The organism is Paraclostridium sp. (assembly GCF_051656405.1).
Lineage (GTDB): Bacteria > Bacillota > Clostridia > Peptostreptococcales > Peptostreptococcaceae > Paraclostridium.
The window spans coordinates 1-56,633 of record NZ_JBOGBV010000042.1; the positions used below are offsets into that span (position 1 = coordinate 1).

Annotated in this window: 71 protein-coding genes, 1 riboswitch and 1 other annotated feature (1 of these 73 running past the window's edge); of the genes, 9 read left to right on the forward strand and 62 right to left on the reverse strand. The window is 29.0% G+C overall.

Features of this window, described 5'->3' with window-relative positions; translation table 11 throughout:
* A partial coding sequence (locus ACRDDE_RS05445) for a M24 family metallopeptidase (RefSeq protein WP_438626067.1) occupies window positions 1-1,004 on the forward strand: 1,004 nt, incomplete at its 5' end.
* A gap of 129 nt (window positions 1,005-1,133) precedes the next feature.
* On the opposite strand, the gene yiaY is transcribed toward ACRDDE_RS05445, so the two are convergent.
* Window positions 1,134-2,303 carry an L-threonine dehydrogenase gene (gene yiaY, locus ACRDDE_RS05450; protein WP_438626068.1) on the reverse strand — a complete coding sequence of 390 codons (1,170 nt, stop codon included), beginning with the start codon at window positions 2,301-2,303 and terminating at the stop codon, window positions 1,134-1,136.
* 206 nt (window positions 2,304-2,509) lie between these two features.
* On the opposite strand from yiaY, the gene ACRDDE_RS05455 reads away from it, so the two are divergent.
* On the forward strand, window positions 2,510-2,917 hold the full coding sequence (locus tag ACRDDE_RS05455) for a GtrA family protein (RefSeq protein WP_438626069.1): 408 nt from the start codon (window positions 2,510-2,512) through the stop codon (window positions 2,915-2,917).
* Between the two features lie 33 nt (window positions 2,918-2,950).
* Here the strand turns inward: ACRDDE_RS05455 and moaA are convergent, their stop codons facing one another.
* The 4 genes from moaA to alr all read right to left on the reverse strand — a co-directional run bounded on the left by moaA (window position 2,951) and on the right by alr (window position 6,594).
* Window positions 2,951-3,907, reverse strand: coding sequence for a GTP 3',8-cyclase MoaA (gene moaA / locus ACRDDE_RS05460; protein ID WP_438626071.1), 957 nt, complete (start codon window positions 3,905-3,907; stop codon window positions 2,951-2,953).
* On the reverse strand, window positions 3,891-4,391 hold the full coding sequence (locus ACRDDE_RS05465; RefSeq protein ID WP_438626073.1) for a MogA/MoaB family molybdenum cofactor biosynthesis protein: 501 nt from the start codon (window positions 4,389-4,391) through the stop codon (window positions 3,891-3,893). The genes moaA and ACRDDE_RS05465 overlap by 17 nt, the downstream gene beginning before the upstream one ends.
* 131 nt (window positions 4,392-4,522) lie before the next feature.
* A complete protein-coding gene (locus ACRDDE_RS05470) occupies window positions 4,523-5,455 on the reverse strand; it encodes a S66 peptidase family protein (RefSeq protein ID WP_438626075.1) in 933 nt (310 codons plus the stop codon).
* Window positions 5,455-6,594 carry an alanine racemase gene (gene alr, locus ACRDDE_RS05475; protein WP_438626077.1) on the reverse strand — a complete coding sequence of 380 codons (1,140 nt, stop codon included), beginning with the start codon at window positions 6,592-6,594 and terminating at the stop codon, window positions 5,455-5,457. The genes ACRDDE_RS05470 and alr overlap by 1 nt, the downstream gene beginning before the upstream one ends.
* A gap of 137 nt (window positions 6,595-6,731) precedes the next feature.
* Between alr and ACRDDE_RS05480 the strand changes: the two genes are divergently transcribed.
* Window positions 6,732-7,529: a M55 family metallopeptidase gene (locus tag ACRDDE_RS05480; protein WP_438626079.1), complete on the forward strand. Its 798-nt coding sequence runs from the start codon at window positions 6,732-6,734 to the stop codon at window positions 7,527-7,529.
* Window positions 7,530-7,553: 24 nt separating this feature from the next.
* Here ACRDDE_RS05480 and ACRDDE_RS05485 read toward each other — a convergent pair whose 3' ends face one another.
* From ACRDDE_RS05485 to ACRDDE_RS05495, 3 genes are all read right to left on the reverse strand, one after another.
* Window positions 7,554-8,108, reverse strand: a complete 555-nt coding sequence (locus ACRDDE_RS05485; protein WP_438626080.1) for a flavodoxin domain-containing protein — start codon at window positions 8,106-8,108, stop codon at window positions 7,554-7,556.
* Window positions 8,109-8,175: 67 nt separating this feature from the next.
* Complete coding sequence (locus tag ACRDDE_RS05490; protein ID WP_438626081.1) at window positions 8,176-9,399, reverse strand: MDR family MFS transporter; 1,224 nt, start codon at window positions 9,397-9,399, stop codon at window positions 8,176-8,178.
* A 171-nt stretch (window positions 9,400-9,570) separates the two neighbouring features.
* A complete protein-coding gene (locus ACRDDE_RS05495) occupies window positions 9,571-10,494 on the reverse strand; it encodes a DMT family transporter (protein WP_438626082.1) in 924 nt (307 codons plus the stop codon).
* 245 nt (window positions 10,495-10,739) lie between these two features.
* On the opposite strand from ACRDDE_RS05495, the gene ACRDDE_RS05500 reads away from it, so the two are divergent.
* A complete protein-coding gene (locus ACRDDE_RS05500) occupies window positions 10,740-10,925 on the forward strand; it encodes a hypothetical protein (RefSeq protein ID WP_438626083.1) in 186 nt (61 codons plus the stop codon).
* A 126-nt stretch (window positions 10,926-11,051) separates the two neighbouring features.
* Complete coding sequence (locus ACRDDE_RS05505) at window positions 11,052-11,615, forward strand: manganese efflux pump MntP (RefSeq protein WP_438626085.1); 564 nt, start codon at window positions 11,052-11,054, stop codon at window positions 11,613-11,615.
* Window positions 11,616-11,664: 49 nt separating this feature from the next.
* On the opposite strand, the gene ACRDDE_RS05510 is transcribed toward ACRDDE_RS05505, so the two are convergent.
* The 5 genes from ACRDDE_RS05510 to ACRDDE_RS05530 form a co-directional block, all read right to left on the reverse strand.
* Window positions 11,665-13,455 carry an ABC transporter ATP-binding protein gene (locus ACRDDE_RS05510; protein WP_438626087.1) on the reverse strand — a complete coding sequence of 597 codons (1,791 nt, stop codon included), beginning with the start codon at window positions 13,453-13,455 and terminating at the stop codon, window positions 11,665-11,667.
* Window positions 13,456-13,471: 16 nt separating this feature from the next.
* Window positions 13,472-15,184, reverse strand: a complete 1,713-nt coding sequence (locus tag ACRDDE_RS05515; RefSeq protein ID WP_438626089.1) for an ABC transporter ATP-binding protein — start codon at window positions 15,182-15,184, stop codon at window positions 13,472-13,474.
* 123 nt (window positions 15,185-15,307) lie between these two features.
* The gene (locus ACRDDE_RS05520; RefSeq protein ID WP_161794392.1) at window positions 15,308-15,445 is read right to left on the reverse strand and encodes a hypothetical protein; all 138 of its coding nucleotides are present in this window, start codon (window positions 15,443-15,445) and stop codon (window positions 15,308-15,310) included.
* Between the two features lie 71 nt (window positions 15,446-15,516).
* Entirely contained in the window at window positions 15,517-16,641 is a 1,125-nt protein-coding gene (locus tag ACRDDE_RS05525) for a putative manganese transporter (protein ID WP_438626091.1), read from the reverse strand.
* 205 nt (window positions 16,642-16,846) lie between these two features.
* Window positions 16,847-17,479: a hypothetical protein gene (locus ACRDDE_RS05530; protein WP_438626093.1), complete on the reverse strand. Its 633-nt coding sequence runs from the start codon at window positions 17,477-17,479 to the stop codon at window positions 16,847-16,849.
* Between the two features lie 214 nt (window positions 17,480-17,693).
* Between ACRDDE_RS05530 and ACRDDE_RS05535 the strand changes: the two genes are divergently transcribed.
* Window positions 17,694-18,920 (forward strand): sodium/glutamate symporter, encoded by a 1,227-nt coding sequence (locus ACRDDE_RS05535; RefSeq protein ID WP_438626095.1) that lies wholly within the window; start codon window positions 17,694-17,696, stop codon window positions 18,918-18,920.
* A 91-nt stretch (window positions 18,921-19,011) separates the two neighbouring features.
* Window positions 19,012-19,257, forward strand: coding sequence for a hypothetical protein (locus ACRDDE_RS05540; protein ID WP_438626097.1), 246 nt, complete (start codon window positions 19,012-19,014; stop codon window positions 19,255-19,257).
* A 19-nt stretch (window positions 19,258-19,276) separates the two neighbouring features.
* On the opposite strand, the gene ACRDDE_RS05545 is transcribed toward ACRDDE_RS05540, so the two are convergent.
* Window positions 19,277-19,651: a hypothetical protein gene (locus ACRDDE_RS05545; RefSeq protein ID WP_438626098.1), complete on the reverse strand. Its 375-nt coding sequence runs from the start codon at window positions 19,649-19,651 to the stop codon at window positions 19,277-19,279.
* Between the two features lie 177 nt (window positions 19,652-19,828).
* On the opposite strand from ACRDDE_RS05545, the gene ACRDDE_RS05550 reads away from it, so the two are divergent.
* Complete coding sequence (locus ACRDDE_RS05550) at window positions 19,829-20,413, forward strand: hypothetical protein (RefSeq protein WP_438626100.1); 585 nt, start codon at window positions 19,829-19,831, stop codon at window positions 20,411-20,413.
* Between the two features lie 38 nt (window positions 20,414-20,451).
* Here the strand turns inward: ACRDDE_RS05550 and ACRDDE_RS05555 are convergent, their stop codons facing one another.
* From ACRDDE_RS05555 to ACRDDE_RS05760, 42 genes are all read right to left on the reverse strand, one after another.
* A complete protein-coding gene (locus ACRDDE_RS05555) occupies window positions 20,452-20,631 on the reverse strand; it encodes a hypothetical protein (RefSeq protein ID WP_438626102.1) in 180 nt (59 codons plus the stop codon).
* A 485-nt stretch (window positions 20,632-21,116) separates the two neighbouring features.
* Window positions 21,117-21,339 (reverse strand) — a binding site (T-box leader).
* 66 nt (window positions 21,340-21,405) lie between these two features.
* The gene (locus ACRDDE_RS05560) at window positions 21,406-22,266 is read right to left on the reverse strand and encodes an FxLYD domain-containing protein (RefSeq protein ID WP_438626104.1); all 861 of its coding nucleotides are present in this window, start codon (window positions 22,264-22,266) and stop codon (window positions 21,406-21,408) included.
* A 119-nt stretch (window positions 22,267-22,385) separates the two neighbouring features.
* Window positions 22,386-23,075, reverse strand: a complete 690-nt coding sequence (locus tag ACRDDE_RS05565) for a radical SAM protein (protein WP_438626106.1) — start codon at window positions 23,073-23,075, stop codon at window positions 22,386-22,388.
* Complete coding sequence (locus tag ACRDDE_RS05570; protein ID WP_438626108.1) at window positions 23,068-23,655, reverse strand: ECF transporter S component; 588 nt, start codon at window positions 23,653-23,655, stop codon at window positions 23,068-23,070. The genes ACRDDE_RS05565 and ACRDDE_RS05570 overlap by 8 nt, the downstream gene beginning before the upstream one ends.
* Entirely contained in the window at window positions 23,656-24,624 is a 969-nt protein-coding gene (locus ACRDDE_RS05575) for a nucleoside hydrolase (protein ID WP_438626110.1), read from the reverse strand.
* 99 nt (window positions 24,625-24,723) lie between these two features.
* Window positions 24,724-24,768, reverse strand: a riboswitch (PreQ1 riboswitch).
* 457 nt (window positions 24,769-25,225) lie between these two features.
* Window positions 25,226-27,550 carry a hypothetical protein gene (locus ACRDDE_RS05580; RefSeq protein ID WP_438626112.1) on the reverse strand — a complete coding sequence of 775 codons (2,325 nt, stop codon included), beginning with the start codon at window positions 27,548-27,550 and terminating at the stop codon, window positions 25,226-25,228.
* Between the two features lie 10 nt (window positions 27,551-27,560).
* Entirely contained in the window at window positions 27,561-27,815 is a 255-nt protein-coding gene (locus ACRDDE_RS05585; RefSeq protein ID WP_438626114.1) for a hypothetical protein, read from the reverse strand.
* 12 nt (window positions 27,816-27,827) lie between these two features.
* The gene (locus ACRDDE_RS05590) at window positions 27,828-28,256 is read right to left on the reverse strand and encodes a hypothetical protein (RefSeq protein WP_170074642.1); all 429 of its coding nucleotides are present in this window, start codon (window positions 28,254-28,256) and stop codon (window positions 27,828-27,830) included.
* 249 nt (window positions 28,257-28,505) lie between these two features.
* The gene (locus ACRDDE_RS05595) at window positions 28,506-28,679 is read right to left on the reverse strand and encodes a hypothetical protein (RefSeq protein ID WP_438626116.1); all 174 of its coding nucleotides are present in this window, start codon (window positions 28,677-28,679) and stop codon (window positions 28,506-28,508) included.
* 163 nt (window positions 28,680-28,842) lie between these two features.
* Window positions 28,843-29,337, reverse strand: a complete 495-nt coding sequence (locus ACRDDE_RS05600; RefSeq protein ID WP_438626118.1) for a hypothetical protein — start codon at window positions 29,335-29,337, stop codon at window positions 28,843-28,845.
* Window positions 29,338-29,425: 88 nt separating this feature from the next.
* Window positions 29,426-30,202 (reverse strand): hypothetical protein, encoded by a 777-nt coding sequence (locus ACRDDE_RS05605; RefSeq protein WP_438626120.1) that lies wholly within the window; start codon window positions 30,200-30,202, stop codon window positions 29,426-29,428.
* Between the two features lie 235 nt (window positions 30,203-30,437).
* The gene (locus tag ACRDDE_RS05610; protein ID WP_438626122.1) at window positions 30,438-31,346 is read right to left on the reverse strand and encodes an HNH endonuclease; all 909 of its coding nucleotides are present in this window, start codon (window positions 31,344-31,346) and stop codon (window positions 30,438-30,440) included.
* A gap of 294 nt (window positions 31,347-31,640) precedes the next feature.
* Window positions 31,641-32,432, reverse strand: coding sequence for an N-acetylmuramoyl-L-alanine amidase (locus ACRDDE_RS05615; protein WP_438626124.1), 792 nt, complete (start codon window positions 32,430-32,432; stop codon window positions 31,641-31,643).
* Window position 32,433: 1 nt separating this feature from the next.
* Window positions 32,434-32,874 carry a phage holin family protein gene (locus ACRDDE_RS05620; RefSeq protein WP_150885863.1) on the reverse strand — a complete coding sequence of 147 codons (441 nt, stop codon included), beginning with the start codon at window positions 32,872-32,874 and terminating at the stop codon, window positions 32,434-32,436.
* A gap of 56 nt (window positions 32,875-32,930) precedes the next feature.
* A complete protein-coding gene (locus ACRDDE_RS05625; protein ID WP_438626127.1) occupies window positions 32,931-33,173 on the reverse strand; it encodes a hypothetical protein in 243 nt (80 codons plus the stop codon).
* Between the two features lie 75 nt (window positions 33,174-33,248).
* Window positions 33,249-33,416: a hypothetical protein gene (locus ACRDDE_RS05630; RefSeq protein WP_438626129.1), complete on the reverse strand. Its 168-nt coding sequence runs from the start codon at window positions 33,414-33,416 to the stop codon at window positions 33,249-33,251.
* A 29-nt stretch (window positions 33,417-33,445) separates the two neighbouring features.
* Window positions 33,446-33,625 carry a hypothetical protein gene (locus ACRDDE_RS05635; RefSeq protein WP_438626131.1) on the reverse strand — a complete coding sequence of 60 codons (180 nt, stop codon included), beginning with the start codon at window positions 33,623-33,625 and terminating at the stop codon, window positions 33,446-33,448.
* Window positions 33,626-33,657: 32 nt separating this feature from the next.
* Window positions 33,658-36,063 (reverse strand): hypothetical protein, encoded by a 2,406-nt coding sequence (locus ACRDDE_RS05640; RefSeq protein WP_438626133.1) that lies wholly within the window; start codon window positions 36,061-36,063, stop codon window positions 33,658-33,660.
* Complete coding sequence (locus ACRDDE_RS05645; RefSeq protein WP_438626134.1) at window positions 36,064-39,198, reverse strand: phage tail spike protein; 3,135 nt, start codon at window positions 39,196-39,198, stop codon at window positions 36,064-36,066.
* Window positions 39,195-39,605, reverse strand: coding sequence for a hypothetical protein (locus tag ACRDDE_RS05650; RefSeq protein ID WP_438626136.1), 411 nt, complete (start codon window positions 39,603-39,605; stop codon window positions 39,195-39,197). Before ACRDDE_RS05650 ends, ACRDDE_RS05645 begins: the two co-directional genes overlap by 4 nt.
* A 2-nt stretch (window positions 39,606-39,607) precedes the next feature.
* Window positions 39,608-42,913, reverse strand: coding sequence for a phage tail tape measure protein (locus tag ACRDDE_RS05655; RefSeq protein WP_438626138.1), 3,306 nt, complete (start codon window positions 42,911-42,913; stop codon window positions 39,608-39,610).
* Window positions 42,913-43,161, reverse strand: coding sequence for a hypothetical protein (locus ACRDDE_RS05660; protein ID WP_150885881.1), 249 nt, complete (start codon window positions 43,159-43,161; stop codon window positions 42,913-42,915). The genes ACRDDE_RS05655 and ACRDDE_RS05660 overlap by 1 nt, the downstream gene beginning before the upstream one ends.
* The gene (locus ACRDDE_RS05665) at window positions 43,121-43,549 is read right to left on the reverse strand and encodes a hypothetical protein (RefSeq protein ID WP_438626140.1); all 429 of its coding nucleotides are present in this window, start codon (window positions 43,547-43,549) and stop codon (window positions 43,121-43,123) included. Before ACRDDE_RS05665 ends, ACRDDE_RS05660 begins: the two co-directional genes overlap by 41 nt.
* Window positions 43,550-43,618: 69 nt before the next feature.
* Window positions 43,619-44,155 (reverse strand): hypothetical protein, encoded by a 537-nt coding sequence (locus ACRDDE_RS05670; protein WP_438626142.1) that lies wholly within the window; start codon window positions 44,153-44,155, stop codon window positions 43,619-43,621.
* Window positions 44,155-44,493, reverse strand: coding sequence for a hypothetical protein (locus ACRDDE_RS05675; RefSeq protein WP_438626144.1), 339 nt, complete (start codon window positions 44,491-44,493; stop codon window positions 44,155-44,157). The genes ACRDDE_RS05670 and ACRDDE_RS05675 overlap by 1 nt, the downstream gene beginning before the upstream one ends.
* 8 nt (window positions 44,494-44,501) lie before the next feature.
* Entirely contained in the window at window positions 44,502-44,846 is a 345-nt protein-coding gene (locus ACRDDE_RS05680; protein WP_438626146.1) for a hypothetical protein, read from the reverse strand.
* Window positions 44,839-45,207, reverse strand: a complete 369-nt coding sequence (locus ACRDDE_RS05685) for a hypothetical protein (RefSeq protein ID WP_438626147.1) — start codon at window positions 45,205-45,207, stop codon at window positions 44,839-44,841. Before ACRDDE_RS05685 ends, ACRDDE_RS05680 begins: the two co-directional genes overlap by 8 nt.
* Complete coding sequence (locus ACRDDE_RS05690) at window positions 45,204-45,452, reverse strand: hypothetical protein (protein ID WP_438626148.1); 249 nt, start codon at window positions 45,450-45,452, stop codon at window positions 45,204-45,206. The genes ACRDDE_RS05685 and ACRDDE_RS05690 overlap by 4 nt, the downstream gene beginning before the upstream one ends.
* A gap of 8 nt (window positions 45,453-45,460) precedes the next feature.
* Window positions 45,461-45,592, reverse strand: a complete 132-nt coding sequence (locus ACRDDE_RS05695; protein ID WP_438626150.1) for a Rho termination factor N-terminal domain-containing protein — start codon at window positions 45,590-45,592, stop codon at window positions 45,461-45,463.
* A 27-nt stretch (window positions 45,593-45,619) separates the two neighbouring features.
* Window positions 45,620-46,516, reverse strand: a complete 897-nt coding sequence (locus ACRDDE_RS05700) for a phage major capsid protein (protein ID WP_438626151.1) — start codon at window positions 46,514-46,516, stop codon at window positions 45,620-45,622.
* 17 nt (window positions 46,517-46,533) lie between these two features.
* On the reverse strand, window positions 46,534-47,100 hold the full coding sequence (locus ACRDDE_RS05705; protein WP_438626153.1) for a phage scaffolding protein: 567 nt from the start codon (window positions 47,098-47,100) through the stop codon (window positions 46,534-46,536).
* A gap of 106 nt (window positions 47,101-47,206) precedes the next feature.
* Window positions 47,207-48,139, reverse strand: coding sequence for a hypothetical protein (locus tag ACRDDE_RS05710; RefSeq protein ID WP_438626154.1), 933 nt, complete (start codon window positions 48,137-48,139; stop codon window positions 47,207-47,209).
* Entirely contained in the window at window positions 48,139-48,318 is a 180-nt protein-coding gene (locus ACRDDE_RS05715) for a hypothetical protein (RefSeq protein WP_270659185.1), read from the reverse strand. Before ACRDDE_RS05715 ends, ACRDDE_RS05710 begins: the two co-directional genes overlap by 1 nt.
* A gap of 23 nt (window positions 48,319-48,341) precedes the next feature.
* Entirely contained in the window at window positions 48,342-48,707 is a 366-nt protein-coding gene (locus tag ACRDDE_RS05720; RefSeq protein ID WP_438626156.1) for a hypothetical protein, read from the reverse strand.
* A complete protein-coding gene (locus ACRDDE_RS05725; RefSeq protein ID WP_438626157.1) occupies window positions 48,707-50,143 on the reverse strand; it encodes a phage portal protein in 1,437 nt (478 codons plus the stop codon). The genes ACRDDE_RS05720 and ACRDDE_RS05725 overlap by 1 nt, the downstream gene beginning before the upstream one ends.
* Window positions 50,144-50,154: 11 nt before the next feature.
* Window positions 50,155-51,417 carry a PBSX family phage terminase large subunit gene (locus ACRDDE_RS05730; RefSeq protein WP_438626159.1) on the reverse strand — a complete coding sequence of 421 codons (1,263 nt, stop codon included), beginning with the start codon at window positions 51,415-51,417 and terminating at the stop codon, window positions 50,155-50,157.
* Window positions 51,410-51,859 (reverse strand): terminase small subunit, encoded by a 450-nt coding sequence (locus ACRDDE_RS05735; RefSeq protein WP_438626160.1) that lies wholly within the window; start codon window positions 51,857-51,859, stop codon window positions 51,410-51,412. The genes ACRDDE_RS05730 and ACRDDE_RS05735 overlap by 8 nt, the downstream gene beginning before the upstream one ends.
* 51 nt (window positions 51,860-51,910) lie before the next feature.
* On the reverse strand, window positions 51,911-52,405 hold the full coding sequence (locus ACRDDE_RS05740; RefSeq protein WP_438626161.1) for a DUF2321 domain-containing protein: 495 nt from the start codon (window positions 52,403-52,405) through the stop codon (window positions 51,911-51,913).
* A 30-nt stretch (window positions 52,406-52,435) separates the two neighbouring features.
* Window positions 52,436-52,582 carry a hypothetical protein gene (locus tag ACRDDE_RS05745; RefSeq protein ID WP_438626163.1) on the reverse strand — a complete coding sequence of 49 codons (147 nt, stop codon included), beginning with the start codon at window positions 52,580-52,582 and terminating at the stop codon, window positions 52,436-52,438.
* A gap of 40 nt (window positions 52,583-52,622) precedes the next feature.
* Window positions 52,623-52,766: a hypothetical protein gene (locus ACRDDE_RS05750; RefSeq protein WP_438626165.1), complete on the reverse strand. Its 144-nt coding sequence runs from the start codon at window positions 52,764-52,766 to the stop codon at window positions 52,623-52,625.
* 332 nt (window positions 52,767-53,098) lie between these two features.
* Entirely contained in the window at window positions 53,099-53,596 is a 498-nt protein-coding gene (locus ACRDDE_RS05755) for a DUF1492 domain-containing protein (protein WP_438626166.1), read from the reverse strand.
* 18 nt (window positions 53,597-53,614) lie between these two features.
* Complete coding sequence (locus ACRDDE_RS05760; protein ID WP_438626168.1) at window positions 53,615-54,058, reverse strand: RusA family crossover junction endodeoxyribonuclease; 444 nt, start codon at window positions 54,056-54,058, stop codon at window positions 53,615-53,617.
* Between the two features lie 96 nt (window positions 54,059-54,154).
* Here ACRDDE_RS05760 and ACRDDE_RS05765 point away from each other — a divergent pair, with 96 nt between their 5' ends.
* Complete coding sequence (locus ACRDDE_RS05765; protein ID WP_035118887.1) at window positions 54,155-54,610, forward strand: hypothetical protein; 456 nt, start codon at window positions 54,155-54,157, stop codon at window positions 54,608-54,610.
* A gap of 29 nt (window positions 54,611-54,639) precedes the next feature.
* Here the strand turns inward: ACRDDE_RS05765 and ACRDDE_RS05770 are convergent, their stop codons facing one another.
* From ACRDDE_RS05770 to ACRDDE_RS05795, 6 genes are all read right to left on the reverse strand, one after another.
* Window positions 54,640-54,795, reverse strand: coding sequence for a hypothetical protein (locus ACRDDE_RS05770; RefSeq protein ID WP_438626171.1), 156 nt, complete (start codon window positions 54,793-54,795; stop codon window positions 54,640-54,642).
* A gap of 10 nt (window positions 54,796-54,805) precedes the next feature.
* Entirely contained in the window at window positions 54,806-55,177 is a 372-nt protein-coding gene (locus ACRDDE_RS05775; protein WP_438626173.1) for a hypothetical protein, read from the reverse strand.
* A 55-nt stretch (window positions 55,178-55,232) separates the two neighbouring features.
* On the reverse strand, window positions 55,233-55,568 hold the full coding sequence (locus ACRDDE_RS05780) for a hypothetical protein (RefSeq protein ID WP_438626175.1): 336 nt from the start codon (window positions 55,566-55,568) through the stop codon (window positions 55,233-55,235).
* A 76-nt stretch (window positions 55,569-55,644) separates the two neighbouring features.
* Window positions 55,645-55,911: a hypothetical protein gene (locus ACRDDE_RS05785; RefSeq protein ID WP_438626177.1), complete on the reverse strand. Its 267-nt coding sequence runs from the start codon at window positions 55,909-55,911 to the stop codon at window positions 55,645-55,647.
* Between the two features lie 14 nt (window positions 55,912-55,925).
* Window positions 55,926-56,171 (reverse strand): hypothetical protein, encoded by a 246-nt coding sequence (locus ACRDDE_RS05790; RefSeq protein ID WP_438626178.1) that lies wholly within the window; start codon window positions 56,169-56,171, stop codon window positions 55,926-55,928.
* Between the two features lie 9 nt (window positions 56,172-56,180).
* Window positions 56,181-56,633, reverse strand: partial view of a hypothetical protein gene (locus tag ACRDDE_RS05795; protein ID WP_438626180.1) — the 3' portion only. Its footprint extends 48 nt past the window's final position; only the last 453 of its 501 coding nucleotides appear in the window; the start codon falls outside the window, past its right edge; the stop codon is at window positions 56,181-56,183.

Genomic DNA, 56,633 nt, shown 5'->3' on the forward strand with positions numbered 1-56,633 from the left:
ATCCATATGCAATATTCTACTTAACAGGAAAAATGATACATCCAGGAGAAAGATTATTAGCATTATATATAAATGTTAATGGAAATAATAAGATGTTTATAAACGAATTATTCCCTGTGACTGAAGACTTAGGTGTTGAGATGGTTTGGTTTAACGATACTCAAAACTCAGTAGAAATCGTTTCCAATGGTATAGATAAAACTGGTACTATAGGTGTTGATAAAAACTGGCCTTCAAAATTCTTATTAGCTTTAATGGATTTATGTCCAGGATGTAAATTTGTAAATTCTTCTTACATAGTAGATACTTTAAGATCTTCTAAAGATGAAGAGGAAAAGGATTTAATGAGAAAAGCTTCTGCTTTAAACGATGAAGCTATGAAGAGATTAAAAGATACTGTAAATGCAGATTTAACAGAAAAACAACTTGCTAACAAATTATCTGGAATATATGAAGATTTAGGTGCTGATGGTTTCTCATTCTCTCCTATAATAGGATTTGGACCAACTGGAGCAGATCCACACGGTACTCCTGGAGATAGAAAAGTCAAAGTTGGAGATGCTATAATACTTGATATAGGTTGTGTAAAAGATAATTACTGTTCAGACATGACTAGAACAGTATTCTATAAAGAAGCTCCTGAAAAAGCTAAAGAAGTATTTGAGATAGTTTTAGAAGCTAATAAAAGAGCTATCGCTTTAGTTAAGCCAGGTGTTAGATTCTGTGATATAGATGCAGCTGCTAGAGATTATATAACAGAAAAAGGATACGGAAAATACTTCACTCATAGAACTGGTCACTCTATAGGTCTTGAGTGTCATGATATGGGAGATGTTTCTTCTGTTAATACTGATTGTGTTCAAGAAGGTATGATATTCTCTGTTGAGCCAGGTATATACTTACCAGGTGAATTCGGAGTTAGAATAGAAGATTTAGTTCTAGTTACAAAAGATGGTCATGAAAATTTAAATAAACATGATAAAGAATTAGTTATAGTTGGATAAATTTTAAAGCATAGGCAAAAACTTTGTCTATGCTTTTTTACGTATGCATATTTTAAATTTATACAAAAAAAGATTATCTTAAATTAATTCAAGATAATCTTTTTTGATATATAATAATTTATTTAATTTTTAAGCAAGTTCAGTTGCATTCCCCATCGATCTTGTAAGTATATCTTTTACATCTTGATGAGTTGCTTTTATTGGATTTGTTAATCCACAAGCATCTTTAAGTGCATTATCTGCTAAAATATCAAAATCTTCTACTTTAACTCCTAGCTCTTTAAGGCCTGCTGGTATATCTATATCACTTGATAATTTTCTTATAACTTCTATACAAGCTTTTGCTCCTTCTTCATCACTCATGTTCTTAGTTTCAACACCCATAAACTTAGCTACATCCTTTAACTTAGCACTACAAACTGTAGAGTTAAATACTTGTACTTCTGGAAGTAATATAGCATTACATACTCCATGTGGTAAATCATAAAAACCACCAAGTTGGTGTGCAATTGCATGCACATATCCAAGTGAAGCTGAGTTAAATGCCATTCCTGCTAAGTATTCAGCATAAGCCATCATATCTCTTGCTTCCATGTTATTTCCATCTTCTACTGCATTTCTTAGATGATCATTTATAAGCTCTATAGCTTTTTGAGCACAAGCATCAGTAACTGGTGTAGCTGCAGTTGATACATATGCCTCAACTGCATGAGTTAAAGCATCCATTCCTGTTGCTGCTGTTAGTGATTTAGGCATACTAACCATTAACTCTGGATCATTTACTGCAAGTATTGGCGTAACATTTTTATCAACTATAGCCATTTTTACATGTCTTTCTTCATCTGTAATTATAGAGAATACTGTCATTTCAGAAGCTGTTCCTGCTGTTGTATTTATTGAAATTAAAGGTAATTGAGGTTTAGAAGATTTATTTACTCCTTCATAATCCTTTATATTTCCTCCATTTGTTGCAACTAATGCAATTCCTTTTGCACAGTCATGAGGAGAACCTCCTCCATAAGAGATTACAAAATCACAGTCATTTTCTTTTAATATTTCAACCCCATCCATAACACTTTTTACAGTTGGATTTGGTATAGATCCTGGATAAACTACATAATCTATATTATTTTCTTCTAAAAGATCAGTTACCCCTTTGAACTCTTCACTTTTAGAAGATCTTTTTCCACATACTATAAGGGCTTTTTTAAGTCCTCTCGAAGTTATCTCTTCTGCTATTTTCTTAACACACCCTGGTCCCATTAAACTTATATTCGGCATAAAAAATGCATAACTCATGTCTTTTCCCCCTTGTTAAACGTTTTTTTAAGCATTATTATTTGTTTTTAATTTAACACACTATAATTATATACCACATTTTTCCTTATGTATATAGTTTTTTTGTTTTTTATATGTAAATATCATGTTATTATAAAACCAATACTATATTATGAAACATTTTTACATCTAACGACATCATCAGTCAATATTAAGGAGAAAGTATAATGAGTTTAATTTTAAAAAAGTATAAAATGAAAATTATAGAATATCTTAAATTTAATGCTATAGGCATAACAAATTTCGTAATTTCTCAAATGATTTATATTAGTTTATATTTATTTTTTGAATTTCAATATTTATTAGCCTATTCTATAACTAGTTTAATAAGTGTATCTGCTTCATATTTTTTAAATTCAAAATTTACATTTAAACAGTCTAATTATACCGCTAAAAAGTTTTTATTATCTTCTTTAGTTTACGTATTTGAATTTTTCTTGAATATGATAATAATAATCTTATTTGTAAATATACTTAATATTAATGAGATTATAGCACCTTTATTTGCTCCAGTTTTTTCTACTCCTCCTGTCTTTTTTATGATGAGAGCTGTAATAAAAAAAGATATATATTAAATAGTAATCTATTTAATATATATCTTTAATTTTTTAACCACCTATTTGATTCATATTTCTTTTTGTATCACTTTTTTTATTCTCTAGTAGCTTATGTTTTTCTGGTTTTTCGTATATATACTTTTCTATCAAATTAGTAAACTCATTCTCATTGTTTAAATACTTATTAATGTCTAACTCTTCACTGGAATGTAAACACAACTTTACTTTTCCATTAGAAGTCATTCTTATTCTGTTACATTCACTACAAAACGAGCAACTCATAGGTGTAATTATTCCTACTTTTCCTTTTGAATTTCCAAGTTTATAATAAGATGCAACACTTTTTTCTTCATTTTTTATAGGTTTTAAGATTTCTATTTTATTTAAAGCTTCTTTTAAATTGATATATCCATTTTTAAATATTTTTAAACCTTCTCCTATAGGCATCAATTCTATAAATCTAACATCTATTTCCTTATTTTTTGTTAAATTTATAAATTGATTTAGTTCATCATCATTTAATCCTTTTATTAAAACACAGTTTATTTTTACTTTAATACCTAATTCCATACATTTATCAATTGATTTTAATACTTCTTTTAAGTCTCCCCCTCTAGTTATTTTTTTGTATTTATCTTCATCTAGGGAGTCCAAACTTATATTAACCTTTTTTAACCCGTTTTCTTTTAACTTATCGATTTTTTCATAAAGACCTATAGCATTTGTCGTTATGCATATATCATCTATATTGCAATTTTCTTTTGTGTATTTTATAAGATCTTGTAAATTATCATAGATAAGTGGTTCTCCACCTGTAAATCTTACCTTTTTTATTCCTAATTTTGAAAATCCTTTAATTATAAATTTATAATTTTCAAAACTTAATACATCATTTATATTTTTATCAAATTCAATTTTTTTAGGCATACAATAAATACAACTTAAATTACATTTATCGGTTAAAGAAATTCTTAAGTAGTCTATTTCTCTGTTATACTTGTCTATCATTTGCACACTCCACAGCTTCACCTTTTAGTATATCTATCCCATGTCCTATGGTATCTATTACAAATTCAATACTTTCTATTGCTCCTTTAGGACTTCCTGGTAAATTTATTATAACTGTATTTTGTCTTATTCCACTTATACCTCTACTAAGCATTGCTCTCTTAGTTATTTTACAAGATTCCATTCTTATGTATTCACTAATTCCCGGAATTTCCCTTTCAATAACTTCCTTTGTAGCTTCTGGAGTTACATCTCTTTTAGAAAATCCAGTTCCTCCATTAGTTAATATCAAATCTACATCTAAATTACACAATTTTATAATTTCATTTTTTAGCTTTTCTTTATCGTCAGGAATCATAGTGTAATATTTAACTTCATATTCTTCTTTGCCATTTATAAAGTCAGCAAGTTTCTTTCCTGTTATATCTTCTCTTTTACCCATAGAACCTTTGTCACTTAAAGTTATTATCGCTACATTAAACATATATCCACCTCTTTAAATCTCTTATGTATATACATAATTCTACCATATATTTTTTATGTTAGATAGTAACCTCTTTTAATATCTTTAAGTTAAAACAGCAGTTACATAAAATTTTATGTAACTGCTGTTTTCTATCTACTAAAATATATATTTTTATTTGTAGCATCTAATTTGCAATTTACACCTAAAGGTATGCTTATCATTGGATTACAATGTCCTGATTGCAAGTTGTATATACAAGGTTTATTGTACTTTTTAACTCTATCTGATAGTAAATCATATAACTCATAGTCATCTTCTTTCTCTTTTTTACAAGCTTCAAAATCTCCAAATATAATACCTCCGCAAGCTTCAAATTTACCTCCTAATTCTAGTTGTGTAAGCATTCTATCTATCCTATATATTGGTTCTCCAACTTCTTCTATAAACAAAATTTTATCTTTAGTATCAATCTCATATTTAGTTCCCATAGTACTTGCTATCAATGATAAATTTCCACCTATTATTTTTCCTTCTGCAACTCCATCTACTATAGTGTATAATTCTTCCCCGATAGGATTTTCTATAACTAAGTTATCTTTCATATTAATCATATTTTTAAAAGAATTGTAAGTAAAGTCATGCCATTTTGGTGATGTCGATGCCATTATTCCATGATAAGTTACTAAATTGCAATATTGATTAAAAGCTATATGAAGTGCAGTTATGTCTGAGTATCCAATAAATACTTTTGGATTTGCTTTTATAATGTCATAGTTTATTTTATCAAGTATTCTAGGAGTTCCATATCCACCTCTAAGACATAAAATTCCATCAACTTCTTTGTCTTCAAACATTATTTCTATATCTTTAACTCTTGTATTATCATCACCTGCTAAATATCCTTTATAACTTATATAACAAGTGTCTCCCATTTTCACTTTATATCCAAAACTTTCAATGGTTCTTTTTATTTTATCCATTTCAAAATTTAAAGAATCTTTGCTCTCAGGTTTATATGGACTTGATGGTGCTATTATCCCTATAGTATCACCCTGATTTAACTGTTTTGGAAATATCATCATTAATCATCCTCCAGTATATAATTTAAATTTTTTATTATTTTATTATTTTTTAAATAAACTTTATCAACTCTTCTTGAGGTTAATATAAGTATTTCATTTCTATTTGTATCACATAAGTTCGCAACCTCTAAAATATTTGGTCCATTTTTCCCATAAAAAACAACATCTTTTTCATAATCATTTTCATCTATATTACTTATGTCTATAATTATTTGGTCCATGCAAATCTTGCCTATTATATTACATTTTTTATTATTTACATATACATAACCTTTATTTGATAGGCATCTTGGTATCCCATCTGCATATCCACACGGTATAATACCTATATTCATATCCTTATTTGCTATGTATGAATAATCATAACTTACACCTTCTCCTTTAAGAAGTTTTTTTACTTGTATTATTTTTGATTTAAATGTAATAGCCTCTCTCGAGTTTAAATTTGACTTGCGACTATTATATCCATATATACTAGATCCAACCCTAACCATATCTAGATGGAAATCCTCATAAGCTACCATGCCTATACTGTCACATATATGCTTTATAGGTATATCTTTATATTTGGATATTTCATATAATATATTTTTAAACTTATTGAATTGTTCATAATCAGATTTTTCATCTTTAAGTGCTAAATGAGAGAAAATTCCTTCCACAAATATATGCTCTAAATTTATAATACTCTTTATATCTTCAAAGATAGATTCATCAATTTTAAACCCTAATCTATTAAATCCTGTGTCTATTTTTATATGAATCCTACCCTCGATATTTTTTTTCTTGCAAATACAATTAATTATATTAGCTTGCTTAGTTGAAAACACTGTAATTGTTATATTTTTTTCAATAGCCAAATCCAAATAGGCGTCCGGAATATATCCCATTACTAAAATGGGCAAATCTATATTATTTTTCCTTAGCTCAAAAGCTTCACTTATAGCTGCAACACATATATAATCTACATTTTCTTTGTCTATATTCTTGCATAGTTCAACTGCCCCATGCCCATATGCATCTGCTTTAACTACTATAGCTAATTTTGTATTTTTTGAAATATATTTTTTTATCTCACATATATTTTTATTTATTATATCTAAATCAATCTCTAAATAAGTTTCTCTTGTCAAATTCATAAGTTTCCTCCATTAATATGCTTTTTATATGTATATTTTAAAATCAAAATAACTATATCTATTATATGAAAATTAAAATTATTAATAGACAGTCCTCTTAATAATTTTAATTTTAATAAAGATTAGGGGGAAATCTTATGAGAGTATATATAAGTGCTGATATAGAAGGTACATGTGGAATTGTAAATTGGGATGAAACTAACCTTAATTGTGCTCATTCAGAATATCATAAAACTCAGATGACTAAAGAGGTTAAATCAGCTTGTGATGGAGCCAACAAAAATAATTGTGATTTTATTTTAGTAAAAGATGCTCATGATAGCGCTCGAAATATTAATCCATCTTTACTTCCTACAAATGTAAGTTTAGTTAGAGGCTGGACTAATGGTCCTCTTATTATGATGGCAGGTATTGACCCTACTTTTGATGCAACTCTTTTTATAGGATATCATAGTGGAGCTAGTCAAGATGGAAACCCACTTTCTCATACAATGAATAGTTCTAAATATGATTATGTAAAGATAAATGGCGAAATCGCAACAGAATTTATGGTAAATGCATATATAAGTGCTTACTTTAATATTCCTGTAGCATTTTTAAGTGGAGATGAACTACTTTGTAAAAATGCTAAAAAACTAAATCCAAATATAGTAACAGTTCCTGTCTCAAAAGGAATAGGAAATGCATCTATCTCTATACATCCAAATATAGCTTTAAAAAATATAAAAGATGGTGTTGAGCAAGCTCTATCAGGTGACCTTTCTAGACATATAATAAAACTACCTGATTTCTTTGATATAGAAATCAAATTTAAAAATCACTATGATGCTTATAAAGCTTCTTTTTACCCAAAATGTAAATTAATAAATACTCAAACAATATCTTTTTCAACAGATGATTATTATGAGTTTTTGAGAATGTTTTTATTTATTTAAAGAAAGTGCTAATGATAATTAAATTTAATTATCATTAGCACTTTTATATACATTGATTTTATCTATTAATTCTTCAATAGATTTTTTATCAGTTAAGTCTATTTTTTCTTCAAATCCCCTTAAGACCACTTTATCATCTTCTGTTAAATCTGATTTAGTCTTTTTGTCTATAATGCTTTTTAATGCTTTCATCATAATTTTATCTATAAAACTTAGCGAACTATAATCTAATCCTCCTTTAAAATTATAAAATTCAACATTTTTTTCTTCTATATTTTTAAAATTGTTTTTTATTAATGATTCTTTTCTATTTCCACTTATACTTTCCATTCCAACTGAAAAAATATAAATATTCTTATCTTTTATTTTGTTATAGTTTTGATCAATAAAGTTTAATCCATTTATTTTACCCCTATATACACCACCTCCAAATATTATAGTTTCATATTCGGCTAAATGTTTTGACCTTATATCGGAAATTTCATATAAATCTGCATCTAACTTCAAAGCAATCCATCCTGCATATTTTTTTGTACTACCATATTTAGTTTTATATATTACTGCAATTTTTTTACTCATACAAACACCTCATCTTACAGTTATTTCTTCTTATATATACTTATATGACTCATTTGTTTGTTTTCCTTTAATTATTTTTCATACTCTTTTTTATCATCATCATCGTAATCATTCCAAAAGTAGCAACTGTTGCAACAATCATCCATCCTACAAATATATTATATTTTTCTATCATATCTCCCATAATCATAGGTCCTATTGCAAATCCAATCCCTGATATTAAAGGTAGTATCGAACTTATTCTTCCTCTATGTGATGCAGGGGTGTTATTTGCAATAAACGTTCCTTGATTTATAACTATTAAAATCTCTCCTATTGTCATTACAAATACACCTATAAAAAATAAAACTACCGTATTTACTATTCCAAACATGAAAAATGCAATTGCATAAAATAACCCTCCAATAGACATAGCTTTTAATACATTCATTTTTGTTGTTAAAGATGTAAGTATAGGTGTAAATACTATAACTACTACTCCATTTATTCCACCTAGCAATCCATAAAGTTTTGCTCCACTTGATCCAAATAAATCTTCTAACTGTATCGGTAATGCAAATCCCCACTGTGAATATGAAAAATAGTACATCAATACTCCTAAAGAAAAGAATATTAGTGTAGGCCTTTGAATCAGAACCTTAAATACAGAACCTTCTACCTTTTGTTCTAAATCGCTTAAAATCTCTTCGCTTTCATAATTTTCATCATTTATTTTTCTTTCTTTTACAAATAAAATTATTAAGGCTAGTGCTATTAAAGTTGTGATTCCATCTCCTATAAATATAAGTGGTAAGTAATTTTCATATAAAAGGCCTCCTAATATAGGTCCTATGCAAAACCCTATATTACTTCCCATGTATAAAAGAGAATACGAAGCTTTTCTATTTTTATAGGTTGTTATATCTGCATTCAAAGCTTCAAATGCAGGTGATGAAATTGAATACAGACAAGATGACAAAATCATTATTTTTGCCATTGTTATTGAAGGTTTCATAAACCCACAAGCTATAAGTGTTAAAGCTCCAAGAAACTGACAAATAATTATAACTTTTCTTCTTCCTATCGTATCTGCTAATTTTCCTCCAAATATCATTGCAGGTGCTTGAAATGCAGATAGTGTAGTTATAAATATACCTGCTTCAGATACTGACAATCCAATTTTTCGAGTTAAAATTAAAGCCATTAAAGGATGTACAAAAGCCCCTAAACTATTTACAATCCTTCCAATAAACAAAACATATACTTCTTTTGACAACCCTTCATATGTTTTTAACAAATTGTTAATTCCCATAGCATTACTCCTCACAAATTGTTTTATACTATATAATTATATTAATTCTATCTACTCTAAAACCACTTTTAAAGCAAATTCATTTAATAAATTTGTAATTTTCCAAACATTTTAAAAATAAAATAAGTCATATTAAAATATTCAATCTATTTAATATGACTTATTAATGATTTATTCAATTTCATTAAGTTCTAATGAATCTGCTGTGTTTAATAAAAATGATAATTTTGTTTCTGCGCAAATAATAGCTGTAAATATAAATAAACTTCCTAAAATCATTCTAAGCGTTATTATTTCCTTTGCTATTATTACAGAAAAAAGCATTCCAAATATTGCTTCAGTGGATAGTAATATTGCTGTTTTAGTTCCATCAACTTTGGTTTGACATATTGTTTGCCCAAGAAAACATACAGTTGTATTAAATATTCCTAAAAATAGTACAGATCCTACAGTTGAGTTGTTTATAGTGGTACTTAATTCTCCTGCCAAAACCTGTAATATCAGTGATAGCAAAAATGCCGTTGCCATTTGGATGCATGTAAGCACAACAGGATCGTGTTTTTTTGTAAATTCACTAGTTAAAAATATATGCATAGCAAATCCTACTGCACAGATTAATGTCAGTCCATCTCCAAAACTTATGCTAAAATCTGACTCTAATGAGATTATTCCTATTCCTATAAGTGCAATTAAACTACTTATAATTCCTATTTTTTCTATCTTTCGTTTATATAAAATACACCCTACAAATGGTACTATTACAACATTTGCAGCTGTTAAAAATGCACTTTTCGCTGAGGTTGTATATTTCAACCCAAACGTCTGAAAAGAAAATGCTATAAATAAAAATATACCCAGTAATACCCCTGAAATAATATCTTTTTTATTTATATCTTTAAGTTTTTTAAAGAATACCACACTTATTAAAAATGCTCCTATAAAAAACCTACCTGTCATTAATTGAAATGGTGTAAGCCCATTTTCCAACCCAAGCTGAGTTGCTACAAATCCACTCCCCCAAATTAGAGATACTAAAAGTAATCCAATTTCTCCACTATACTTTTTTATAACAAACCCCCTCCTTTTTTTACCCACTCATATTATTATATTATTTATTTAGCACTTTTTCTATAATCTATAAAAACTTTATCTATAAATTTTCATAATTGTAAAAAATTTTATCCATTTGTATACTTAAATTAAAATTATTCATATTTTTGATGTGTATAATATTTTAGAAAATATAAAACTTTCGACGTTTTTTACTATATATTTACACATATTTCCTTTAGTGCTAATATTTAATTATTAAATCAATTATTCTTAAGGAGATGTTAAAAATGACTGTTAAAAATGAAGTAAAACACATAGAAGATGAATTTAAAAAAGATGTAGAATGTTTAAAATCTAGACACGAAGATAAAAAAGAATTTAGACATGAAAATCATGAGGAATATAAATTTGCTAAAGAATTAAAACATGAAATGAAAAAAGAAGAAAAAGAATTAAAACAATTAGAAAAATAGTTTTTAAAGCGTACCTTACAAATAGTAAAGTACGCTTTTTTAATAAAACTTGTACTATTTGCATGTATATATCTATATATATTAATATTGAACTATTTTATTTTAATATATATAGGGAGGATTTTCATGAGCATAACTTTCATATTAATGACTTCTATTGCACTATCTATGGATGCATTCACTGTATCATTATCTAAAGGTATGTGTATAAAAAAATTAGATTTTAAACTTGCTCTTAAAATTGCATTTTCTTTTGGATTATTTCAAGCTTTAATGCCTCTTATCGGTTGGAAAATAGGAATTGGATTTTCTGAATATATAAAGTCTATTGACCACGTAATAGCATTAGTTTTGCTATGTTTTTTAGGTCTAAATATGATTTTTTCAAAAGAAGATGATTCTAAGTCATCTAAACTAAGTAATTTTGATATATTTATTTTAGCTATAGCTACTAGCATAGATGCTCTTGCAGTAGGCGTTAGTTTTTCATTTTTAAATATTTCAATACTACCCATAATACTTTGTATAGGCATAATAACATTCATACTTTGTTTTTTAGGTGTATTAATAGGAAATAAGGTTGGATATATTTTAGGAAGTTTTGCTAAATTTTCAGGAGGAATAATACTTATTTTAATAGGATTTAATATTTTTAATGAACATACTGGATTTTTAAATCATTTCTTTTAATTACATATTTTAAGTTTTAAGGTGACATCTAGTATATCTAAATGCCACCTTAATTCATGTTATCTCCGTTTAGTGAGCATATGCTATCGTAATAAATGCCTTTTTTATTCATTAATTGCTCATGCGTTCCACTTTCAGCTATTACCCCTTTATCTACTACCATTATGTTATCGCAATATCTTATAGTACTTAATCTATGAGCTATTATTATACTTGTTTTATCTTTCATCGCATATTTTATAGCTTCTTGTATTTTTCTTTCTGTATTAGTATCTATACTACTTGTAGCTTCATCTAAAATCAATATTGGAGATTCTTTCAGTATAGCTCTTGATATACTTATTAATTGTTTTTGTCCAATACTTAAACTATCTCCGCCTTCTTCTATACATGTATCATAATTGTTTTTTAATTTCATTATGAAACTATGTGAATTAGAAATTTTACATGCATCAATTACATCTTCTTTTTCAGCATCTAATTTCGAATACTTTATATTATCTAAAATCGTTCCATTGAATAAATATATATCTTGCAATACAATTGATAAAGAATTATTAAAGTATTCTTTGTCATAGTCATTTACATCATTTCCGCCTATTAAAATTTTTCCTTTATCATGCTCATATAATCTATTTATAAGGTTTATAATAGTTGTTTTACCACTTCCAGTCGTACCTATTATGGCATTACTTGTTCCATCTTTAATCTTAAAGCTTAAGTCCTTTAGTATATAATCACCTTTTCCATATTTAAACCATACATTTTCAAATTCGATATCCCCTTTTAACATATTTTTATTTTTAACACCTTTACTTACATGTTTTTCTTTTACCTGTTCATCTAATATTTCAAAAACTCTTTCACATCCAGCTATGGATATCTGAAAAGTGTTAAATAAATTTGCAAGTTCATTTAAAGGCCTAGTAAATTGTTTTGTGTAACTTAAAAATGTAGCTATAGTTCCTATAGTTATTATATTTTTTATGGAAAGGTATGCCCCTGCTACTGAAATAAGCGTAAATGATATGTTTGTAATAACATTCATCATAGGCATAAGAAGCGAACTATATATTTGTGCTTTTAAAGATTCTCTTAAAAGCCTATTATTTATTTCATTAAAGCTTTCTACTGATTCATCTTCATAGTTAAAAGATTTTATCACATTCATATTTTTTATATTTTCTTCTATATGTGAGTTTAATAACCCTAATTCTATTTGTTGGTTTTTAAAAAATAACTTACTTCTTCTAGCAATAAATTTACTTAGTATAATAACCAGAGGCATTGTAATTACGCTTAATATTGTCAACTGAGGACTTAATATAAACATCATAATTACGGTTCCTAAAACAGTTATACTAGATGTAATTATCTGAGCTATTGAACTTGATATACCACTACTTATATTATCGATGTCATTAGTCATTCTACTCATTAGATCTCCATTTTTATGTTCATCAAAATATGAAATTGGCAATGTTTGTAGCTTTGAAAAAACAGATGATCGTATTTTTTTTATAACCCTTTGAGACATATTTATTATTATAAATTCCTTAAATAAACTTACAACTGAGTCAATTAAGTAAAAACTAATTAAAGCTACCAATGTTATTTTAAATATAGATTTTCCAAATTCATTCATATCTATAATATCTATGCACTTTCCTATTAAAAGCGGTATTAATATAACAATTAAACAATCTAAAAAAACCAAAATACTTATTAATATTAATGTTTTTTTCTCATTCTTAAAATATTTCAAAAGTCTTAAAATTGTCTTTCTTGTATTTTTAGGTTTCTTCCTTGGTGTAAATCTGCTTTCAATCTTACTTTTCATTGATTACCCACCACCTTTATACATCTGGGGATATTTGAGAGTTGTATATTTCTTTATACATATCACATTGTTTTAATAGGTTGCTATGATTATCAAAACCAACTATTTTCCCATTTTCTAAAACTATTATTTTATCCATATCTAATATAGAACTAATCTTTTGAGAAACCACTATGTATGTAGTATTATCTAAGTAATTTTTTATATTGTTTTTAATTCTATTTTCAGTTTTTATGTCCATAGCACTAAATGAATCATCTAAAATTAAAATTTTAGGATTTTTTATTAATGCTCTCGCTATACATGCTCTTTGCTTTTGGCCTCCTGATAAATTGGTTCCATTTTCCCCAACCATTTGTTCATATCCACTTTCAAAACTTTTTATAAATTCATCACATTCACATATTTTACATACGTCTATAACCTCATCTAATGAAGCTTTTCTATTTCCCATTTTTATATTATTAATTATAGTTTTATTAAACAAAGTACTTTTTTGTGGAACTAATCCAATATACTCTCTTAAATTTTTGCTGTCCAAATTATTTATATCATTTCCATCTATATTTAAAATTCCTTTGTCTATTTTATAAAATTTCATTATTAAGTTTATTAAAGTTGTTTTTCCGCTTCCTGTTGGCCCAATTATACCTATATGTTCTCCTTGATTTATTTTAAAGCTTATATCGTTTAATACTTTTTCATTATCAATATATGAAAAATTCACATTTTTAAATTCTAAACTACCACTGATATCTATTCTTATATTTCCTCTCTTGTCTATATCATTTCGAGTATCTAAAACTTCTATAACTCTTTCACTAGATGCTTTTGCCCTTATAAATACATTAAAAATATGAGCAATCATAAGCAATGAAGTCAATATTCTACCTATATAATTTATATAAGCTACAATAACACCTACTTCAATTTCATTTTTAAAAATTAATTTTGATCCCAAGTATAATATAGTTGCTATTGTTATATTTGAAATTAAAGTTATGGTTGGCTTAAATACAGCACTAATCTTCATAGCTTTTTCAGTTACTTCTAATAAATCCATATTTACATTCTCAAATTTTTCTTCTTCATACTTTGACCTATTAAATAACTTAACGATTCTTATATTGCATAGATATTGTCTTAAATTTGAATTTAAATTGTCTAAAGATATTTGAACTTTCTTAAAATAAGGTGTACCTATATTCAAATTTATGATAATTATGACAAATATAATAATTATGCCAACTAATAATACTATCGAAAGTTTTAAATTTAGCTTCATAGCTAATATAAAACTGCCTATGCAAAGTATAGGTGCTTTTATTATTATTCGCATTAATCCATTTACAAATTGTTGTATTTGGTTAATATCATTAGTGCTCCTAGTTATTAAAGATCCTTTGCCTATTTTATCTATATTCTCAAATGAATATGAGTTTATATGTGCAAATACATCGCTCCTTAAATCTCTAGCAAATTTTTGAGATACATTTGTTGAAATTATACTTCTTAAAATAGCAAAAACAGCTCCTGATATTGTTATTACTACCATTAAAAAGCCTTTATTTATCAGATAATTCATATCTTTATTTGCTATACCAATATCTATAATGTTGGCCAATATAGTAGGTTGCATCAAATCGCAAATAGCTTCAAAGCTAACCAGTACTATACCTAAAATAAATAAAGCAAAATACTTTTTCATATAAACCATAAAGTGTCTCACAAGCCCACCTCCCCAATATATTTATATGTACTTTATACTATTTATTATATCCATTTTACATTTTATAATAAATCATACATTTTAAAATAATAAAAAAGCTATCTCATAATCATGAGATAGCCTCTATTTTTTATTAGATAAAAAATATCCAATCCATATTCCAAGTGCTAAAGTAATAAGTGTTGTAAAGTTTATTCTTGTAAATAATACTCCAGCTAAAACGCCAATCGCTATTCCAACAACCATACAATTATTTTTCATATATTTCCTCCATAATAAAACCTATATTATAGAATATGAATATATGCTTATAAATTAACCATAAATTTTTTCTACATGAAATAAATTAATAATCCTACTATAATTGATGGAATTGTGGTTATTATAGTTGCCCATAAAGCAGACTTTTTATCCATAGCTAATAAAGGAAATAATGCATCTCCATCTTGAGATATACTATTTGCAACTAATGCTGCAAAAGGTAAACTTCCTTTTAAATAAAATGACATAACTACAATTTGGACTCCACACCCTGGTACAATTCCAAGTGCAGCTCCAGCAAATACACTTATAACACCTGCTCCTAATATTAATTTTACTAGTGCTTCTTCGCCTCCAGCCATAAGTATAATTAAATCATATAATACATATGCTACAAATATCCAGACAATTACAAATGATATTTCGCTTACAGAATGTATTAAAGTTTCTTTTAACGACATCAGTTTATGTTCATTTTCTTCATAATTTTCATTTTCAATAACCTTTTTAGTCATTATCATATATATAAAAGATGCTGCTATCCCTACTATAGCTATTATTTCTTCAAATGAATGCATCACTTCTATAAATCCAAACTCTAAACCTGAATGTGCTAGTATCATAAATATGCATCCAGTTATAAGCAATAATAAATATATTTTATATCCTATTCCATGAACTATTTCATGTGCTAGGTGATAAAATCTTCTACTTTTTTGAATATCACATGAATTAGAATTTGATGTTCTTGAATAATTATTAGATTTACTTTTATCCAAATTAGATTTGCATTTATGTAGTTCTAACTTTTCTTCTGTTTTAAAATAGTCAACTATGTATCCAGTTAAAATACCAACTAAAAAACTTATAATTGTTACTAAAATATATGCTTTAAAATCTGTTGTCATCATTAAAAAGGCACTATCTCCCATACTTGCAATTAAACTAGCTATTATTGTTCCAAAAGTTACCTTATTACTTATAAATAGCGGCATTAAAACTATACTTCCCCCACATCCAGGAAGAGCTCCTAACAAAGCTCCAAATAGTGGTTGCAATTTTTTATTTTTACTTATTATTTCTACAAAACTTCCGCTTGTTTTGTAGTTTATAAATCCAAATAGTAATATAGACATGCTGACTAGTGACCCTACATGCAAGAAGGTCTCTTCAGCACTGTTTATCAGTATACTCATAAATCATCCTCCGAAAATTTTATATTTTAAATTATACTACTTTATTTTTCATTTGTAAATGATTATCTATATCATTTATATTTTTACCTGTATTTAATTTATGTCCAATGCATTTCATGTTAATCATCTTTTATTCAATATTAGCACTTAATAAAGTATTTATAATAATTTTCTCACAAAAAAATAAAAAAGTAAAATAGACAAGCTATTTTACTTTTTTATTTTTTTGATCTATGATTGTTTTAGTTGTGTCTATATCTTTTGCTATACATCTTTGTGTATTTAATCTTTCTCCTACTAACATAGTAGACATTAATGTTTTTAATTCTTCTACTAATTTGTGGAATTCTTCTGTATTTTCTAAATTTTTCTCTTTATCTATTATTGTTTCTGTAGTGTCATTTCCTTTTACTACATCTACTTCTTCATTTAATTTTTCTTCATTTAGCATAGTATTAACTAAACCTTTAGCTTCATCTGCTAATTTTTCAATTTCTTCCATGCTTATATGTTCATCTTCTTTTTGATCTATTATAGTTTTAGTTGTATTTATATCTTTTGCTATACATCTTTGTGTGTTTAATCTTTCACTTACTAATAATTCTCCGCCTACACCCTTTAAATTTTCAACTAAATTAGTTAAAGATTTATGTAGTTTTCTCATTTCTTGTTCATCAAGTTCTCTTTTTTCTTCCTTTGGTTCTATGATTGTCTTAGTTGTATCTATATCTTTTGCTATACATCTTTGAGAGTTTAACCTTTCACTCACTAACATAGTATCCATTATACCTTTTAATTCATCCTTAAACTCTTTTAATAATTCATTTATTTTTTTCATATTTACCACCCCTCAAAATATTTTTATATTATATATATTACCCTATTTTGCCATAATAAAACAAGATTTTATTTAAAATTTTACCATTTAAATTAATTGTCGATTATTGTAGTCTGTTTTTCGCTATTTTTATATGTTTTGCTATATTTTTTTAAATATACTTTCATTAATTCCACGTTAAGGTCATATAATTTTCTCTAGGAGGTGCTTTGATTTGAATATAAATCTAAATTTGATATCTACGTTATCTATAGCTATAGTCTTTTTCATAATTGGTACTTTCTTAAAAGATAAAATTAAATTTTTTTCAAAATTTTGTATACCATCACCAGTTATAGGCGGATTACTTTTTACACTTTTATCACTATTTTTAAGAATCTTCAATATTGTAAACATCAGTGTATCTCAAAATTTTATATCTATATTTATGACTGTTTTTTTTACAATCTTAGGACTCAATGCTAGCTTTAAACTTGTAAAAAAAGGAGGCAGTCTGCTATTTAAGTACTGGATTCTCTGTGGGTTTTTAGCTCTTTCTCAAAATATAATAGCAGTTACAATAGCTAAAATTACTAATATACACCCATTAATAGCTCTTATGTGTGGAACCATATCAATGGAAGGTGGTCATGGAAATGCAGCTGCATTCGGTAGTACTATAGAAAAAATGGGAATAAACGGTGCTGTAACTATAGGTCTTGCTTCTGCAACTTTAGGGATAATAATAGGAGGACTTTTAGGTGCTCCAGTAGCCAGATATTTAATTGAGAAGAATCATCTAAAGCCTAAGTTTAATCCATACCCTAAGTTATACAATAAAAAATGTAATTTTTTAACCAAAGGCTTTTTAACTAGAAATTCTAAATCTAATATTTTTACCCCAATAAATTTTTTTGAACATACATTGGTTATCCTTCTATGCTTGAACTTTGGAAACTTAATTGCAAAAACAATATATTTAAAAACATCTATTGTTATACCAAGTGTTGTAGGTTGTATGGTTGTTGCTTGTATATTTAGAAATTTTAATGATAAAGTTAAATTAATAGATTTAAATTTTTATATATTAGATTTCGCAAGCGATATTGCACTTTCAATGTTTTTGATAATAGCCCTTATGAGTATAAACTTATTAGATTTAGCAACTATTGCAGGTCCTATGCTTTTAATAATTTTCGCTCAGGTTATATTCATATTAATTTACTCAATTTTTGTATGTTTTAAAGTGTTAGGAAAAAATTTTGATGCAGCAGTAATGATATCAGGAATTATAGGCCACGGAATAGGAAATACACCTAATGCATTAGCTAACATAAATTCTGTTACCCATAAATATGGTCCATCTGAAAAAGCATCATTGATAGTTCCTTTAGTAGGAGCATTCTTGCTAGATATCTTTTCACTTCCATGTATAATAATTTTTATAAATCTTTTTAAATAAATTACATACTAATTCGTAACATTTGTTACAGATTTTTTTATTTGTTTCATATATAATAATCTACATAATTTATTACTTAGGAGGATTTTTTATGTCTTGCGGATGTGCAAATACAAATAAGGATGACGGAAAGCAAGCTGTTGATTTAGTTAGAAGTAAAGATAAAGCTGGTTTTCCATTAAGAACACCACATGAAATAGTTTGTTCTAATTGTAAAAATACATTTATCATGAATACGCATGTTGATAAATGTAATCATTGCAACATGACTTATGGTGTTACGCCTTGTAGCTCTATGGATAAGGAAAATATTAAAGCAGCTGGTATAAATTATTAAAACTCCCATTTAGGGAGTTTTATTTAAATTGATCTTCATCTAAATTTTCATCTTCATTATCAATTTTATTTATAAATTTATTCATTTCTTCATTTGATACATGATCTTCATTATCATAACTTAATCTATTACTATTGAATTCTTCTATTTTAGATTTCAATTCATAATCTTCATTTTCTTCTCCTATATTTTCTAAACCATACCCATACTCATCATAGTCATACTCTTCTTGCTTTGCCTTAGCTTTTTTGTAGACCATTGTAGCTCCTATAGTTGCTGCTCCTATTCCTAAAGCTGTAAGTGTAGTTATTTTTGCAGCTTTATGTCTTTTAGTTTTTCTCTCCAATTCTTTTTTCTCTTCTTTTATATTTTTATATATTTTTTTAGCTAGCATATAAAAAACTCCCTTCATATATTTTTGTTATAAATTTAATCAATATTAGTATTTGGAATTATTTTAAAAAAACACAATTAATTATTGTTATATTAGGAAATTTTATGCTATACATATTTTTTTAATTGATTTAATATATTATTAGTAATATATTAAATCACGAAGGAGGATTTCATTTTGTTATTTTATAAAAAAGAAGTTCCTAAATACTTAACTTTAACTACAAACATACTTATATTATTATATACAGTTTCTTTGATATACTTTATTTTCTTTGGAGAAGCATTTCAAATTGCACCCTGTTTTTGCTCTCTAATGATAACTGTATTTATAAAATTTACAACGAAAAAATTTATTAATGTAATTTCTCCTATTTTAATTTTTTCAATACTTATATTTATTTTATTTTCATCTTACTTAGGTTCCAGTTTCGATTTTTATGGGATAATTAACCACTATGATGATATAATGCATTCTCTATCAGGTGTTTTAGCAGTTTTTTTTGCATATGACGCATTCGTGCTATTAAATTCTAATTCAAATACACTTATTGATAGGAAAGTTATCATTGTATTTACATTTTGTTTTAGCATGGCTATAGCTGGTTTATGGGAGATATCTGAATTTTTAATAGATAGCTTTTTTGCAACAAATATGCAAGTTGGTGGACTTGCGGATACGATGCATGATATGATAGATGCTTTTATAGCTTCAATCTTAACTATACCTTTGTACGAATTGTTTTATAAAAAATACAAATAAATAAAAATAAACCTCACAAATGTGAGGTTTATTTTTATTTATTTGTATTCCCCGTCTGCATACTTCTTTAAAATATCTACAAATCCCATTATCTCTAAATTTGCATCAGTTCCATTCATTATTTGGTTATAATACCAATTTGCAAATTCTGGATCTGCTAAAGTTTCATTTAATTTTACAAAATCTAAATTTCCATAGTTTTTATTATTCTCTTTCATTATTACCCTCTCCTTAAAATAATATTATTTAACCTATACATATATTTGTTTATTACTTTATTATATTCATCCCTTTTATTATTTACTTGTAAAAATTTTTTATAAATCTTTTTATAAACTAATCACAATTTTATTTACTAATTAACATAATTTAATCTCTTTAATTGATTTTAATTTGCAATAAAGGTTTTTACATCTGTTTTGGGTACAACAAGTAATCCTGTTTTCAATTTTTTTATATTTTTTAATCAAATCTATTTTCTCAGGAATTAAGCTTTTTATATTTTTTAATTTTAATTATTTTTATAATATTATATTTGCATATTTTAGTATACTTTTTTTATCTTCCATGGTAGAATATAGTTGTATAAATGTACCCAATTTTACATTTTATTGCAATATTATCCTTGTTTTAATTAATATTTTTTAATTGTTACTGTAATTAATTATAGCTAAGTAATAAAAAAAGACCCTCGTACCCTTAAAAAAGGGACGAAAGTCTTGTTATCCGCGTTGCCACCCTAGTTGTTTATATTTATAAAAATATAAACCTCCTCAGTCCTGTAACGTAGGTTTACGACTAATCTTACTATTATTTCAGACTAGTAGCTCCGGAATGGATTCAAAAACCATTGTAATGAGTTCTCACCAACCACTCACTCTCTGAATACAAACTTGCTTTTTACTATTTTCCTTCTTAGCTATATTCTTTATTCTATTTAATAAATATTATAGTACATATTCAATCAACTTTCAATACAAATTTTTATTTTTTTATTTTAATAATATTACTTCATTTAATTTTAAATTTACTTCGACAGTCGTATTGTCTTTTACATCATCGTAAATATATCCTATTACCTCTAATTTCTTTGCATCATTAGAGTGTACAGAACTTAAACTTACATCTTGAGATTTTTTTATTACTTCATACGAATCTAAATACGTTACATTAGTATACTCATTTTCATCGTTTAATTCTGCAACTTCTAGGACTACACTTCCTATATCCTTATCTGAAATGTTTTTTATTGTAATTTTAGAGCTATATCCACCATTAACCTCACTTACAATTTCTGGTTTAGATATTCCTAATATATCATATTTTGCATCTTTTACAATTCGCTCTCTCGTAGTTGATATATCCACTTTGTTAGTTTCTAAATCTATACTTACAAGTTTATTTCCTAAGTTATATGAGTATCCTGTAACTTTAATATCTTTAGCATACTTTTTATGTGCAGCTTGTATATATGCACTTTCATTTGGTTTTAATGTAATTTTGCATAAAGCTTCTGTTTTTGCCAGTGCAGTGTTTTCTTTATCATACTCTCTAAATGTTAGTTCTATGTTTCGAATGTTAAAGTCACTTGTATTTGTAACTTTAGTTTTTGTATCTATAAGATTAAGTTCTTCACTATTTCCACTTTTACTTTCATTTATTATTTCTGTTTTACCTATTTTCAATACTTTAGCATTTTTTTCATTTATATTAATGTTTACACTCTCAGATTCTATTTTTTTATTTATATTATTATCAGTAATACTTTCATTTGATGAGCACCCTGAAAGCATGCTAACTGTAACCATTAACATTGTACATATTATTGATGTCTTATTTATAATGTTGTTCATATATTAGCACCTCAGTTCTTCGTCTTTGTTATTATATTATACTATATATGAACTTAGTTCCATATTTTTTTAAAAATTTTTCATATTATTGTAACATTTTTTCCAAATTCATACATATTTTATTCACCAACTCCAAAATCAGTATTATTATAAAGCACTTCTATTTTTTCATTTTCATTTAAAAATTTGTACTTTTCTTTAAACCAAGTAACTAATTCTTCATCTCTTTTTATGCTAGAAGTGTTATTTATAAATATATTTATAGTAGCATGTTCAAAGTTATTTAAAACTATATCCATATCCCTATCTATCATTTCTTTTGTTTGACCCTTTATTCCTACCATCATACAAGGTGAATCAAAGTAAGTTTTTAACTCATCTACTGTTTTAAACTTAGCATTTTTCTTTAAAAAGTTATTTCTAAAATTATAATCAAAACTTTCTACTCCAGTTTTAAAGATTATAGGTATATTAAAAAACCTTCTCATCTCATCTAGTCTACTTTTATAACACCAGTGACTTTCTAAAAATAACTTTTCTATATTTTTTTCAATTACAATACTTTTGATTCTATCTAAAGTTTTTTTAGGAATTTCAAAACAGCTTCCTGAATTTATAACTTCTAATACTTTATATTTACCTGTAACATTTTCTAATACTTCAAAATTCAATCTATTCATATCTTCTTCATCATTGTCATTATCTAGAGTATAATCACAAAATGAACATTTACCCCATTTACAAGGAAATCCTTTTAGAAGCACTATTTCACGTTTATTTTTATTATTGATTTCACTATATCTATCCATTATTTATCTCCATATAACTATTTTTAAATTTTAATTTATTTACTACATTTTGTGGAACTAATGAAACTGCATATTTTACAATCATAACTGCTACAATTTTATCTGTATAGTCAGTTAAAACTTGTGTTAAAAATACTCCTGCAACTTTATTAACTCCAAATGTGGATAAAATTTGTACTATATATGATGATCCTGATGAAGTTACTCCTCCAAATACAAATGCTGCTATTATAGCACTTAATATAGAAGTTGGTACTGAAAAAGCCATTACTCCTATGAATATTTTACCACCTTTTAAAAAGCCTTTTTTGAACATAATTCCAGATATTAATCCCGTTGATATTTGAACTGGCATAAAAAATAACGAGTATATGTCAAACGTCATTCCACTTACAAAACTACCTAAAATTCCTGTTAAAACGGCATATCTAGGTCCTAGTATACAAGCTATAAATATAGTTCCAATTGAATCTAAGTATATAGGTAATCTTAATGTCAGTGCTATAAATGCACCAACTACATTTAATACAATACCTAAAGCGATTATTGTTACTTGATATGTAGATAGAGATTTTTTCATTTAAAGTAATCCCCCTATCAATTCAATTTTATCTATATATTTAGGGAACAGCCTTTTTAAAAACATACGCATGAATTTTTTTTCATCAACTTCCGTAAGCACTACACTATTATTATCTCTTTTGTAAAAATCAAAAGAATCTACTATACTCTGTCCCATAGCTATTCCACTTTCAACTATTTCTGTGTATGATTCAAATCCATCACACAAGCTTCTATCCATAAAATACGCTACAGCTAATGGGTCATTTATAACACATCCAATTATACCTTCTTGGTTCCAATGAAAATCAATATAAAACCTTGTTATTTGTGTTATATATTCAGCTAAGTTTTTATCTAACCTATTTATAAATTCGATAATATTTGGTGTTAATACTATTTTTCTAGTTACATCTAGCCCTATCATGTGGATTTTTTTAGGTAAATTTTTGTAAATATATTCAGCTGCATGTGGATCAACCCAATAATTAAATTCTGCAACAGGCGAACAATTACCATGTATTTTAAATGCACCGCCCATAGATACAAATTCATCTAAGTTTTTAAAAGCATCTTTGTCTTTTATAAGTGCTTTAGCAATATTAGTTAATGGTCCAAGAGCTATTATAGATACATCTGCATTATTCTTTAGTGTTTCTATAATAAAATCTACTCCACCATATTTTATAAACTTATTAGGTACTTTCTCATAGAAATTTTCTCCAACACCATCTTCTCCATGTGTGTCTTGAGCTGTTACAAGTTCTCTTTTTAGGGGATTTTCTTCTCCAACATATACATCTATGTTTTTATCAGAAAATCTATGAAGTGTATATAGAGCATTTTCAGCTCCCATCTTAGCAGGTACATTCCCGCTGCAAGTCGTTATGCCCAATATTTCTAATTCCGGTGAATTTATAGCTAATAATAAAGCTAATGAATCATCAATACCTGGGTCACAGTCAATTATTACTTTTCTTTTTTGCATAACAAATGCCTCCTTAAAAAAATTATTAATAAGGAGAACCTTACAACTTTTAATTTAAAGTCATAGCTAAGGATATGTCTTATATACTGCCACTATATAATTACCTTAGTTTTTTATACTTGGAGGTTCTCGAACAAGTCCCAACGTTTTTTAATAACCGTTGGAGTTTCAATATTTTAATAGAGTTGTTTTGTGCAATTGTCAGTAAATAGTCAGTAGAATATACTTATCCACAATTTTACCAACAACTTACTTCTTTTTGCATGTTGTTTATTATACTATTAATTTTCAAAGTGTTCAACTATACTTTTGATTCATACAGTTTTTTATAAAATTTATTTTTTATATAAAGACATGCAACTTTTAATAACTATTTATCATATGCTATAACATGCGTAGCGAATGTATAAGCGTTAAGCGACGCAGGTCGTAGTGTTACATGAGAGAAGTGCTTATGTTCGCCTATAGCAACTTAGGCTAACTATATCTATTTTTTAATATGTATAAATACGTTGAAAATACTACATTCTTAGTTTGGTACCGAAACTTATATCGGTACCAAATTTATTTTTTAAAATATTTAAGAATAAAAAAATCCCTATTAAGAAGCGATAGGGATTTCTAATTTTTTAATAGGTTTTGGTAAGTCGACAACAAATACACTATAATTTTTAGTAGTCTTTATTAATGCTAAGGCACTATATCTATCTAAGTTTAATAAATCTTCTTCCTCATACCCAAATGCAAGTAAATTAGATTTTAAATCTTGATACGCTTTAACATCTGCTCCTTGTAATAATAAGTAAGATGTACCAGAAGCCTTTAAAGCTTCTTTACATTGTTGTGTTAATTGATTAAGATAATGCAAAGCTACAATAGAAACTAAATCAAATTTTCTAGCTTCTACAAATATATCTTGATATAATAATTGGCAATTATGGCACTTATAGAATTCATCAAATAATATAAAAGTCTTTGGTTGCTTTCTAGTAGCTAAAATCTGTTTCGCTAACCAAATCTTACTTAAAAAGAATGTCGCTATTATATTTCTTATCATCTTAGATGGAAATTTACTTTCAGGAATCTTTATTAAAATAACCTTATTTTGTTCTAATAACTCTACGAAGTTTAAATTATCTTTACTTGATTTCATAAATGCTAATTTTGTATGAGAACTAGTTTTAAGATGTATAGATCTATCTATGATCCCTTCAATTTTATTATCGTTATTTGATATAGTCCCGTCTTTTTCTTTTTTATCCAGTTCTTTTAATGTAATAACTTCATCTTCAAGTAATTCGTTCATTTCCTCTTTTATAGATTCTATAAAATGCTTTCTTTTACTTGGTATAGTAAGACAATTTATAATATCTTTTAAACTAGCATCATACTTACTGGTAAAAACTACAGTTCCAGCTGCATATAGATATTTAAGCATTTTAGGACTTAATTTGCTTGTATCATCATTTATAGAATCTAAAAGAACTGCTATTTGTTGTGTATGCAGTATAGAATTTGAAATTTTTTCATAATTTGTCATGTTCGGATTTATAGCAACTTCATTATATGAAAAGCATTGTATTTGATTCGGATTACTGCAATCTATTTCAATTAACTTTTCAGATGGTGTTATATCCTTTATAGACTCAGATAATTCACAATTATTTATAATATCTATATTAACTAATCCGTAGCCTTCGTTTATTATATCGTAAGCATTATTTGTCATGAATGTAGTTTTCCCAGCTCCCATACATCCTATATATGCCATTCCCAATCTACTCAATTGCTCATCATTAGATTTAAATGCATCTGTTCTAGTTTCTTTCACCTTTACATTACCAAGTCTGAAAAAACCTCTCTGTAACTCTTCTGGGACTTTATTTTCTAATACACTTATATGCTCCATATCTTTAAATTGATTTATAAGCTCTCTTCCAGGCATAGCTAAAAAATTACTACACTCTTGGGTAGATGTTTGATTTATTCCGCAAGGAAACTTGTAATCGCAAATATCAAATGATTCCTTCATTTCATCATAAATCAATCCATTATCTTCATCTATTATACTAAAAGCTTCAGCTGCAGCTCTAGCATTAATTTCTTGATTTTGTTTGTCATCACTTTCTGCTAAAACTACTATCTGACTTCTGCATAATGTGCAATTTTCTTTTTTTACAGTAGCTTTTGAAAGTTCTCTATTTTGAAATAAAGTTATGTTGTTTTGAATTGGTTGCTTTAGATCTGTCTGTATTTTATCTATAAAACCATCTATAGAATTAATTAAAAATATAGCCGCTACTTTTAAAATATATTTTATATTTTTCTTATTTTTATCTAAAGGTTTATGCTTATCAAACTTTTCAGCGATCTCTCTATGGTACTCCTTAAATGAATTTAGAATAGTTTGACTTGACGGAACAAAATTGTATACTATCCCTAATTTATCATTAGTTTCCGACTCTAATATTTCTAGTAAATTCAAAGTGCTAGATAAAAGCTCATTATTCCTTTTATCTACCGCTAAACTTAAAGCATCTTCCTTTTTATAACTTAAACTGTATTTAGTGGCATCTTCGTTGAATTGAGGTAGCTCTTTAACTTCTTTTATTTCTATATTTCTCCATGTATCAGAAATTCTATCTTTAAATAGTCTCTTGTATGGTTTGGGTATTATGAAATAAAACTCAATTTTCTTTTTTTCTAAATATATATAGTAACTAACTTTAGATTTAGTTTTAAAAAATAATTTTTTTTCTTCCTTATAAATTCGTTTATTAAAATCTAAGTACAATTTATTTACTAATTGGGCTAGCTTATCAGATGAGTTGTTTCTCGTTGACGAATGTGGAATAAGTTTGAAATAGACATACTCTGGATTTACTAATTCAAAATATTTATCTAGTCTTATACTCTTTGTTTTCATATTATACCTCCTATACCAAAACGGTAGCTAAGCATCTAAGGATAGCGTAAATAACTATGCTTATCGTAGCTCCGTTTTTTGTTTTTTTACATCCGCACATTGTAAGTATCAAACAAATTATAGCTGTTAATAAAAGAATCCAGTGAGACATATCTACTATACCAATTAAAATTTTAGTTGGATTAGTAATTAAATCCCATGCAGCTGTACAAAAATTCCACATTCCAGTTAATACATTAGATATATTTTGTAATGTTTCTAACATAATATTACCTCCCTAAAATAGACCTTTTATTAAATCAAATGCCCATGGTAAAAAGTACAATACTCCAAATCCTAATAAGTACATAATTACAATTGAACCTATATTTTCCGAATGACCTCTCATACCTTCTTTTACTACATCTTTAGTACAGGATATAATGCCTACCCAGTAACCTACTTTTCTTATTAAATTTAATATTTCCATGCCAGCTTTATCTATTGAAGCTGTATCTGCAGCTAACACAGTAATACCGCTTAAGTCAACAGTCATAGCTATAATATAAATAAGTAACATATACTTAGCTTTATTTTTCTTTAAGTGATTGATAGTTTTTTCTATTAGGCTTAAATTTATATTCTCTAACGCTAATTCTCTTTCTATTTCACATGATCTCACAAACTCCGGAACACTTATAACCTCTTCTTTTTTTATGAATAACATGAATAAATCCCCCTTAAATAGTAAATAATAATCTTATAAATTTATCTTTGGAGGTGTTTGGAATGACTCCTGGTATGATTTTCTTTGGTGGGTATATAACTTGCTGTGCTATAGCCGAAATAGCGGTTAAGTTTTTATAATTTTATAAAGGATTTTAAATATTTTTATCGAAATAATTAGAGAATTATATTTTTATAATTCACTTAGCTTTGAGCCATATGGAGTACCAGTCCTGTGGCTCTTTACTTTTTAGTCATATTTCCAACTTCCTTTTTCTTTCATATCTTTTTCAATTAACAACTTAATATATGTGCTTATTCCTAATGAATCTTTTTGTTGTAAAACATAGTTATATAAAGCTAAGTCTCTTATATTTTCTTTAAAACTAACCGGTAATTTTAATGACTGTTTCTTTTTAGCCAAATCTATCCCTCCTTAAGTATTATTGATTATCTCTGCCCCCTTTCTTTAATACATTCTATTCATTTCTAACTACAAACTTGCCTGTCCTTTTAAATTTTTTCAAAAATAAAAAAGACTAGGATAAATACTAGCCCTTTATACCATAGCTTACTTAGTTATTTCTTTAATTATTTTTTCCTGTTGCATCTTCTTCTATTATTTTATCTCCATCTATTGTTAAAAACTTTTTAGTTTCTTTTAATTGGCTTCCTGGTTGTAATGGTGCACAGTCAAAATCAATTTCTCCTAAATTTCCAATTGGTGCGTTCTTTACAAAGTGTATACCTTGATCCCCATACTGTATTATAAAGTAATTAAATTTTAAATCACTTTTACTAAGTTCATTATATGTTTTTATTATATCCGAATCATTTGGTTTATCTTCACTTACAACTTTTAAGTAATTTTGACCTTCAAGAAGATCCCCACTTCCACTTTTTAAGGGAATTAATTCTCCTGCCCCTAATGGAGTCTCTATTTTACTTTGTTCTGTTTTTTGTACCTCTTGTGTTTCTTCAATTTTGTTTACTTCTTTTTTAGCCTCTTCTTTAGAATTTGTACATCCTGCTAATGAGATCGTTAAGATAGCTATAATAGCTAATAATTTAAATTTTCTCATTCCTTTCCCTCCTATTTAAACATAATTTATATAATATAAAAAAATCGAAAAGGCTAGAATGAAAACACATTCTAACCTCACTATTTGATTACTCTTTTATATAATATTCCTCTGTCCATTCTATTTTTTCAAAATCTTTGTCAGTAGAAAATGTCAATTTAACTTTCTGATCTTTTTTCCAAATGCCATTTGGTGAAACAGGAATAGACTCAACAACAACCCCATCAGAGTCTAAAAGTTTTACATCTAAGAAAAAGCTTTCGAAATCTACTCCAGTATTATTCTCAACTATAGCTTCATAGTCTTTCCAGTCGTACTCTTCTTTTACTTTTTCAAATTTTATGCTTTTTAACATTTTATCAACTTTATCTTTAACATCATTTTTTTCTTTTACTACTTGAGCATTATTTTTTAATTCTTCAAATGATTTTTTATCTAACTCTAATCCAAACTTATCAACTAAAGTTGTTATAGCAGTGCTTCTCATATCATATCCTTCTGTCCATAACTTTTCATATTTCATCACATCACTTGAGTAATATTTAATCGATTCCTCTTGCTTATTAAGTCCCTCAATATAATCTTTTGCTAATTTTCCTAATTCCGGATTATCAAATTCTGCATCTTTATATTTTTCTAAAATTTTCTTTTCCTTAAGTACAGCTTCTTTAAGGTATTCATTTTCATTTAAAGTTACTTTTCCTGATTCTACATCTGCTAAATACGAAGCTCTTGCATTAAATGATTTTTTCGCATCTTTCAAAAATGCTTTGTCTTGGCCTTTATCATCTCCACCTGTTGAAGAGCATGCAACCATAGATAAAGATATTATAATTGCGCTTAATAATAATATTAGTTTTTTCATATTTTCCCTCCACTTTTTATAAATCATAAATAGTATACAACATTTATATTGTTATAATTTGTCATTATTTGTCATTATTTTATTATTTATTTAAAATTTGTATTTTTAGGCATAAAAAATAAGAAGTACTCGTTTGCTTGAGTACTCCCTTTTCTCGTTTAATAGGTACGATAATTAATTTTCTATGTAATTTTATAAAAACATAGAAACTAATTAGATCCTTTTTACTTATGATTTATATATCTACTTTTGCACCTTTTGTACGATTACACTTCCAACAAAGTGTTTGTAAATTTTCTTCCGTAGACATACCACACTTTGATATTGGTATTATATGATCTATTTCTAGCAATAAATTTCTTTCATCATTTGTAGATATACCACACTTTTGACAAGTGTAATTATCTCTTTCTTTTATTTTCTCTCTTAACCTTGAAGTCATTAATGCTCTTTGCCCTGCTACACTTTTTTTGAACTTAACAAGGTCTGAAAGATATTCTACAAAATCATTTAAATTATTTATATCTAATTTAATATTGCAACTAGTCGATTTATTCCCTCCAGGACTCACATACCTAAATGTATAAGTAGGAAAATACAATGTACTAAAATCAATTGTTTTAAAACCTAAATTTAACATAAATTTCTTCATGCTAAACTTTCTAATAAGAAATGGAATATCATTTTGAATAGATTCTTTAATTTTTTCGAGTTCATTATTAAGTAGCAATTTACCTTCTTCTGCAGCAGAAAAGTTATTTAAAACACTTTCAAAGTTTTCTAGTGATTCTTCATTAGGCTTTATATTAAAATATTTACATAGATATTTAAATGGTTGCTGTTCAGCGTTTTTGCATACAGATGCAGAACACTCGTGAATAAATTCAGATTTTTTTGCTTTCATTTGTTCTTTTCTTTTAAAATTATATCTACTTGCATCCTTTAATTCTGCATTTCCATAATTAATTTTTTTAATATCTGAATAAGCTTCTTTCAGTTCCTCAATGTGTTCATTCAAAGAGTTACAGCTTAAAATGTAATCATTTAAATCTTTCTTTAATTTATTGAAATTTTCCCCTTTGTAATATGAATATTCATAGACTTTCCAAACTATAAATAGTATTAAAATTATAACCAAAATCATTACTTTACCCCTCTTTCTTTTTATAATCCCCTCAACCTCATAATTATATCACAAGGGGCAACGAAATACGTGCAAAAATAGAATATCTACTCTGAACATGTTGCTTTAACTGAATTTAACTCTTTATTTTTAGTTATGTACTCTCATTAGTTATCATTTCTACAAATACTATTATAAAAAAAGATAAAGCAATAATCTTTAACAAGTTGAGCATAATAATTTCCATATATTTATTAATTTTTTCAAGTAATGTAAATATTTCTTATGCTTTATATAGTTCAAATTCATATTCAATTAAACTAACTCTAAATACTTAGAGTTAACATATCCAAGTCCTTTATTACCCTTGAATTCTTCTATACTTAACCAATCATTTAAGCAGTATTGTAAGTTAACTATATCTCCTTTTTTAACTTGACCTATTACATTGTATTGAGTTCCTCTATCATATCTTACATTTAGAACGTCAGCTATAACTTTAGCCTTTCTTCCAGAGTAATCACCATTTGCAAATCCTTTGCCTGGTGATGTTTGATTACCATCTACATAAGATACTCCTAAGAACTTGCATATGCCTTTACTTATAGCAGTTGCAAATTCTTCTTTTTTATTAAGCATCTTATTAATATCTTCTTCATTATTTATAAAGAATAGTTCTATTAATGCAGCTGACATTTTACTTTCTCTTACCATATGTAAGTTTCCTTCTTTAACACCTCTATTTTGAGTATAAAGTCCAGCTTTTACACATTCTTCTTGTATGCAGTCTGCTAATTCTCTATATTTTAACTTGTAGCAATAAGTTTCTAACCCTTTTGCATTTCTACTATCAGCATCGTTAACATGTATAGAAACTAAACAATCAGCTCCCCAAGCATTAGCTTCATTGGTTCTTTGTTGTAAACTCTTAGTAATATCATTAGTACGAGATAACTTAACATCTAAACCGCATTTTCTTAGCTTAGAATCAACTAGTTTACCCACTTCTAAAACTACATTTTTTTCAAGTACATTTCTAGCTTTGTTTAATGCTCCACTGTCATTTCCACCATGTCCTAAATCTATATATACTTTAAACATTTCCATATTAAATCTCCTCACTTTCATTTTTTTTATTTATATTTGATTTCTTTTGACCTTCTTTAAGTTGTTCTAATGCTTCTGCTAATCTATTTGGTACTGGTAATCCTAACGCTGTACAGTTTTCTAAGATACTGATACCTTCATTAGCTATATAAAAATAACAAATTAATGTTCTGAAAATCCAAGTACTATCATTTATCAATCTATCTAGTAATACAGCTACTATTAAAACTATAAGTATTACTGATTTCTTAGCTATCCCCTTAAATCCAGTATTAGAACTAAGCTTGTCTGTTACATATCCTCTTAATAATCCTGTTAAGTAATCTATTAGCATAAATGCAACTAATACGCTTAATGCTATATCCCATCCCCCAAATAACCATGTAAGTAAAGTTCCAACAATTGCTGTTAGTCCGCTTAATCTTTCATCATATATATTCATCTATTCCTCCTTGGTTTTAAGCATTAAAAAAGGACCTGTATTTAGGTCCTTTAAATCTACTTAGGTTCATTGATTTTAGCTTCTCGATCATGCATATTATTATGCCCACAATGTGTACACTTTGAATATACTCTAAATTGAATATAGTATCCATCATAATCATATCTTCCTGCTCTATGTGCCACAAGTTTTGCATTATTTTCCTCTCTTATTTCATATTCACTACCACAAATATAGCAATGTCCTTTTCCTTCATACCATCCAGTTGCTTCATTTTTTTTAACTAGTTCAAATGCCATTTTAAATTCCCCCTTTTTATGATAATATACATAATTCTACATTTTATTTAATTTTCCTTTTTATATAAAAACTTTTTATTTTACATTTTCAATTAAATTCTCATAACCTTTTTCTTTAAGAATTTCATCAACTTCTGATTGATATTTACTCCAGTAAGATATTGGCACAACTACTCTATATGGTAATCCTCCATTCTCCTCTCCTTTTATTATTTGGTCTGCTAAATATTTTGCATTACTCATATTATTATTCCTCCTGTGATTTATATATTTTATGACATACTTTGCATTACTAACTCATTAACAATATTTTGAGTTGAAACAACTTGCTCCTTCAATTCAAGATTTACGCTTCTTAGACTTTGAATTTCACTTGCTATTGGTGCAAATACATGAGGGCAATTCTTTGCTAAAAGATCTATTGCTTCCTCTAAAGTCATAGTATTATTCATAAAACCATCTCCTTTTTGTATAAAAATAACACCTACATTTGAGGTGCTTCTAATCTATCTAATCTTAATTTTGTATCTAATGTATTAAGTGCTACTGTAAAGTTAGCTACATTAGTTTTGTAAACTTGGTCTTGTAATTGTCTAACTTGTTTAGATAACTCTTTTACAAAGTTAGGCAAGTTTGAAGTTATCTTCCAACTAGCTTTAATTGGTAATGCTCCACCCTTTACCATAACCATTGTGTCACCCTCGAATGAATCGGGATAAATTGGATTTAATTCATACTCACTTTTAGGCGAAGGGATAACAATCTCAATATTATTATTAGAAAACCATGTATCAAGGTCTATCAATGATGCGCACTCGCTTTGAGGAATAGTTATGTATAATAACCCTTTAGTCTTATTAAAAAATATACATTTTTCCTCCCTAACAACTGCCACATCGTACACCTTTAATTTATTGCATATACACTTGTCAATTATAAAGTTATCGTATGACTTCCAATATGTTTTAAATCCTCCTTTATCAGTTCCGTTATCCCTCCATAACTTATCTTTATTATTTAATACAGTTCTTAGGGAGTTTAATTCAAGCTTATTATTTACAGTGTCTAGCACATCCCACTCATTTAATTCAGTTACGGGCTTCCATGCTCCGTTTGCATCTTTGTATAGTATAGGCTTTTTATCTTCCAAATAAGGTTCAAATTTATACTTTGTAGTATCTTCATATAAGCAAATAGAATCCTTTTTAACTGTCCAAATTCCACCGCTATTACCATATGTCGCAGAAATATATTCAAGTGTTTTATTAGGTCTACTAATTGCAGTAACTGTTTCCCATTCCGTATTGCCTATTGTAACGTGATCTTCAGTTCCATCTGTGTAATGAAAATAAAATCTAGGTTTAGAAGTAGAATTTGAACATTTTTGAGTACAAGAAAATTTATAAGAAGTATTTACTTTAAATGTTAAATAAACTAATTTTTCTCTATTGTACCAAATTTGACCGTAATCCAATTCATATTCAGTGTCATTTTCATTTTTAATATATAGCTTTAATACTTTATCATCAAATAAATTTCCACTCCATTTCAAAGTATTAACCTCCAAAGGTCTACCATTTCCAACACTTGCTAGACCTTCAAAGAAATCAACTATATTAACATTACCTTTAACGATACAAACTTTGACCTTATTTCTGTCAAAATCAACATAATTATTTCCATCATGACTTTGCAAGTATAATCTATAAGAGGGATATGTATCTTTGACATTTAAAGTAACTTGACTAAAATCATTAGTATACCCTTTTATAACTCTCGCCACACCTTCACTATCAACCCCATAAAGCGCCCATTTTAAATATTGCAAACTTGAATCATTTTCTTTAAAAACTTTTATCGTAACATCTTCGCCAAACGGGAACATAGACTTGTTTATAGCATGATAGTAAATTCCTATATTTGACTTTGTATAATCGTTATTACATATATTAATCATAGTTTCGCCATATACTTTCAAGTCCTTAACTAAACCTACTTGGGTATTAGTACACACTTGATATGACTTGTTTGTATCATATGCAAGATCTTGAGATTCTTTCATTCCATTCATATCAATTACGAAATCTTTTACGGATTTGTCACCTATAATCAAATCACTATCAAGTCTTTGCTTTACGGTATCATGCACAACTCCGCTTGCATCTTTTCTAGCTTCTTTAAGTTCTAAATCTACTGTCCCTGCTGCTAAAGCTCTATCAACATCAGCTATCTTTTCATCGGCTTTTAATGCCATTTCATTTTTAGCATCTTCTACAGATAATTTCATAGTTTCTATTGATGTATCTACTTTTTTAATCATTTCTATTTTAGCAGTTTCAACTTCTTCTATCTTAGTATTTGCATTGCTTGTAGCTATATCGGCTTCATTAGCTGACCTGTAAGCATTATCAATAGCATCTGTCATATCTGTAATCATTGAGTTAGCTTTGTTAAGTGCTGAATTAGCTTTATTTGATGCTTCATTTGCACTATTTATTAACTGTATAAGTATAGGATAATTAGTTTCAACTTCTATCCCATTTCCAGTGGTTAAACCTTTCCATATATCATAAGTGATACTAGGTGATTGCGCGACTGATCCATCACTTCTATTTACTAGAATTTCTAATTTATTAAGTCCTACAACTAATGCATTTGAAGGAAATACTAAATCTACAATTGCATTTAATGGATCTATAATTCTTCCTGCTCCACTTATTTCAGTAGAGTTTTGAAGCTTGAATGTACATATTATATTACATCCAGTAAGGTCGTTGCTTCCTCCTGTATTTAAGGTACATCTTAATGTATTGTTAGTGCTTAAGTTTCCCTGGTGAAAGTACACTACATCTTTATACAAATAAGGTTTTGTAAAATCTATTGCAAACATTTATGCACCTACCTTCTCTTTTAATATACTAACTTCATTTTTAAGTTCTTTTATTTCTTTTAAAGCTAGTTTTAATAACTCTTCATAACTAGCAATTGCACTTCCTTTTTCATCTATAGAAGCATACGGAGTTCCTACTATATTACTAACATCCATTAATAATTCAGTATTTTCTTCTTGTATAGCTTCTTCTTCATTAGGTAATGCAATCAATGAATTAAATCTAGGCATTTTAGTTTTATCTATAAATTCTATACTGTCTAATATATCTAAAGGTTTTTCGGATAACGTTCTAAAAAACATTAGAGACATAGGGGCGGATGCAAACACACCAGCACTAAATGTAGTACCGCCTATAAGATTAAGCTTAGCATCAACATTAATTACATTACCCGCCCCTCCTTCGGGGTGAGATATATTCCTACATTTAACCGCATCTTCGGCAATTAATGAGTGATTTGTATTTATGTTACCACCAACCCAAAACTCTTGAACAAGTATATCCATTCTGTCTAGCCTAGGTTTTTGGTTACTCTGTATTATAAGCCTACTTGTAGGCATTATGTAAAAATCACCTTCATTAGCATATAATCTAGTAAATGTTCCACTATCTACGTTTTGTTGGTAAGATGAACCTTTTGGTGTAGTACAGAAATCTATATATCTATCTCCACCGCTAGAACTACGGATACCTATACCTTTGTTACCAGTACCTCCAATTTCTAAGTTGGCTTCTTTTTCAGCTCCATAGATATATATATTATCAGTACATAGGTTCCCGTGTTGGTCCACCCAAAACACATCATATTCACTTTGATTTCTTATTCTTATAGCTCCATTTTTGACTAATATTCCCGCCTCAGTTATTTCAGTGCCAGAGTTAATAACCTCGTTAGCATGTGGAGTCCAAGGAGGCGTATTCTCGGGATTACCCTCAACTATTTGCATGTACTCTGCATATATAGCGGCGTGAGCCATGTATAGAATCAAAGTGTGCTCAGTTTGAGTTGCAGTAAATGTTATACGCTCAGTGTGCCACCCGTCAGCTACTAATAAACTCCTATTTTGAACTGATAAATTTTCTATACCAAATTGTAGCGTGCCAGCCCCAGTTATATAGCCACCATCATTTTGATACTTAAGGAATAGCGTATAGGTCTTGCCTGGTGTAAACTTTATAGGCTGAAACAATCCGTGAAACTGATTAGAATCGTTCTTTATCCATAAAGTATTTCTATCGTGATTTATCCACGTGTACGATCCAAAACAGTCATATACAAACGTGCCATTCCTGAACCAACCAACAAAGCTTTTATTCCATATTGAGTTAACAACTTTGTTACTTGTCGGTGTAGCGAAATCTACTTTCCACTTATCGACTGCCTGAGTTACTTCTGTTTTTGTTGCATATTCATTAGATACCTCTTGCTTTAATCCATCAGCGCTATTAGAAATTTTAGTCTTAACCCAATCTTCTTGAGCTACTGCGCTTCCGTTAATAGTAAACTCCGAGAAATCTGCATAAAGTCGACCGAAATCATCGCAGTCAAAAACTCTCTTACCGTTACCATCAGTAAGAGTCAAATGTCTCATATCTATCCAATTACCTTTTATAATTCCAGCTTCCATATAATCAGCCGAGAATATATTAGCTACTAAATTTCCAACTCCTAAAGTAGAGAAGTATTCTTCAAAATCATCTGATTTTTTAGTAGTAATAGCAACTTGAGGACTAAACTCTGTACGACTTTCATGGGTATTTTTAGCACATATTCTAAAGTACCAAGTTTCTCCAGGCTTAGCTTGAAATAAATGAGAACTAGATTGACCACTATGTATCAAGTCAAATATATTAGGCTTAAAATCTTTAGTTTTAGAAGCGTAAAGCTCATAAGTATAATAAACCTTATCTTCAAAAGTCCAGCTCAAATCAATACTTCCCCAGCCTTTTACATTAGCAGTTAAAATAGGTGTATTAGGTAAGCTATCGGGGAAATCTCCTATATTACCGTCAGCTCCATCTTTACCAGGTGGACCATCTTTTCCAGGAGATCCTTGAGTTCCTCCGCCGCCTATAATATCACCTAGTGTTGTTCTCGGCTTCCCTAATTCCATAGATTCATAACGTTCTTTTATGAAGTCATATTTATATTTAATAACCTTAGCTTTAGTATCTACATTAAATCTTTTATCAATGATTCTAGCAGTATCACATAAGCTTATTTTGTCTTGTAGTCCTTCGTAACCTACACACTTACTAAGAGGTATAAATTTAATTGTATAATTGCTTTTAGGTATATCTCTTTTATTAATCTTAAATTCATCCTCACATAACTTATCAAGTTTCTCAACCGTAGGTATTTCACCATTTTTAAACTTGTCAGAGTAATCACGTCTACCCTCTATATTTATATAAGGATGTGCAAAGTTATCTATATAAGGGCTATCTATCCAGTTACTTTTAACTATAGTTTCTTTGCCACCTTCGGGTGTATATTTAGCAAACCCTCCAACTCTAGTTTCCAGGTCTGTTAAATCTCTTTCAAGCACAAAGTCAGTTAGGTTTTTACCAAATTCAATAGTTACCTCGTTATCATGCCCTCTTTTATTAAGCACATGAATATTAGTTCCATCCCTTAATATTTCAGCTCCAGTCCCGTAAGTGTCTATAATACTTCCTTCTTTACCAGCTATAGCATTAAGTATATTAACATTATCTATACTATAATTTTGTGCATTAATAATGTCAGAATATCCTCGGTAATGAGTTGAAAAGTGAGAATTTCTAAATAAAGTATTTAAAGCATATTCACAACTAGCATTTTCTAAGTTTACATTTTCAACGTGATCATTGGCTAAGTCAAAACTTTCATGCCTTGCAAATACTGTTATAATATTTTTCATAAGACGTTTAGTATCGTATATCCTAAACTTTTGTAAGTCTTGTTCTTCATTTGGTTTAGTTTCTATCATATTTTCTTCAACTATCAAATCAGATAAAGGGTATCCAACGGGATAATCTATTGTAAATTCAAATATACCGTTTCTTTCTTCCTCTACATATCCGCTATCTATAATATCAACTAATTCACCAAGTTTTACTTTTCCAGTTTTGTCATATAGTATAGGTATCATTTAACCACCTCCATACAACTAAACTTAAAGCTTACATCAAATATTCCCTTAAGTCTTTCTTCCATAGCGACTCCACCAACTATGATAGCTTCATATTCAGTTTTATCGTTACTAAACTTTAAAGGTTTATACTTAACTTCACCAACAAGCCAATCATTAAATTTATCAGACATCACACTAGGCTCAACTCCATCACAAATCAGATAACCTTTTACATTTACATCCTTGCTTTTTCTTCTCTTATTATCAACTAGTAAATCCCCATCTCTACCCATAACTTCTACTAATTCAAAATCATTTTCGAAAGGTTTTAAGTTATCAGCTTCAAAAGCAAAATTAAAAAAAGTGCTAGAAGTAGCACCATATATAAAACTATCTAATTCAGTTATATTTTTATACCATTGCACTACTAAGCACCTCCTGTAGCGTATTTTTCACGCTTTAATTTATAAATAACTTGATCTACAACTTGTTCTGCAATTTCTTTAGGACTATCACTTGTTTTATTTTCAACCTTCTCAATCTTAACTTCTACATTTATATTTGGATTATTAGTTTTCTTAGATTTACTACTATTATTTGAGTCAATATTCAAGTTAATAGCACTTGGTATTTGAGAACTAACATAAGAAGCTATATCGTTACTTCTAATCATGTCATAAGCTTGGGCATACATATTGGTGTCAATAGGCATAGCAAAATTTTGTGGCATAGCCATAAGATTCATAAAAGGCATAGGTGAAACACTTCTAGTTTTAGCTGCATTTTTAACACTAGATATTTGATTTAAAGCGGCTTGAACACCATGTACTTTAATTTGAACATTACCAGTAATAGTCCCACTTAAAGCACTTCTAATCCTATTCCAATCAGATATAACTTTACTTGACATTTTAGAAGTGGAGCGAGTTACGCCATTAAATAAGTCACTAAAATGCTTTTTACCTTGGCTTGAAGTCTTGGCGAAACTTGTATTCATTCCATTATATATATCACTTCCAGCCTGTTTCATAGACTGAACCGACTTAGACATATTAGATTGAACATCTTTAGGAATTTTACCACTTTCATCCATTACGACTTTAGATGTTTGTTTCATATTATTGCTTACCGCATCTTTACCAGCTTTACTTTGTTGGTCCATGTTTTGAGCTGCTTTACTCATTGCTGACTGAGCATCTTGTGGAATCTTATCTAATTCTTGTTTGCTTCCATCCTTTGTACCCTTAGCATTTTCAACCGCTTTAGTTTTAGCATCTTGTGTATTCTTATTAACCGCGTCAGCACCTTTTTTAGTAGCTTTATCAGCTTCATCGGCCATTTGATTCATATGATTAGTTGATTCTGTTCTTAATTGATTAACAAGTTCAGAACCGTTTATATTCATATCAGATAAGTTTTGAACTATCATGTCTCTCATTTGAGCTGAAGACATAGATCCATCATCCTTAACTCCAGAAAGTATTCCTTTCCAAGTTTCGCCCATTCCGCTTAATTTTTCAACTGAACCTTGTTCCATATTGCCAATTTCTGCAACTACATTGTTAGCCATCTCTTTAACACTAGAAGTCCCAACAGTTTTAAAAGCATTAAAAGCATTTGTAGCGTTTTGTTTCATTAAATCTGACTCTGTTACCATGTTGTCGTTAATAGTTTTCATAGCTTTATCGACTTCTTTTTGAAGGTCAGTAGCACTTATACCACCAGATACCGCAAGTGATTCCAAGTTAGCTTTCATTTTATCAGTACCTTTTTCAGTGCCTATCATGTCGGCATTTATACCCTCTAATATAATAGCCATAGTGTCAGATGTACCTTTAAGTATAGTCATTCCTTCTTCATCAATTCCCTTAAGTGAGTTTGTGAACTCTGTAGCTGCATCACCTACATTATGTTTTGTAAGTTCTGGAAGCTTAGAAAGAGCAGTATCATATACATTGGTTATCTTATCAAGCTCAGCTGATGATTGAGTTTCTATAAGTTTTAAAGCATTTGTAGTATCAGCGTTCATGTTACTCAATGATTTAGCTGTATTATTTTCAATTTTTGCCCAACCCTCACGAGTTATATCGTCAAGCTTACTAAATTGACCCGTCATCGCTGCATAAATAAGCTTAGCAGTAGTTTCTATAATTATACAGATGTTACCAAATACAAACTGTATTATACCCCACATAGTCTCACACATAGTTGCAATTGCACGTCCGGCAAATCCAAACTTATCGACTAAAAAATCAAGTGCAGATGTATTACTTCCAATTGTAGCGGCTACAGCAACTAACCCAGCAACCAAGACAGGCAACCCAAGAGTAAATCCAGCAGCGGCTCCAGCAGCTCCAGTTAACGCTCCACCTGCACTAGTAACTGCACCACTAACCAGTCCAAACACTCCAGATAAACCACTTAAAGCACCACTTATTGTAGTTACCGCAGTTATTAAACTTCCGAATATCATAAGTAAAGGACCTATTATAGCAACCATAGCTCCGGCTTTTACAATAAAATCTTGTGTGGAAGGTTCTAATCCTTGGAACTTCTCTATTAAACCTTGAAGCCAACCAACAAAATCTTGAATGTAAGGTATTAATATTCCTCCTATTTCTATACCAACATCAACTAAGTTATTTTTAAGTATAGAAAGCTTAGATGCGGTTGTTTCAGCTCTTTGGTTATATTCATTAGTGAGCGCATTATTCTCTTTCCAAGCTTGTGTTCCAATTCCTAGAGCTTCACTAAATACATCACTAGCACCAGCCGCTCTTAAAAGTGCATCTCTCATACGAACTTCGCTTATACCCATTCCGTCAAGTATTCCTATGGCTGACTCTCCTCGTTCTTCTGCACTTCCTAATCCTTCAATGAATTTCATTATTGCCCCAGATGCATCAGTTTCAAAAGCTTTTTTAAAATCAGATGCACTCATTCCTGCAACCTTTGCAAATTGATTAAGCTTTTTACCTCCTTTTTCTGTGGCTAGTTGCATATCAACCATAACTTTTGAGAAAGCACTTCCTCCTGCTTCTGCTTCTATACCAACAGAACTTAAGGCTGCGGCAAAGGACATTATTTGTGGCTCAGTCATCCCAACTTGGCTACCAGCTCCAGCTAATCTTAACCCCATAGCAGTAATTTCAGATTCAGTTGTTGCCATGTTATTTCCAAGTGCAACAATGGTACTTCCTAACCTATCAAAATCACCCTGGCTCATACCAGTGATATTTGCAAGCCTAGCTAAACTTGTGGCAGATTCTTCAGCACTCATGGTAGTAGAATCTCCTAACATTACCATAGTTTTAGTAAAATCAAGTATATTAGGAGTTTTAATACCTAGCTGTCCAGCGGCTTCTGCAACTCCAGCTATTTCAGTAGCGGCGGTAGGCATTTCCTTTGCCATATCCCTTATACCACTTTCAAGCTTTCTCATATCAGATTCAGAAGCATCAACTGTTTTTCTAACACCAGCGAAAGCACTTTCAAAGTCAATTGCACTTTTAGCTGCAGCACCCGCCATACCAGCAAGTGGCAAAGTAACTCCCAACGTCATTTTACGACCAGTGCTTTGCATAGTACTACCCAGTGCTTTAAATCTAGTAGAGGTGTCTAAAGTCTTATCATTAAATGTTCTTAAACCACTTTGAATTTCAGACATTCCCCTAGTAAATTTATTGGCATCAATATCTATATAAGCTATGGCTGTACCTAGATTCATACTCATTAATTATCACAGCCTTTCATTTTAAGTTGTTCAGCTAAATTAAATGCTTGACTTCTACACTCTTCAACCGTCATTGCATCTTCATTAAATTCAGCTTCATTCCCTTGTTCATATTCGTTTAAAATATACATACAAGCTTCATCAAAACAAAAGGCTACATAATCATCGTCTAAACCTATAATTTCAGAAGGAAGTCTATTAAATTTTTTACTTTGATTTATTACTCTCAGAACATTTCTGCTTGTCACGAAAAGATTTTAATGCTTGAGCACCACCTTGCATGTAATTTAATATTTCAACAAGCTGATCTTCTGTTAAATCTATATCATTTTCTTTAAACCACGAATAAGTAGGAGTAACTAAAGTATTTTCTGCAATAGCTTGCATTAAAGAAGCTAAATCTTTTAAACTTTTAGCATTTTCCATGGCTTCACTAGCTGCACCACCTACACCACCTTTAAACATTGACATAGCCGCACTTAAAAGTGTGTTAGGTATCTTATTTGTAGTTATTAAATTCATTAAATTTGGTCTTTTAACCTCGACTACACATGGAGTTCCATCATTGAAATTTGGCAACTCAATTATTTCTGTTCTTTTCATTTGTCTTAATGTATCTAAACTTGTAACTTGCATATATATTCCTCACTTTCTTTATAAAAAAATAGACTAGAGAATAAACTCTAGCCTTTGTTATTTAGATTTTTAAAGAGTAACTTCTGGAAGTGTTTTTACTAAATCTAAATCATACACTTGTGTTCCTCCAGCAGGTCTTGACTTAACTGTGAATTCAGAAGCCGAGAACTCTCCGCCTTTGTATGCGAACTTAACTAAATCACCTATACAATTTGTGTAAGTAGTCTTTATGTATTCACCAGTAGGCCCATTTTCTGCATAAACCTTAGTGTAAACACATATTTCTGCTATTGTAGCAGGCTTTAAAGCTCCTACATTTGGACCTTTATAATTAAGTCCTTTAGATTCAGTTCCAGGAGTTAAAACTCCACCTTGAAGCTTCTTCATAACTTCTGGTCTTATAGCATTATCTTTAAATTTTAAGTTATATCCCTTAACTATTGTTGGAGCTTCATCACTTGCTATTAATTCTCCATTTATTATAAGTTCTGTTTTATCACCTTCTACTATTTCGGCTTCTGCCTCGTATTCATCAGCAGTAGTTATTTGGTATCCATCTAGCGTAACCATTGCAATGTCTTTAGTCGGTAAAAATTGTTTATCCATTATAACACCCTCTCTCTATTATTTTGGTAACTTAATATAGTCATATAAGCCTTCTTATCATCCTCAACTATGATTGGATATTGAATAAAATTATCTTTTAAGCTCAACCCATTCATATATGTTCTAACACTGTCTATATAGTCAATAAACTTAGAGTATTCGCCTAAAGGATAATATAAAAATAACTCCACTTCTTCTTCAAGCATTGTTTTACTTAAAGCACGCGGAGTATTATTCTTAATAACTATATATGGTTTTTCACAAATTCCTTTATGTTGCCCTATACTGTAGCAATCAAACTTATTTGCTTTTAAATGTTTGTAGATTGATTTAAACATATTAACACCTACTTAAATATTCTATCTAATCCTTTAACTGCTTTAGGTCCTACTGCATCAATAGTCGGTTTAAGAATCCTGTATCTACCTTCATTGCACATTTCAAGATATATACCATAGTCAACACCATGACTTATGCTACATCTAATTGAAGTACCTAGGTTTTGACTATCACCTGTTAATCTATTTCTAGCACTAGAGCTCCTATCACTCCAAGGTCTGTTAGTTTTCGCATAAGCTTCCATATCTTTAGCTACACTATCACCATACAATGCCAAAGCAGCAATCGTTTTAGCTTGTTTTTCTAACATGTTTTTAGCTATATTACTCATATCTAATTTAAAACTACTCATTATTACACTTCCTAACTAACATATCAAAGTATATATCCATGTTATTGGTATTACCTTTGTCAACTATTTCGTATTTAGTGCCTTTTAGAGTGAAATAATCACTCTCTTTTATTAAACAACTTACTTGATCATATACAACCATTAAAAAGTTTTGCTTTTGTCTTTTAACTTCACCACTATTAGTAACAATTTGACTTATCATGTTATTCCCATCATGCCACAAACCAGTTATCTCACACACAACATGAGCGACAGAAGGTTCGCCAAATTCATTGGTTGTATTTCTAAGTACAGTAACTTTAGTAGGCATTTTATTTGTTGCCTTTTGAATTTTAGGTTTAACTTTATTTGCAATCATCATAAACACCTACTTCTATTAGGTTTATAGTTAGAAGCTAAAGTAAGCCAATACTTACGGTTATTTGCTAAACTCAATCCACCAGGTAAAGTAATACTATCATCCTCTGCTTTCATAATTAACAATTTATAAGTTGTTAGATCTAAGTCTTTATTATATAAATCTAAATAATACTTAAGTTCTTCATCAGTAAAAAAGGGAGAACTTTCCTCCCTTAATCTGATTTTAAGTTGTTCTAATTCTCCCATGTTATCACCTATCCTTCGATAAGTTTTATTAATTCTGCTTTAGTTAATGAAGAGTATCCTTCTAATCCTTTTTCTTTAGCTATAACTTTTAATTCATCAACTTTAAATTCAGAATAATCAATTTGTTGTGGGACTTCCACTTCTTCGACTATTGAAGCACTTCGCAGTTAAGCTCCAGCTTCAACTTTAGGCTTCAATACTGCGAAAGCTCCATCTTTTATTGGCAAGTGAGCTAATCTCATAGTTGCTTTTATAGCTATCATGTCATTTTCAGCCAATGAAAGTGGTTTACCATCTCCCATAGTTACTGATTGTAACGTAGCTTCTTTTAATATTTCAAACTCGATACCCTCTCTTATCCCAACTATAGATTTTGACCAATCACCGCATAATAACTCTGCTTTAGTTTTATCAAATGCACCATTTCTAACAAAAGTTAAAGGTAAATCATATAAAGAATTTTCTTTCATACCCATAACCGCTAATTGATTTCCATTTGCATCTCTTAAGTTTCTTAATTCCCTCTTTAATCCGTAATGTCCAGCAAACCCATTAGGATCTAAGTTTTTATCTTCTATTTCAGCCATGACATCCGATATATCTAAATCTAAAGATTGCGTATTTCTTGTTATTACATTTCCTGCATCTATAGCCGATTTTAATACGTTTCCTGCAAATGGAGAATTAACTCCAAATAAACAAGCTTTATCTATTGTTGTATAGAAAGCTTCTGCTATTTGAGGTTTTAATTCTGAGAATACATCTATAGTAGTATCATTTAATTTTTCTCTAGTAACAGGTATTATTACAGCTATTTTTTTAGCTTGCATTTCTGGGAATATCCAAGAAGCTTTAGAAGTGTTTATTCTTTCAGATTCTCCAACCCAGTAAGCACCTGGTTTATCTGCCCAAACTTGAAACTTCATAGTATCAGACTTCATAGGCTTAACATCTGATAACTGTAATATTGATGACCCCCTTGCAATTTCATCCATTATCCCAGGAGCAACCTCAACTGGAACAAAACCTTTCAAGTTGTCTTTTAAGTAATTAGTATCTGCCATATTAGCACCCTCCTTTTTTATTTTCTTAATGAATTATTTATGATAGCATCCATGAAAGTTGATTGACTATCATTGCCATCTGATTTGTTATTATTTCTAGCAAAATATCCTACCCCTCCTGTATCTTGAGGAGCGCTATCTTCAAATAGATATTTTTTACTTTCTTTTAGAGAACTTATTTGTTCTTCTAAACCTACTATTTTTCCGTCTTCTAACTTTAAGTTTTCTTTCGCTAAATATACTTCTAAAGCTTTACTATCTATGCATCCAGCTTCTTTTAATGCATCTCTTAATGAATAGTTGAAGTCCTTATCTTCTGCTTCTTTCTTAAGATTTGCTATAGTCTTTTCATGTTCACTAATAGTACTTTGAAGAGTTTGATTATCTGAGTTGTTCTTCTTTAAAGTTTCTATTGTTTCACTAGATGTTTTTAATTGAGTCTCTAATTCTTTTTTCTGATCATTAACTTTATCGAATCTAGCTTTAGGTATAAAGTTTCCATCATCAACCATTATCTTTTTATCTCCAAGCTTTTCTACAACTTGGTTATAAAGTTCTTCTCCTAACAACTGTTTTAAATCCATATCAATATCCTCCATACGTTTTTTAGTTGCAACGACAACATAGATTAAGCTTGATTTGTTCTTTTACGCCTGCAATAGAAGCTAAAAAGGCGCATAAAAAAAGAACTTATAAAAAGTCCTTACCGTATTCTTTAAACCATTTATCTAGTTTTGCATTGCTTTCACCATCTATCCAATTTCTAAGTTCCTCGCCTATTTGGTCGAGTTCTTTTTCAAGCACTGGTATAGTAGTACATTTTCCATTCGGATGATCCAGCGGCAAGTTATTAACTGAATAAATAACTCCATTCCTGCTCATACACAAGTCACAAGTCCTATGACTATTTGAAGTAAGCCATTTAATTCCAGCAACAAACGGATTTCTTTGGCAACTTCTTTTCTGTGCTTGTTGGAAAGTATGATTTATTGCAGTACGGGCAAGTCTTTGCGCTCTATAATCAACTTTGGTAGAAGCTTTACGATATGTAGTCCTCCATTTTAAAGACTTTCTAGCACTAGGATTTAAATACACTTCCAAGTCCTTAGCTATTTCATACATAGACTTCTTTTCTGCAATTCCTTGAGCTAGAATATAATCAATATCCTTTTCAAACTTCTTAGTGCATGCCCATATTCTTTTGCTAAGTCCTAATCTATCCTTGTAAAGCTTCCCAGACATTATTTCATTAACTGCAGCTTGAGGAACTTTAGCAAACATGTCTATAAAATTATCAGCTAACCCCAACTTGAAACTCCTATCAACATTAACTAATAAATTCAGTTGGGTTTCGTTGGCTAGATTAGCAATCTCTATTAAATCCTTACCTAGTCTCTTATCAATAGAATTAGAGAAAGTTGAAATATCTGTTTGTAAGGATTTTAATACACTTCTTATATATCTTTCAGATAAACTATCCTTTTGCACTTTTGAAAGTTTCTTAGATGTATTTAAGTACATTTGCTTATATATATCTTTTATTTCTCTTTGAAGCTTCTTTGTTAGATGTATCTTTTTCTTATTAGCTTCTAGGCATAACTTTTCGTATTCTGATTTATTCATTACTTAATATCTAATGCTTGCATTTCAGACATTTTAAAGAATAATTTACCAGTAAGAGTTGCCATCTTATCTTGATTTTCTTTCGTATCTTCGCAATCGTATAAGTCATGCATTTCTTTATATAAATCTCCCATATCATGAAACAGTTCAGAAGCTTTTAATATCTTATCCTTTTCCATTACTAGACCACCTCCTGGCAATATTACTTGTTATAAGTCCCTAAAACATTACGTTCTATCCTATCTTCAACTCTTCTGTTCATATACATTAATGCTATCTCTAAGTGTTCTAATGCTTTTGCATTGTATTCAGTAGCAAATGGTCCAGCTTGAAAACATTGTAGTCTATGTCTTACTATTTCTAATAAGTCAGAGTCTATAACTCCATTTGTTGCATTTTCATCTTTCCTAGCACCGTTTTGCATTTGTATTTTCACTTCTATAGGTACTTGTAATTCTCTGTCTATAGATATTAAATACTCATGATTTGCGCCGCCATTTCCTTTTTCATCTACAGCATAAACATCATTTAATTTTTCTCTCTTTTGAATAGTTATTAATTTTTCCATTACTCAACTACCTCCTCAATCATTCCTATGTTATCCTCTAACATAGTCTTTTCTAATTGTATTTGCTTAAGTTCTTCATCTGCTATTTCATCAGTAGAATTTGCCCACTTCTTAATATAAGTTTTTCTACTCATTGTCTGAGTGTTCACTTGTTGCATATCGATAGTTTTTTCAGTATCTTCATCTTCTTGTAATGGATATTGATTTTCTACAACTACCTCATATTCTTCTAAGATAGGTAACTTAGTTATATTATAAACCTCAATCATTTCAAGAGTTGCTTTTATCATCCACTCAAGAGCAGGTCTCCAAGCTTTCATTTTCTCCTCGCATCTAGTAATAAGTTGCCAGTATAAAGCTTTCATAGACTTACCACTTGTCATCATACCTTTTAAATCCTGGTTATTAATTAAAGGTATATTTAAAACCTCATGCATATCAGATTTAATTCTATTAAGTGTATTTTCCATACGCTCATTATAATTAAAGTCAGTTTCTACAGTTCCTATCTTTGCTTGTTTTCCTTCTCCAGCAGAAGGATCTGTAGCAACATCCCAATATGAGCCTGGTTTTATTTTAAAATGTTTAGATGCATCGGGGTCTACATCTGTACCATAGATAATTCTATTCATTCCTTTTCTAAGAGCATCTATATCCTCACTAGATAACTTATTGTAAGCAACAGCATTGTCGTGCAATTCTTCAACATCACTTTCTCCCTTTAAGTCTCCAGAAAGTCCATCATTCAATATTACATATGCTGGTATTCCTGTAAGCTTTAAGTCAACATCTTCTGAAATAATTTTAATAGGAGTTCCATATCCATTGTATATACCTTCATTAAGGATACACTTAGAATTAATTATTTCACCTTTTGCATTTCTAGTCTCAACCATTTCATATTTCTGTTTCCATATCCTCTGTTCATTCTTAGTTTCTGCCTGGTTAAGTTGATAGAAGAATATAATCTTTCGTAATTCATCTACTCTATCATCAAAGGGCTCATAAACAAACTCTAAACTAGGAACAAACATTATTCTTATTGTCTTAGTTATCGTATCTGCATGAAGCTTAATAGCAACTCTTTTTCCGATGAAGCAATCTCTAGCTGCTTTAATAAGTTTATCTTCAAATAAATTCTTTTTTAGAAGTTTACTAATGTATTTGTTTATTTTCTCTGCTTGATCCTTTAATGTTTCATCATCAACTGCAATTGAGAATGTCGGAGCTTTGCCAAATAGGAATCTAGCTTCTTCTTTGATAAGCTTCTTTATATAGTTGACCTTCTTTTTAGTTGGAACATAATCCTCTTCATCAACTACCCAGTCTTGACCTGGCCCTTCATAAATATCATAAAGGTTTATAATATCACTATGCTCTTTGATTACCTCACTTCCATAAAGTCCTTCAAGCTCAGATTTTATTATGTTTATCACAATTTCACCTCCTATCTACTATTAAACTTTCTTTCTCTACCATGTGTTTTCATATCTAACTCTAGAGCATATCTAGTTGCATCAATAGAGTGATTATCCTTATCCTCTAACTTAGGCATAATATTGCCGTCTTTGTCTGTTTGATAGTCAATGTTTTCAAATTCCTTAGCTATATTAGGAGTTCTTTTATTATCAATAACAATAGCTTCTAAATCATCAAGCCAGTTTTCACCAAACTCAATAGATCCAGGTCCTTTTTTTGCTTTTAATGCCTTTATTCCTTTTTCTCTAAGCTCTGCAATACTTCTAGGCTCTGCGCTATCACAAGTAACATGAGTATCATTATAGTTTTTAGCTATTATATTTTCTGCTAATTCTCTTATAGACATCTTTACTCCGTAGATTTCATCAATGAAGTATATAGTTCTTCTCTTCTTATCGTAATGAAGTCTAACAAATGCCATAGGATCTGTTGCATATCCAAAGTCATTACCCTGCCTTATATTATCAAAGCTTTTTATTTCTTCATCGGTTATAGTTCTAAATTCCAAATTAGAAAAAGGAACTACTCCAGAACCTATAGGCTCTCCTAAGTACTCCCATCTATATTTAAAATTATTCTTATTTTTAACTTCCTCAGCTTCTTCTATAAAGGCTTTTGATATATGAGGATTATCTAAGTAAGTACTGTGATGAACATAAGTATTACCTTGAATAAATTGAGTTTCAAACTTTTTATTAACCCAAGATTGCTTTCTCTTAGGAGGGTTATAAGAATATATAACCTTGTAACTTAATCCAGGAGGAAGCTCAGCTCTTAACACCGAGTTAACTATCGTTGTAACTTCATCTTCTGTTTTAAACTCTGCTAACTCTTCAAACCAAACAAAAGCTATGGGGAACTTAGACATCTTTATAGATTTAATCTTAGCTGGATCATCCGCTCCTCTAAATATAAATTTATTACCTCTAGGTATATATATTAGTTGTAACGGAGACTTTTGTATCTTCCAAACATGACCTACATTGAGAATCTCTATAGCTTCTTTAAGTTGCTCGAATACTGATTCTGCTAACGTATTTCCTACCTTACGTATACATAAACACGTTACTGGGTATTTCATTAAAGCTAATACTAACCAAATAGCTATATGAGTTGACTTAGCACTTGCTCTACCACCTTTTAAAACGTGATATAAATACTTATTTGAGTTAATTGTTTTCCAAAACTCATGAAAGTTTCTATTTATAATTTCCGATATTCGTTTATGCATCGTCTAACTTCCCTATATCATCAATTATTGTAACTTCTAAATTACCATCTAAATCAACTTTCTCAGTGAATAAAGCATATCTTTTGCCTAATAACTCAGCTGCTTTAATCCTATCCTTAGCACTTAATTGTTTTTTAACTATTACTGGTTTCACTCCTCCAACTCCATCACTTTCAGCAGCAACAACTTCCTCTAGTACATCGCCTCTTAGTGAGGAACTTAAAAAAGCTAAGACTTCTTCGGCCTTAGCTATTCTATCACTTTCTATTTCTTTCATTCTCTCTTCTATATAGGATTTAATGCAACCATTTGCAACTAACTTATGCGCATTACCTCTTGCATATCTTTCACTATATCCAGCTCTTATAGCTGACTGTTCGGCATTTAAGCTTTCTATATAATAATCAGCGAAAGCTTTCTGCCTATCATTTAATTTACTCACTTAAACACCTCCTATTTTTTATATAAAAAAGAACCCTTTTTCTAGAGTTCTTTATAACACGCCTTGTTGTTTCATTATTTCAACTGCTGTTTTAGCTGCAACTTGCGCAAATGCATCTTTAATTTCTTCTTTTAATGCGCTTCCAGTCTTACTTAAGACACTTTTTATTTTTAACACTGCAACTTTATTCTTAGGGTTCTCAGTACTTATTTCTAAACCACTTTGTTTCAAAGTTTCTTTTTGTTCTTGATCAAGTTCTTCATCTAGTTCTATTAGCTCATTTAAAGCCTCCATTTTAAGACGAGTCCATTCATAGGCATTTCCACAATTATGACAATATGCTGGTGGCTCTTCCATAGATGTGAAGTTTACAACCTCATCGTAGTGGTAATTACCTCTTATATTATCATTGCACTTATCACATTTGTGAATAGCTTCTGCACCACATCTAGTGCAAAATTTTTCATTGTTATTTGGATATTCATTCATACTATCATTAATTACATGTCCATTTTTACAAATTAAAGCTGTATCTTGATAATCCACAACTATCACCTCTCTTTCAAGTATATAATTCTACTTAATTCGAGGATTTCCTTCTTTTTTCTTATATTTATCAAAATTAGGTTTCTTACTCATTTCTCTATCTAACTGTCTTAACTTGTGGCTGTCTAAATCATGAATCATCTTAATTACATCATTAGCATCTTTCCACTTTTTCATATAATCACCTTATCCAAAATATTTATTAAGCACGTCAGACCTATTCTTTTTCAATCAATCCAATACTTTCTAAATAAGCTTCTTCAAGTATTAAAACTTCTGTTATTGTTTCTCTAGTAAGCTTACTATTTTGCATTATAAACTCAACTATTTCATCTTCATTTACCACAACTACTTCATCCATATTTAACTCTCCTTAAAAATAAAAAAAGCCTAGTTGGCTTCTAGGCTTTTCAGTAGTTAAAAACGAGCATACGTATTTTTTAGTTTATACTCCATACCTCTACAGAGTTTCTCTTTTCGTAGTCCTAATTTAGCAAGTCGTTGGAGTTGCACCAACAAATACTCTTACTTGCACGTTACCAGGGAAGGGGTACCCTGGCCATTATATATAAAAAGGGGTATTGGGAGTAAGAAATTAGTTTGTCCTAATTTCCTATATTAATATAATATCACCTTTAAACCCCTTGTGCTTCGGGACTTATTCCGAAGTTTTTCTGAAACTTTTCTGCTATTTTAGAAATTTATAATATTTTCCATTGCAGTCCCCTTAAAATTATAATAAGGATACATTGTAGATATAGACTTATATATCATGTTGTCTCTTATTGAATAATAAGTATCTTTACCTACATTCATTTTATCTGCATAAACTTTCCAATCTTTAATTTTTAATAAATATCTAATCTTAAACATTTGCTCTTCTTCCATATCAAAATTAGATCGTGCTCTTTCTATCCTTTTTAAATCTCTTTCCTTTTTACGTTTTTCTTTTTTTAAGTATTCTATTTGATTTTGTTTTTGTATTAATTCTCTTTCCACCGCCGATGTTATATTAGTACTTGTTTGAACTCTCTCTGAGTATTCTATAGCTCCACACCCTGCATAATCTTGATTAATAAATTCTATCTCTTCATCGAAGTATTCTATTTCCTTTTTTAACTGTTCATAGTTATAAAACATTCCTTCAACTTTTGAAAATAAATCTTCTTTTTCTAATTCTTTTTTATCCATAATAATTCCCCCTCTATATTAAGCTAAATCTTCTATTGTCACTTCTACCCTAGGTCTTTCACTGTAGAACTTCTTAGAAACTACCTCTACAATCTGTGCATCATCTTTGTATGCTATTCCATTTAAGCTATCAGCTATAGCCTTTATAACATTATCTAAATCCGGTTTCTTAGTTGGTCTTATAACTCCATCTAACTTAGCTCTAGCTTCTTTAAACTCTTTAGTTTTTATATTATTTTTAGCTATAGCATTTATATCTTTTTTAGTAATTCCGTAATAACAAACTATGGACATTTTTACATTACCTTCAAAATAATGCTTAACTGTAGTTCTATATAATAACTTAACCCAGTTTTCATAATGCTTAGTTTGCTCTGGTGTAAATGCTCTCCCATTTTGAGTTGAAAACTTTGGTCTTTCTTTTCCTTTTACTTCCCCATCTATCGTAAAATTAACTTTCATATCAATCTCCTTAAATTATTAAATTTTATTTAAAATTTTCCAAACCTATAATTTACTTATTTCTACATATACTACTTGTAAAAAGGATGTGAATTTATGTCTTGGAAAAAGCTAAATATTGTTTTTGCTATAACTTTAATTTTATTTACAAGCACTATAAGTTTTTCTAATGCTTGTAATGTTTCTGCTCCTGTTCCGGTTAGCAATCGATTGATTAAAGACCTAGAATTGATTGATAATAATATGTACCTTCTAATTAAATATGTAGCTGCCGGAAACTATAAAGAAGATAAAGTTGAAAAGGATATTAAATTTATAGAAGCAGCAATTAACACTTTAACTGCTGAAACAGCAAAACTCCCTCAAAGAGATAATGATGTAATTCTATCTATGCAATCCATATTAAATTATTATAAAATTTCTTTAAGTAGGCTAAAAGCATATTTTGAAACTAAAGATGCTGATAATTTAATTGATGCTATTGTTTCATTTTCTTCAGGTTATGACAGCTCAAATAAGCTTAGACAGATTATAGGTGGAGCGGGAAAATAATATCCCGCTTTTCTATTGTTTATATTAATTTATATAGTTCCTAATATAACTGTTCCTAACAGATATGCAGCTGTTAATATCAACATAGCTTTCGTTCCATAAAAAGCTAATGATCCTAGCTTTTCATTTTTAGAACATATATGCAGTAATCCAATTCCTATAAATCCTATTAATATTTCTTTCATATTCAATCTCCTAAAATAAACTAATTTGATTTACCTCTACATTTGTATCTATAATAGATTGAAACTCTTCATAATCAATCCATTTTGTATTTTTATACATCTTTGAACTATACATCTTTAATGCATAATCATAAGCATCTTTTTCTTTATTTATCCAAGCGCAAGTATTAAGAGCATATTCTTTAAGCTTATCTATAATATCTAATTCGCATAGTTTTTTAGCTTGAGCTATTAATAATTTCTCCCATTCTTTTTCTTCATATCTACCACTTGGAGTTACAATATGTGTTTTCATGGTATTAACTTTTATATCTTTACCCTTTTCATATCTTATTGTTGTTTCAACTTGACTAGTAGAGTACATATGTCTCAAATCTTTCATATGAACACCTCATATTTAATTTAGTTTCCTGGACCATAAGATCCAGGATATTTATCTAAAGTATTTCACATAATACATCTTCCATTTCATCAATCATTTCAGAGTATTCAATTTCTTCATCTGATACAAAGTTTTCTAATCCATATATCAAATTCAATCTATTGTATATCATTTCAGCTATGTTTCTATGGTCGTAATCTTCAACAGTCATACCCTCTACAACTTGTCGCATATCTCTTGCATTTCCAGTTGTGTATGTTATAAATCCTCTACTATTAGTAATAGCTTTATCTCCTTTTTTAACTTGTATTTTTCTACCTCTAAAACTCTCTATTTCAAAATCTTCTTCAAATTTTATCTCTTGACCTATCTTATATTCTTTATTTTTCATAATACCCTCCATTATTATTTAGTTATCATTATCAATACACTTAGATAAATGTACTGATAATGATATGTATTCCTGCTTATTTGATATATCTTATATTTCTTGTATCAAGTTGATATCTACATCTTATAAATAAATCTCTTAAATTTTCATCATTTAAGATGCATACAGCCCCGCCACCATCAGAAGGACAGTGCCACCATTCCCCAGTGTAGTGCTTACTAACTAAATCTAAACTATTTCTGGACCACATATAAAAGCTTGAAACATTTTCAATAAGATAATCTACATCTTCATCTTTTAAATATAAAAATGTATTTTTGCTTTCTTCCCATTTTTTTCTCATAATAACCTCCCCTATTATTTACTTTGCCAATAAAAAGTTCTTTGCCCATTTATAGTGTTTTCAACATAATCTGAAATTTTTTCTGCTAAATAAGTGCCTTTCATTTCTTTCCACTTAAGAGTTCTTCCTGTCTTTACTTCTTCCACTACTATCTGAACTTTTATACCTAAGACATCCTCCGTTTTTATAGCTTTTTCTGGATATGAATATCTAGCATAAATACTATACTCAACATCATTTATCGTAACTATATGTTTCATACTTACCTCCTATACCATCAGTGCTAACTTAGTATATATCTCAACTAAATCTTCGCCCTTTAGTAACTTTTTAATATCATGAGCAGTTATAGTTCTTATAGCTCCATGATCTGTTCTTTCTTTTTCTATAACATCTATATTAAATGCAATATCTATTTTTTCTTTAACCTGTCTTTGCATTTCAGTGGCTCTCTCAACTTTCTTATACAGATCCATGTTAAATGCTTTTACCTTATCAAGCTCTTTATCCCTCTCCTGGATACACCATTTCATACCTTTGATTTGCTTGTCTCTTTTTTCTAACTCTAGTTTTAATTCCTCAATCTCTCTATCTTTCTCTCTAACTGTGAAGTAGCTTGAATTCTTAAGTTCTTGGAAGTCTAACTTTAAACTTTCTATCTTTTTATCAGATGCATCTTTTACACCTTCTAAAACATTTATATCTGACACTAACTCGCTAGT

What these genes read in the sequence shown, in the direction of transcription:
- ACRDDE_RS05750 (WP_438626165.1), bottom strand. Translation starts at nt 52,766, where the DNA reads ATGGATGAAGTAGTTGTGGTAAATGAAGATGAAATAGTTGAGTTTATA.
- ACRDDE_RS05575 (WP_438626110.1), bottom strand. Translation starts at nt 24,624, where the DNA reads ATGCAAAAAAGAAAAGTAATAATTGACTGTGACCCAGGTATTGATGAT.
- ACRDDE_RS05610 (WP_438626122.1), bottom strand. Translation starts at nt 31,346, where the DNA reads ATGATTTTGGTTATAATTTTAATACTATTTATAGTTTGGAAAGTCTAT.
- ACRDDE_RS05500 (WP_438626083.1), top strand. Translation starts at nt 10,740, where the DNA reads ATGACTGTTAAAAATGAAGTAAAACACATAGAAGATGAATTTAAAAAA.
- ACRDDE_RS05700 (WP_438626151.1), bottom strand. Translation starts at nt 46,516, where the DNA reads ATGGCAGATACTAATTACTTAAAAGACAACTTGAAAGGTTTTGTTCCA.
- ACRDDE_RS05565 (WP_438626106.1), bottom strand. Translation starts at nt 23,075, where the DNA reads ATGGATAGATATAGTGAAATCAATAATAAAAATAAACGTGAAATAGTG.
- ACRDDE_RS05490 (WP_438626081.1), bottom strand. Translation starts at nt 9,399, where the DNA reads ATGGGAATTAACAATTTGTTAAAAACATATGAAGGGTTGTCAAAAGAA.
- ACRDDE_RS05605 (WP_438626120.1), bottom strand. Translation starts at nt 30,202, where the DNA reads ATGAAAAAACTAATATTATTATTAAGCGCAATTATAATATCTTTATCT.
- ACRDDE_RS05685 (WP_438626147.1), bottom strand. Translation starts at nt 45,207, where the DNA reads ATGATGATTGCAAATAAAGTTAAACCTAAAATTCAAAAGGCAACAAAT.
- ACRDDE_RS05635 (WP_438626131.1), bottom strand. Translation starts at nt 33,625, where the DNA reads ATGAATAATACTATGACTTTAGAGGAAGCAATAGATCTTTTAGCAAAG.
- ACRDDE_RS05540 (WP_438626097.1), top strand. Translation starts at nt 19,012, where the DNA reads ATGTCTTGCGGATGTGCAAATACAAATAAGGATGACGGAAAGCAAGCT.
- ACRDDE_RS05715 (WP_270659185.1), bottom strand. Translation starts at nt 48,318, where the DNA reads ATGGAAAAGGATAAGATATTAAAAGCTTCTGAACTGTTTCATGATATG.
- alr (WP_438626077.1), bottom strand. Translation starts at nt 6,594, where the DNA reads ATGAATTTGACAAGAGAAACTTATTTAGAGATTGATTTAGATATAATA.
- ACRDDE_RS05710 (WP_438626154.1), bottom strand. Translation starts at nt 48,139, where the DNA reads ATGAATAAATCAGAATACGAAAAGTTATGCCTAGAAGCTAATAAGAAA.
- ACRDDE_RS05720 (WP_438626156.1), bottom strand. Translation starts at nt 48,707, where the DNA reads ATGGAAAAATTAATAACTATTCAAAAGAGAGAAAAATTAAATGATGTT.
- ACRDDE_RS05640 (WP_438626133.1), bottom strand. Translation starts at nt 36,063, where the DNA reads ATGTTTGCAATAGATTTTACAAAACCTTATTTGTATAAAGATGTAGTG.
- ACRDDE_RS05485 (WP_438626080.1), bottom strand. Translation starts at nt 8,108, where the DNA reads ATGAGTAAAAAAATTGCAGTAATATATAAAACTAAATATGGTAGTACA.
- ACRDDE_RS05670 (WP_438626142.1), bottom strand. Translation starts at nt 44,155, where the DNA reads ATGGATAAACAATTTTTACCGACTAAAGACATTGCAATGGTTACGCTA.
- ACRDDE_RS05555 (WP_438626102.1), bottom strand. Translation starts at nt 20,631, where the DNA reads ATGAAAGAGAATAATAAAAACTATGGAAATTTAGATTTTGTAAAATTA.
- ACRDDE_RS05765 (WP_035118887.1), top strand. Translation starts at nt 54,155, where the DNA reads ATGTCTTGGAAAAAGCTAAATATTGTTTTTGCTATAACTTTAATTTTA.
- ACRDDE_RS05615 (WP_438626124.1), bottom strand. Translation starts at nt 32,432, where the DNA reads ATGGAAATGTTTAAAGTATATATAGATTTAGGACATGGTGGAAATGAC.
- ACRDDE_RS05755 (WP_438626166.1), bottom strand. Translation starts at nt 53,596, where the DNA reads ATGGATAAAAAAGAATTAGAAAAAGAAGATTTATTTTCAAAAGTTGAA.
- ACRDDE_RS05470 (WP_438626075.1), bottom strand. Translation starts at nt 5,455, where the DNA reads ATGATGATATTTCCAAAACAGTTAAATCAGGGTGATACTATAGGGATA.
- ACRDDE_RS05545 (WP_438626098.1), bottom strand. Translation starts at nt 19,651, where the DNA reads ATGCTAGCTAAAAAAATATATAAAAATATAAAAGAAGAGAAAAAAGAA.
- ACRDDE_RS05655 (WP_438626138.1), bottom strand. Translation starts at nt 42,913, where the DNA reads ATGAGTATGAATCTAGGTACAGCCATAGCTTATATAGATATTGATGCC.
- ACRDDE_RS05560 (WP_438626104.1), bottom strand. Translation starts at nt 22,266, where the DNA reads ATGAACAACATTATAAATAAGACATCAATAATATGTACAATGTTAATG.
- ACRDDE_RS05480 (WP_438626079.1), top strand. Translation starts at nt 6,732, where the DNA reads ATGAGAGTATATATAAGTGCTGATATAGAAGGTACATGTGGAATTGTA.
- ACRDDE_RS05680 (WP_438626146.1), bottom strand. Translation starts at nt 44,846, where the DNA reads ATGAGTAGTTTTAAATTAGATATGAGTAATATAGCTAAAAACATGTTA.
- ACRDDE_RS05690 (WP_438626148.1), bottom strand. Translation starts at nt 45,452, where the DNA reads ATGGGAGAATTAGAACAACTTAAAATCAGATTAAGGGAGGAAAGTTCT.
- ACRDDE_RS05520 (WP_161794392.1), bottom strand. Translation starts at nt 15,445, where the DNA reads ATGAAAAATAATTGTATGGTTGTTGGAATAGCGATTGGCGTTTTAGCT.
- ACRDDE_RS05705 (WP_438626153.1), bottom strand. Translation starts at nt 47,100, where the DNA reads ATGGATTTAAAACAGTTGTTAGGAGAAGAACTTTATAACCAAGTTGTA.
- ACRDDE_RS05745 (WP_438626163.1), bottom strand. Translation starts at nt 52,582, where the DNA reads ATGAAAAAGTGGAAAGATGCTAATGATGTAATTAAGATGATTCATGAT.
- ACRDDE_RS05505 (WP_438626085.1), top strand. Translation starts at nt 11,052, where the DNA reads ATGAGCATAACTTTCATATTAATGACTTCTATTGCACTATCTATGGAT.
- ACRDDE_RS05620 (WP_150885863.1), bottom strand. Translation starts at nt 32,874, where the DNA reads ATGAATATATATGATGAAAGATTAAGCGGACTAACAGCAATTGTTGGA.
- ACRDDE_RS05630 (WP_438626129.1), bottom strand. Translation starts at nt 33,416, where the DNA reads ATGAGTAATGCAAAATATTTAGCAGACCAAATAATAAAAGGAGAGGAG.
- ACRDDE_RS05580 (WP_438626112.1), bottom strand. Translation starts at nt 27,550, where the DNA reads ATGAAAACAAAGAGTATAAGACTAGATAAATATTTTGAATTAGTAAAT.
- ACRDDE_RS05455 (WP_438626069.1), top strand. Translation starts at nt 2,510, where the DNA reads ATGAGTTTAATTTTAAAAAAGTATAAAATGAAAATTATAGAATATCTT.
- ACRDDE_RS05510 (WP_438626087.1), bottom strand. Translation starts at nt 13,455, where the DNA reads ATGAAAAGTAAGATTGAAAGCAGATTTACACCAAGGAAGAAACCTAAA.
- ACRDDE_RS05760 (WP_438626168.1), bottom strand. Translation starts at nt 54,058, where the DNA reads ATGAAAGTTAATTTTACGATAGATGGGGAAGTAAAAGGAAAAGAAAGA.
- ACRDDE_RS05675 (WP_438626144.1), bottom strand. Translation starts at nt 44,493, where the DNA reads ATGTTTAAATCAATCTACAAACATTTAAAAGCAAATAAGTTTGATTGC.
- ACRDDE_RS05645 (WP_438626134.1), bottom strand. Translation starts at nt 39,198, where the DNA reads ATGATACCTATACTATATGACAAAACTGGAAAAGTAAAACTTGGTGAA.
- ACRDDE_RS05530 (WP_438626093.1), bottom strand. Translation starts at nt 17,479, where the DNA reads ATGAAAAAAATAAATGAATTATTAAAAGAGTTTAAGGATGAATTAAAA.
- ACRDDE_RS05775 (WP_438626173.1), bottom strand. Translation starts at nt 55,177, where the DNA reads ATGAAAGATTTGAGACATATGTACTCTACTAGTCAAGTTGAAACAACA.
- yiaY (WP_438626068.1), bottom strand. Translation starts at nt 2,303, where the DNA reads ATGAGTTATGCATTTTTTATGCCGAATATAAGTTTAATGGGACCAGGG.
- ACRDDE_RS05570 (WP_438626108.1), bottom strand. Translation starts at nt 23,655, where the DNA reads ATGAAAAAATCTCTATCTACATATCAAGTAACAATAATCGCTTTAGGT.
- ACRDDE_RS05465 (WP_438626073.1), bottom strand. Translation starts at nt 4,391, where the DNA reads ATGTTTAATGTAGCGATAATAACTTTAAGTGACAAAGGTTCTATGGGT.
- ACRDDE_RS05730 (WP_438626159.1), bottom strand. Translation starts at nt 51,417, where the DNA reads ATGCATAAACGAATATCGGAAATTATAAATAGAAACTTTCATGAGTTT.
- ACRDDE_RS05665 (WP_438626140.1), bottom strand. Translation starts at nt 43,549, where the DNA reads ATGCAAGTTACAAGTTTAGATACATTAAGACAAATGAAAAGAACAGAA.
- ACRDDE_RS05525 (WP_438626091.1), bottom strand. Translation starts at nt 16,641, where the DNA reads ATGAGTATACTGATAAACAGTGCTGAAGAGACCTTCTTGCATGTAGGG.
- ACRDDE_RS05785 (WP_438626177.1), bottom strand. Translation starts at nt 55,911, where the DNA reads ATGAGAAAAAAATGGGAAGAAAGCAAAAATACATTTTTATATTTAAAA.
- ACRDDE_RS05600 (WP_438626118.1), bottom strand. Translation starts at nt 29,337, where the DNA reads ATGAGAAAATTTAAATTATTAGCTATTATAGCTATCTTAACGATCTCA.
- ACRDDE_RS05590 (WP_170074642.1), bottom strand. Translation starts at nt 28,256, where the DNA reads ATGTTATTCATAAAAAAAGAAGAGGTTATAAGTGTTCCGGAGTTTGTG.
- ACRDDE_RS05625 (WP_438626127.1), bottom strand. Translation starts at nt 33,173, where the DNA reads ATGGCATTTGAACTAGTTAAAAAAAATGAAGCAACTGGATGGTATGAA.
- ACRDDE_RS05770 (WP_438626171.1), bottom strand. Translation starts at nt 54,795, where the DNA reads ATGAAAGAAATATTAATAGGATTTATAGGAATTGGATTACTGCATATA.
- moaA (WP_438626071.1), bottom strand. Translation starts at nt 3,907, where the DNA reads ATGATAGACAAGTATAACAGAGAAATAGACTACTTAAGAATTTCTTTA.
- ACRDDE_RS05780 (WP_438626175.1), bottom strand. Translation starts at nt 55,568, where the DNA reads ATGAAAAATAAAGAATATAAGATAGGTCAAGAGATAAAATTTGAAGAA.
- ACRDDE_RS05585 (WP_438626114.1), bottom strand. Translation starts at nt 27,815, where the DNA reads ATGTTAGAAACATTACAAAATATATCTAATGTATTAACTGGAATGTGG.
- ACRDDE_RS05790 (WP_438626178.1), bottom strand. Translation starts at nt 56,171, where the DNA reads ATGAAACATATAGTTACGATAAATGATGTTGAGTATAGTATTTATGCT.